Raw genomic sequence first — 46378 nt, forward strand, 5'->3', positions numbered from 1 at the left:
CAACCCGGCATCCCGTCACGACGTCGGCAAGACCATCAAACGCGAACCCACGCTCCAGGCCCACCTCGCCGCGCGAGGTTAAACGTCAAGCTAAGACTGCTTCCTGGCTGGTCGTCGTAGCCGGCAGGACCGAGTTCCGCAGCCGTATCGGCGAACTTCTGCTGGCCAGCGAAGGGCCCTATGCCGGCGCGGCGTACTGCGTCACCCTCGCCACGTTCGGTGACAGCGCGGACGCCGATTTGCTGTGTCGGTACCTTGATCGCTATTTGCTGCGGCCTGACCTCGACTACGACCAGGGCTTTGCTCTTGGCGCACTGCTTCACCTCGATGCCGCCCTCGGGTCCGAGCGTGCATCCCGATACCTTGCCGCAGGTGGATTGTGGCAGCAATGGACCGACGCTCCGCCGCCCAGAAACCAGGATCCGCAGAAGTATCGGCAGGTCGTGCACCAGCTCTGCTCCTTCGCCAGCGAGTGCGCTGAACTCTTCGCGGCACTGGAAAACGAGCACTGATACTTGACCACCTGGCGCCCCGACTGCCGCGGGGACCTCGATAGAGTCTGGGCGATGACTGGGAACCGAGGCCGCTGGCCAAAGAACGATGAGGATCGCGGCGTCGAGGACGTGACGCTCTTGATACTGGAGTGGCTGGGCGAGCAGGGCGTGAACGCCATGATCAGGATGGACGCGGAGAGGCTGGCTGACAACGCGCCAGCGTGGACGTTCGCTGCCAGCGGCGGCCCGTTGGAGCATGGCATGCGAGCTGACGGCAGGACTGTCCAGCAGTGCATGTCCGTCGCTCTGGCCCAGCTGCGCGACGCTGGACTGTCGGTTCCGTTTTGATCTTCGCCCGCCGTTGACGTCGATCACGATGCCGGCTTCGTCATTTCGACGGTTCCTGTGGACTGGCCGAAACCTGGCATGCCGAGTTCGACGGCGGTCGACCGCCTGTTGACGAGCGCGTCGATCTGGGCGAGCTTGTCGTTGGCGCCCGCCAGGCTGGCTTGCAGGCCCTCGACCTCGCCGAGCCAGCCCTCGCGCTCGGCTTCGGTGATGCGCGCGATGAGGTTGTCGCGGATCTCCTCGATGCGGGAGCGCTGGTCAGGGTCGGGCCAATGCATGGAACATCGCAGGCAGGCGTGTTCATGAATGCAAGGGGTTGAGAAAGCGCGTCCGCAGAGCCCGGTGGCGACCTTTCGCCGCTCGAAGTGGCCGAGGAATTCCTGCCACTCGGAGTCGGTGGGAGTGCGGTATTCCTCGCTCGGGCGAAGGGCTCTGCGACGGGCGAGGAAGGCCAGGTGGGCCCTGATGGTCTCCTCCGGATAGACCGCCTTGTATCCGATCGTCACGGATATGTCCTGATGCCCAGCAATCACCTGGGCAATGTGCGGGGGAAGGCCATTGAGGATGGCGTCCGTGATGAAGATTCGGCGGAAGTCGTGCGGAGTGTAATGCAGTGCGGTGCCGTCGGCCTGGTCAACCAGGCCGGTGCGGGACAGGGCATCATCCAGCAACGCGCTAACCCGCTCCCGGGCGATGCGATGCGGTTCGGCAGCGACACGGCGCTGGAACAGCAGTGGGGCAGGCGGCATCCAGACGTGCTCGTGGTAGTCCCGGGCGCGGACGAGTGGGACCGCGCCGCTGGCGTCGCGGATCCGGCAGATGATCGCGCTGAGCACGTCGGCCAGTTCGGGGCTGACCACCAGAAGCCGTTCGGCATCGGTCTTGGACGGGGCGATCTGCAGCAGTGGGACGATCTCCCCAGTGGTCGGCAGCCGGTATTGGACCAGGCTGTGGTGGCTCAGCTCCAGCATCTCCTCGGAGCGGACACCGGTGTGCCGCAGAACCTCGATAATGGCCCAGGCCCAGAAGGCGTTGTCCTCCTCCCGGTTGAGCAGGCGCCGCTGCCGGGTGGCCGGGTCCTCGACCCAGACGTTGTCCGGGTTCGCGTGCGGCCGGTGGATCCGGATCAGGGTCTGACCGGCGGCACTGAACTGCTGCCCCGGGCTGGCCTGTCGTCCGGCGGTGAGTAGGGCTTGGGAGTCCCGTCGTTGTTGGTCGGCGGAGCGGACGAGGATCGGCAGCACGGGGAGCCGTTCGCGGGTGCGGGCGTCCATTCGTGCTTTGCGCCGCCGGGTGGTCTTGCGCCGATTCAGGTCCTGTTGGCTGACAGGGCAGGGTGCGACCCATTGTCCCCACCGGGCGGGGTTCTCCAGGGCCCACTGGGCCAGATCCAGGTAGAACGCCCGGACGCAGGCCAGGGTGTCCTGGTAGCCGAGCCGCTCGAGGGTGACCTCGACCCGGTCGCCGCTGCCGGTGGTGGTCGTGGTCCGCCGGGTGCGCAAGCGCTGCTTCCAGGCGGCAGCAACATCGGCGGGAAGACGCAGCGAGTCGATGCCGGGATGGTGCAGCTCCAGGTCCTGCCAGAAGCACTTGGCCAACTGGTAGGTCTGCCCGCGCAGCGTGCCGTAGTCCAGGGCGGGCTGTCGTTCCTTGAGATACTCCACCAGCAGATCGCGGATCGGACGGCAGGCGATCGGGTAGCGGTCGACGAGCTCCTCGACTGACCGCTGGCCGATGCTGCGGATCTCGCGCAGCGTGGGGACGCCGGCGCCGAAGACGCCGGTCTCGCGCAGTGCCCGGAACGTGGCCGAGCCGGAGCGGCGGCTCCCGCGAATCTCGGCCTCGACCGCCAGAACCTCCAGCAGGTCCCCGACCACGATGTCGGCCACCGTCCCGCCCTTGGCAGCGATGATGACCGCGGTGCGGAACAAGGCGGCGCGGCGGGCCAAGTCACTGATCCCGGGATCGGCCCGGCAGAAGTCGTCCAGCCGGGCGAAGCCGCCGGCGTCGCGGGAGCGGATCATGTTCCGTGCGAGCTTGCGCTTCTTGCCCCCGGTGAGCAACCAGCCAAGTGAGGGCCGGATGACGTCGGCCCCGATCATGACGACCAGGGAACTGGTCATGGTCTCCAGCCGGGTCCGCGAGAACTTGCCGTGCAGCTCCAGCCAGCTTGCCGGGCCGTCGGCCCACCGCTCTCCAGCCGCATCGGCGCCGCTGGCATACCAGCGCTGGTGCCAGGTCCGGCCCGGTTGCGCCTCCAACCAGTCCAGCATCAGCATCAGGCCGCGCCGACGGAAGTCGTGGCTGCGAGGGTCCTCCTGCCGCGGCGTCGCCTCGATCCACATCCGCAGCACCTCGTCGCGGTCCATCTCGGCAGCAGGCCAGTGCGCCGAGACGGGTCGCGGCGGGAACTTCGTGGTCTGCTGCGCTGCCGAGAGATGGGGCCGGGAGACCACGGATGCAGCGGCCAGGCGTTCGGTGACGATCACGCGATACCCTTGCCGAATAGCACGTTCATCGTCTCCGGCCGATAGCCCGGCGCTGGGGCGGGCGCCTTCCGCTCGGCGGCCTGCCGGCTCTGCTCGGCGTGATGGGCCAGGACTCGACGGATCACGTCTTCCTTGCGGGGCGTCAGGTAGAGCTGTGTCGTGGTGAGCTGTGCATGTCCGAGGACGAGCTGGACGTCCGTCAGCGGCAACGCCGGGTCCTCGGCCATGCGGAACGCTGCGGTATGGCGTAGTGCGTGGAGCGTTGCTGAGGTTCCCACCAGCTGATTCGCCCGCTCGAACATGCGGTGCACCGCGTGATAGGTCAGCGGGCGGACCGGGCGTCGAAGCGTCCACCACAACGGCAGGCGACGACCCCTCGGGATGAGGTCGCCCATCTGGACCTGGTAGAGCCGCAGCCAAACGAACGCGTCGGTGGAAGCCGGTAGTTCTTGAACCGCCCCCGTGCCCTTGCGTACCACCGATATCAGCTGCCGCCCGGGGGCGACCCCGCCTTGCAGCGTCGACAACAGCTCCGAGGCCCGCGCCCCGGTGGAGACGTAGAACGCGACCAATGCCCGGTCCCGGTGCGAGGGGAGCTTGGCGAAGATCTCGTTGAACTCCTCGTCCGGGATACTGCGCGGAATGCGCTTCGGGACACGGGGCCGGTAGAGACCTGTCCGCTCCTTGCGGTGCGGCTCCATCGGGTTGTGGTGCGCGTTCACCCGGCCGCTGCGGCGTGTGCGGTCCAGCGGGAACGGGTTGACCAGCATGGGCCCGGTGGCGATGTCCAGGTGAAAGGCGTAGAAGCAGCGCAGCACCGTCTCGTTGTGCGCCCGCACCGAGGCCGCATACGGCTTCGCCGAGCTCGGCGACGGCTCCGATGGCTGCCCCGAGCGCCAGTGCGGACGATCGGGCTGTCCGTTGATCAGCAGCCACCGACAGAAATCCCTCGCTTCGAGTCGCGTGGCGCGGTCCCACGACACGTCGATCGCCCACAGGAAGCGGAACCAGCGCAGCAGGTCCATCCCATAGGAACGCACCGTCGATTCGGTGCGGCCGGCTGCCTGCAGGTCACGGAAGTAGTCCGTCACCGCCTGGACGCCGACGCCGCTCGGGTCGACCAGACGATACGGCTCCCATCGGCTTCCGGTCGCCAGCAACGACCCCACCGCAGGAACGACCAATGCGGCCAGATCTCGATGCTCTTCCTCGTCTCCGATCACGACCAGGAAACGTAGACCCTGGAGCGCGTATCCGTCCCCTGAACTGCGGAATCTCTGGCCGTAGTTCAGTCAACAGAAGGATGTCAGGGCCGACCGCGGCGGTGGACCAGCGGGCCAGTACGAACGGCTTGTCCGGCACCGGCAGCAGGGCCTTGGCCTCCACCGCCTCGAACACCGACAGCGGACTCGCACCGCCCAGCGGCCGGCACTGCCTGCGGCCGGCGGTGCCGGTCGACCAGGTCAGTGCCTCGGCCTGCATCTGTTCGACCGAGGTGAACTGGCGCCCGCTCCAGAACGAGTCGCGGACATAGGGCATCGGCCGCTCGACCCGCGGCTTGTCCTTCGGCTTCGCCGCCCGGGCCGGGTCGACCAGGGCGCCGTAGTAGGTCGCGAGCTCGGCATACGACTTGTTGATCTTCGGATCGTAGAGGTCCGGCCGGTCCACCGCCGTGCGCAGGTTGTCCGGCACCAACCGCCGCGGGACACCGCCGAAGAACCGAAAGGCCTCGACGTGGGCCTGGGTCCAGGCGTGCTGGTCCATGTGCACCACCGGTCGGACGAACATGTGCCGCGAGCAGGGCAGCACCATCACGAACGCCCAGATCCGGTGCCGCTTGCCGGTCGACGGGTTGATCCGCTGCCCCAGGAAGCCGTAGTCGATCTGCGCTTCCGAGCCCGGCTCGACGTCGTCCCGCAGCACCGTCACCTTCGACCGGGCCGACTCGTCCGGAAGATTCTCGGTCACCCACCGGCGGAACGTCGACAACGAAACCGCCAACTTCCCCTCGTCCCTGAGGCGTTGGTGGATCGTGGTCACCGTGGTCGTCCCCAGCAGCCCCTTGACCAGGTCCCGGTGCGGCTCGATCTCCGCCCACGTCACCTGGTTCAGCCGGCGCTGGGCCAGCTCCGGGAACCAGCTCTTGATCAGTTTTCCCCAGTCAGCCTCGCTCATGGGCGGCCCGCCCGGGGCCATCCCGGACGCCTCCGCCGGCGCCAGATACTTCCTGATGGTCTTGCGGTCCACCCCCAGCGAGGCCGCGAGCTGGTTCTTCGACCTGCCCGCGTACCAGTGGACGTAGATCTCGACGATGTCGACCACGGTGAACGTTCTCCTTGCCATCCAGAGTGTCCGTCGACCTCTCGGCCTGTCGGTCGAGGGACGGTGACGACTCCGAGATGGTCAGGACCCTCAACCCGGCTCGGGGATGCCCAGGGGGAACCTGAACGATTCGGATCGAACGATCACTCACAGGTCAAACCACTCGATCTGGGGCATTCGAGGCCTCCGCCGTGGTCAACTTCCCCTTGGGGACTCGTGACCACGGCCCTGGCCCATTCCGTGACCACGAAGCCTCAGAAGTTGGGGAAATCGCTGACTGTTCACACTCAGGCCTTCGGGAGCGTTATCCCCAGCTCGAGCATCGCCGGCGAGGCCGGGCCGCCCTCGGAGCGCTCGGTCTTGTAGCCCTTGACCCCGGGGGCCACGGTGCGCGGGTCGACGGCCTCCGAGGGGGCGCCGGTGGAGTACAGGCCGTCCGGGTCCTGGTCGCGGTCGTGGGGCAGAAGCCAGAAAACGCGCCGGCGGAAAGTGCCGGAGGCGCGCGAGGACTTGGCGTCCGGGCCGAGGATCGCGTAGCCGACCATGCGGCCGTCGCGGTGGTAGGCGGGGCGGCCGCGGCGGGTGGTGAGCCGGTCCAGCGACTGACGGACGTAGTCGAGGTCGGAGGTGTCCTCCAGCCAGACGAGGTCGGTTTCGTGGGCGAGCTCGGCCGGGTCGATCAGCGCGCTCACGCGTGGTGCTCCTCTGTGTCGTCAGTGATCAGGCCGATGCCCGGGTAGTACTTGCGGCTGTTGGACAGGACCATCTCCTTGGGAGAGGTCATACCCAGTGTCTCGCGGACTCGTGCGGCGAAAGCACGTCCGGATACAGGATTAGCCCCCTCGAATCCGCACCAACGGGTGTAGGCGCCGAAGAGCTGGGCCTGTTCCGCGCGCATGCCCTCGCCGGTGACGCAGGATTCCTTGAGGAAGCGGCCGACGTGGTCCTCGGTCTCGGCGTAGGCGGTGGTGGCGGTCTGGACGGCCTGGGGGCCGGCGAGGTCCTTCTCACCGGCGAAGTAGCGGCGGGCACCGTCGATGAGCCACGCGAGGATGCCGGGGCCCTCCTCGGCGACGAGGACGTGGGCCAGGTTGTCGATCTTGCGTTCCTCGGGGACGACCCGTTCGAAGGGGATCAGGCGCATCCGCCGCCAGAAGGCGAAGCCGCCGGTGCCGACCTCGGGGCGGTGGTTGCCGAGCAGCCAGAGCTTGTGGGTGGGCTCGAAGGAGAAGAAGTCCTGGCGCATCCGGCGGGCCTTGATCTTGTCGCCGCCGGTGAGCAGCTTGACCCGGGCCTCGTCGAAGCGGTCGCCGGGCTTGAGTTCGGAGCAGACGATGATGCGCCGCCCGTGGAGTTCGGCGAGGTCGGTGGGATGGCCGTCGAAGGTCTTGGCCATGAGGAAGCCGGGCGGGGCCGCGTCCGCGTAGTCGCCCAGCAGCTGGATCATGACGTCGAGGAGGACGGACTTGCCGTTCTTGCCCTGGCCGTAGAGGAAGGGCATGACCTGGGCACCGACGTCGCCGCTGATGGAGTAGCCGAGCAGCAGGTGGAGGAAGTCGCGGGTCTGGCGGCCTTCCTTGTCGTCGCCGAAGGTGTCGGTGAGGAAGCGGTCCCAGCGCGGGGTGGGCATCCGGGCCGGGGCGAGGGTGGTGGAGCGGGAGTGGTGGTGGACCTTCGGGTCCGGCGGGACGATCGCTCCGGTGCGCAGGTCGACCACGCCGCCCGGGGTGCACAGGGCGTAGGCGTCGGCGTCGAGGAGGGCAGCGTTGAGGACCATGCCGGGGGCGGACTTCGCCTGGGCGAGCATGGCGTTCATGCCAGAGGTGGACAGGGCGCGGCGGCGGTGCCGGCGCAGGTCGGCGTTGGTGTAGACGCCGCGGGGGTCGTGGATGGCGACGTTCTCGGCCATCTCTCCGGCGGCCCACAGGACGGTGTCGTCCTCGTCGAGCTGCCAGCGGTGAGTGGACCAGCGGTACCAGCCGATGCCGGGGACGTGGCGGTAGTCGCGGCCGTAGAGGTGGACGAAGAGTTTGGCGTTGCCGCGGTCGGAGAGGGAGTCGGGCAGCAGGCCGTGGGAGCTCGCCTGCGGGCCGCTCTGGGCCTGGACGGTCCGGGCTGCCGGGGCGCCCTGTGCCGCGTGCGCGCTGTGTCCGGTGTGGGACGGCGGCTGCGGGGGTGCTTGGAGGGCGTCGGCGGGGGAGTCGAGGAGACTCTCCTGGACGGCGGCGCCGTGCCAGGGCGCCGGCGAGGGGCCGGGCAACGACGGGTACTCCAGGATCTGCTGGGCTGCGGCCACGGGGTCGAAGACCGTCCTCTTGCGGGGGCTGTCGGTCATCCGCGGGCCTTCCCGATGTGCAGGGGCTGCCGCGCGCCGGCGGCGAGACCGGAACGGATGACGGCGGAGCTGTGCCGGTCCTGGCGGGGCCGGGCGGTGCGGGCGGCGTCGAGGAGGAGCTGCTCGGCCGCGGTGGGGGTCAGGTGTCCGGCGGAGACGAGTCCTCCGACGGTGTAGGCGGCCCGGTTGAGCTTGCCGGTGAAGCCGGCGCCCTCGGGCGTGGTGACGCAGTCGGTGACGTCCTGCAGGACGGTGTCGAGGACGCGTTCGGCTCCGCGCTTGCCCCCGCCCGCGGCCACGACCGCCTGGCGGGCACGGTCGGGGACGGGGGCCTGGACGGGCGGCCGGGTTTCTTGTCTGTCCTTCAGATGGCCGGTGCGGACGAGTTCCTCGGCGAGCCAACGGGGGAGTGGTGCCGGGGTCCAGGCACCGGGCAGGGCGGTGTAGGTACCGGCGCTCGTGGTGGTCCCGGGGGCCACGATGTAGCCGCCGTGGGCGCGGACGTCGACCTGCCAGGCCAGGGCCCGTCCGGTGGAGGAGCCGGTGGAGCAGGTGAAGCCTCGGTGCGCGTCGTCCCGGTACCAGACGTGCAGGCCGCCGGAGGGCGTGCGCACGCGCAGCGTGGAGGCGTCCTCCGCGGGGGAGGGGGAGCGACGAAGGGCGGCCAGCAGCGCGAGCGTGTGGTAGCCGTTCTCCAGGCCTTCGAGGTCGACGTGTTCGTGGATCGGGATGCCGGGCAGGATCCGGTCCCGGGCGGGGACGGTGCTGGGGTGACTGTCGACGTCGATGACGACCAGGCCGGCGGGGCCGCAGGCGACACCGGTGCCGAAGTCGGGATTGGTCTGCCACCAGGCGGTGATGACGTCCTGGTCGAGGGTGGCGGCGTGGAAGCCGTGGCACCAGCGACCGGCGCTCGGGCAGGAGCACTCCGCCGGGGAGTGGGGGGATTCCTGGCAGGCCGGGCAGTTGGCGGGCGGGGTCTTGCGGCCGGGGGCCAGGGGATGGACCGGCCAGGCCTGGGCGGCACACCAGCGGGCGACGGCCAGAGCGTCCGGCTGGCGGCCCGTTCGGTCGCTCCCCACGGCCTGCGGCGCCGTCACGCGGGTCCCTCCCCCTTGGTTCAGTAGCTGCTGCAGCTGCTTCGGTAGCTCGGTAGCTGCCCGACTTCCGGCCGCTCGTTCAGTCGCTGAGGGGCAAAAAGCCAGGTCAGGGCACTGGTGGACGCCGGATCAGCGACTGAAGCGACCGAAGTCCAGAAGATAGCTCACACAGACTATCCGAGCGAGGACTCCCGTATCCGGAGTGGCGGACCTTCCCGGGAAAACCCAGCTACCGAACCCCGGGGGAGCGACCGAGTCGCTTCAGTCGCTGTTTTCGGTCCACGGACGTTTTCGCAGGTCGGAGCCGTTTTTCAAGCCAAACAGCGACTGAAGTGACTGTAGCCCGGGTCTATAACGCGCACACGCACACGGGAATGTCTTCATATACCCGACCTTGAGTCGCTTCAGTCGCTGATGGGGCTGGTAGATCCCGTCTGACCTGGGGTTTTATCCAGCGACTGAAGCTCAGCGACTGAAGCTACCGAGTCTCTCGCTCCCGGTCGCTCGGCGTGTCGCGCGCGACCGGAGTGCTTCCAGGGGCCGCCATGTCCAGGATTCGGTCGCTTGAGTCGCTTCGGTAGCTCCGGGGAGGGCGCACCTGCGCAAGGCCGTGTCGTTAGCCGCATGTAGGCGTTCTTCCTGTGGTGAGTCGCTTGAGTCGCTTCGGTAGCTCGAGACCCGGTCCAGTAGCGACCGGGTGTTAGCCGCACAGGAGCGCTTGTCCGCAGGAGCGGCTCGTGCCTGCCGCGGAAAGGCACCGTTTTTGCCGTGAGGCTTGCCAGCGACCGAGAACAGAGACTCAAGCGACCCAAGCGACCGAGCACCGGCGTTGCCGCCGACAACGCCGACGTCTCCGCTCCGACGGGCTGACCGCTCTCTGGGCCCCTGTCCGCACCCGTCTGTCAGTGCCACCTGATAGACAAACAGCGTGCTGCCCTCTCCCGGGTCCACGGGACTCGCAGCACCTACCCGCACCAGCGCGGCGCGGGCTTCCCCATCCTCCTGCGCAACCTCCTCGACCGGGTCGGCGTCCTGGTCCTCTTCCTCGACGAACGCCAGATCGTGCGTCCCACCGAAGGCCTCACCCTCGACGAGCTCGAACGCCACGCCCACGAATCCCGGGCCACGCTGCGGCACGTGAACCTCGAGACCCAGTTCCGCTGCAACGGCTCCCAGGCCTACCACCACTGGATCGACCTCCTGTTCTCCCCGACCGACGCGCCGCAGCCCTGGAACGCCGGCAGCTACGACCTCGCCCTGGCGCCCGACCCGGACGCACTTGCCTCCTGGGTCGACGGCCACACCGCGCGGGGCCGCAGCGCCCGGATCACCGCCGGATTCTGCTGGCCCTGGAACACGGGCGACGTCCCCCCGCTCGAGCCGGAGGTCACCATCCGCTGGCACGGCCGGAACAGCAGCCGCGGGAAGACCACGTAGTGCTGCTGCCAGGCCGGCAGGACACTCTGCGCGTGAGCGGTGCGCCGCAGGTGCGGCGGGATCGGGTGGTGCTCGCGGAAGCGGGCGTAGCCGATCAGCTTGGCGGCGAGCTTCTCGCTGGCCATCGTGCCGCGGTCGACCTCGACGAACGCAGTGCGGCCGGGCCCGCCGGTCGCGTAGTGCAGCAGGCCGTCGGCGATGACCGCACCATCGCGGCCCTCGCCGTAGCGGTGGTAGACCTCCGGCAGGAAGTCCAGCGGCCGGCACTCGTCCCCGGCCTTGCGGGCGCCGGCGACGAAGGCAGCCTGGGTGCGGGTGACGGCCAGGATGTGCCCGACCCGCAGCCTCGCCTCGGTCTTGTCCTCCGGCAGCGGCGGCGAGGCCACGCCTTCCAGTTCCGGGAAGCGGGCGGCGATCCGCGCGCCCCGCTCGGTCAGGTACCAGGCCCGCAGCTTCCCGGCCTGGGGGAGGATGACGTCGTGGACCAGGCCCTCGTCCTTCAGCCGGCGCAGCCGTCGGCGCATCAGCTCCAGCTGGCTGTCGGGGGTGTGCAGGACGCGCAGCTGCTCGGCCGTGGCCATCCGGAACTGGAACAGCGCGGCCACGACCTGGTGGTCGATCTCGGGCGGCGTCGCCATCACGGACTCCTCAACGTCGGTGCCCGCTGCCCCGGTGGCGGCGAGCACCCGTAGACAAGCCCGCGTTTCTCACCGGATTTCTCACCAAGACCGGCCCATCCGGTCACGATCCGACAACGGGTCCGCTAACCGGTGCGACAACCGGTGGTGAGAACCGGTGCACCAACCGGTCGCCGCCCCGTCCGCCCGCTGCGCCCAGATTCCGGCCATCTACCCAGGTCCGAGGCCGTAGTGAGTGGCCGTCAAGGTCAAACTCACCACCCCGACAACCCTCTCCTTCCCCTTCCTGTCCTTGGCTTTGTGGGTGGTGGTTGGCTGGTTGGGTGGGGCGGTGGCGTTGAGGGTTCGCTGCGCCTGCGGCGGGCCTTTTCTTCTCGCGCGTCCGGCTGGTGCCGGCCGCTCGTGGTGGGGCGGGGGCTGGGGCGTGCGGGCGGCCCGGGAAGGCCGCCAGGCCGCCCCCGCAGGAGCAGGCCTGTTCCCCGGACACGGCGGGCACAGGCGGGCAGAGACGGCCCTGGACGCTTCTCGGCGGGCGCTGGGCCCGGCGGGTCAGCGCCCGCCGAGCCGCTCCGGCTGCTCGGCGGCTTGGTGTGGCGGGCCACGGCGCGAGCGGCCAGGATGACGCCGAGCGCTGCGAGCATTCGTTGCAGGACCGGCGTCCGGCGGCCGTAGCGGTAGGTCAGCCCCTCAATCTGCTCGGCGAAGGTGACCCGCGGGCAGTCCCCGTTGTCGCAGAACAGCCGACGCACCGACAGTTCGATCATCACGCCCCGCCCGCCGCACGGCGCGTCGGCCAGGCGCCGTCCATACCTGCTGTGCACCCGACCTGACGCGGTCCGGCAGCCCGGACACGACAACGGCACGTCCTCCAGCGTCGACGCCTCGATCACCACGCTACCCGTCCGGCACATCCACGCACTCGACCCGCACCTCTGCGAGATGCGGAAGCAGAAGGAGGTTTCCTCACACGCGGTCAGCATTTACCCGGCTATGACGGAGCGTCACCCAGCGCACGGAAGCACGATCGACTTCACGGAATCCGTGCCTGAACCCTAAATTTTGACCCCGTGTGGGTCTCCGACAATTGATTCCTTTGCGTGATCGGCGACTCGGGTCTGCGACCTTGCTCCAGACGAGCCGGGCTGTCTGCGCTGGATGCGAGACTCGTCGCCGTGACGCTGTGCGATTACTTCTCTGCCGCTGACGACCAGGCCGCCGTCGCCGTGGCCGAGCGGCGCGGAGGGCCGGCCGAGGCAGGACACGACGTGGTCTTCCTCAAGTACGTCGACCCGGTGGTCGCCGCCGCTCGGCTCGAAGCGATCCTCACGGACTGCAGCTATGAGGAGGCCAGCCAGCGTCCTCGGTCGGGGCAGCTGCTGTCGTCTCCGGAGAACGACACCTTGCTGGTGTTCAGCCTGTCGGACACCCTGGTCGAGGCCCTCGCCGCGGCAACGCCCGCTGACCTGGTGCGCGTTGCCGAGCCGTGGTCCATGACGGCCGAACTGCAGCAGTGCCAGGTCGACGCCCAAGCGGCGCTCGGAGTCCTGGAGGCCTTGGTGGGCCTGGCCCAGCGAGCTGGAGCTGCCGGCCTGCGTCTGTATTGCCGGTGGTCCCTGTGACCAGCGGGGTTCAGTAGCCCGGCTGGATCAGTCGCGGGTGGCGCGGTCCACCCTCCCCGTCCCGCCGATCGCCGCCTCCCGGTCCCAGACCAGCGTCCTGGTGACCCGCCCGATCACCGATACCACCCGCTACGGCAAGGCCGAGGCGATGGCCTGGAACCGGATGCACCCCCGGCTCACCCACCGCGGCCCCTGGCTGGACCTCGCCGAGGAGGAACTGCCCATCCTTCACGGCACGTTGATGCGCCTGAAAGTGGAGCACCTGCCGGGCGACCGCGACCCGAAGCCGGTCTGGCTCTGGATCTCGTCAACCACCGCCACGCCGGCGGACGTGGACCGCTGGTGGTAGGCGTTCCTCCGCAGATTCGATCTCGAACACACCTTCAGGCTGATGAAGCAGACCCTCGGCTGGACCGCTCCGAGGATCCGCCACGCCGACAGCGCCGACCTGTGGACCTGGCTGGTCATCGCCGCCCACACCCAGCTCCGTCTCGCCCGCCCGCTCGCCGAGGACCTGCGCCGCCCTTGGGAACGGCCAGCTGGGCCCCGCCGTCTGACCCCCGCCCGGGTCCGGCGGGGGTTTCGAAACATCCGCGCGAACGCGGCTTGTCCGGCGGCCGCACCGAAACCGTCCCGACCAGGGCCGGGACGGCCCGCAGGCTCGAAGAACAAGCACCGCGCCAAGCACCACGCCGTCGGCAAGACCGTGAAACGCGCCGAGTCGATCAAGGATCACCAAGCGCAGCGAGGTTGAACGCCAAGCTCAGGCGCCGTCCGGCAGGGAGGCGGGAGGCGGGAGGCGGGAGGGGGGAGGCGCACCGCCCATATGGCCCGCTGGCCCGCCGCCTCTGCTGCGGCCTGGCGCGAGACCGCGTCGGCGGCGCACGCGGCGTGGGAGGCATCCTTTGTCCCTGGGCGGAGTGACGGCTGCTTCGAGCTGCGTCACTCCCCGCTCCCACGTAGCGGTCTCGGTTATCGGCCAGACTGGAGGATGGAGCCCATCATCCAGCACTACGCAAGGCAAGGACTCCTCGTCACGGTCGACGCTGTCGGCACACCCGACGAGATAGCCAGTCGCGCGCTCACCGCGCTCCGACAGCATCAGGCATCCACCCAGATGTGACGGAGCGTCACCCAGCGCACGGATGCCCGATCGACTTCACGGAATCCGTGCCTGAACCCATATGACCCGACAAAATCAAACCGCCGGCCGCGCTTAGCCGAAGGTCGCCTGGATATGGAGCATGAAGCCGTTCTTCTCGGCGTCCCGGCGCACCCGCTGCTTCACCCGCGGCTGCCAGCCGGCACGGACCTCCTGCTCGATGGCCTTGGCGGCCGCGGGCTTCGGGGTGCCCTGGCCCTTGAGCCAGCGCTGCACCGTGCGCTGGGAGACGCCGAGCTCGGCGGCCAGGGCCTTGGTGGAACCCTTGGCGCCCTTGAGCAGGAACCGCATCCGGGCCCCGGTACCGGGGGATGTTCTGGCCCGCACGGCCCGGCCCTCAAGGCACCGCCGCGGTGTCCCGGCTGAAGGGGGCCACTCGCTATCGGCCGATGACAGCGCCCGCACCACTGGCCAGGTGCGGGACGCCGCCATGAACCCTCTGTATGCCGAGCGCCGTGAAACCAAGGGGGTGTTGTGCCCTCCGGGGGCTTTTCGGGCCCCCCGTGTCGCCAGATCTGGCATGTCGCCGGATCCAGCAGATCGGGGAAATGACGTGAAGATTCGAAAGTATCTGCAGGCCGCGGCTCACGCGGGAGTGGTGTTGTCATCGCCTCGTCCTTGATGGGCGCTGCGGCTCCGATGGGCCAGGCCCCGGGGACGCCTCAGGGGTCAGCTGCCGTTCCTGTGGCAGACACAAACGGGCGCGGGCTGTGCTTCGTCGAGGAAGTCCCCGGCCGAACTGCGGAAGCCTCGGCCGAGCAGATCACCGACGAGGCTCTCAGGTATCGTCCGATCGCCCTGTGACCGGTCTTGGTCAGCTCTCGACGGTCACGCGCGACTCCCCAGGACCTGGCGGTCAGGCTTCGTCGAACGGTTCGTCACTCCACCTGAACCAAGCACGGCCGTCACTGATGTGCAGGAGGAACTCCGCGACCGGGCCTGCCGGGGCCACCAGTGACAAGGCGTCCGCGATCCGGTCATAGGCGTCGTCGAATCGCTCGTACTCCTCCGCTTCCAGCAGAGCCAGCGACTCGTCGAACCACTGCTTCACCTCTCCGAACTCCGGCGTTGGAACGAAGCGCCCGTTCAGCCACGGAAAGTCGGCCTCGTCGATCACGATCTGGCCGAGCTGCTTCTCTTGCCGCATCAGTCGCCAGACTTCGCCCTCGAAACCCATCCCGCCAGCTCTCCGATCCGGCTCCTGGTGTCGCCAGCAGCTTCCCACGCGGTAAGGACAACGAGGCGGAGCGCCAACGCTGCTGTCGGTCAGCCGGTGGCGGCTTGTTGTTCGGCGACGGTGCCGGAGAGGTGGTAGGCGGTGGAGGTGTCGACGCCGAGGGCACTGAGCAGGCCGAGGGCGGCGGTGAGGGGCGGGGCTCCGGCCATGCGAGCGGCGGCAAGGTGGGCGGGGAGGCGGTCGGCGGCGATCAGGGCTGTCCACTGGGTGGCGGAGAGGGCGAGGTAGTGCAGGCCGGGGAGGTCGGCCAGCAACGCCAAGTCCGGGGTGGCGCAGCCGGATAGGTCGAGGGAACGCAGCGCGGGGAGGGTGCGCAGTGGGGTGAGGTCGATCGGGGTCTCGGAGGCGACGGCGAGTGAGGTGAGGTGCGGGTGGCCGGTGAGCGGGGTGAGGTCGGCCCCGGCGGCGAGGCCGACGGTCAGGTCCTCGACGGGGAGTGCTGTCACGGGGGACAGGTCGGTGGTGGCGCAGCGGTTGAGGTGCAGGCGCCGCAACCGCGTGGTGGCGGAGAGCGGGGACAGGTCGACGGGTGACGGGACGTCATTGAGGTGAATCGCCTGGACGTCCGGCGCGAGCCGCTCGTCCAGTGCGGAGAGCACCAACTGGCGCGACCCGTCCCCGGACTGCTGCGGAGCGTGCGGATCGGGCCGCCCCAGGGCCTGACCGAGCCAGGCGGTGACGGAGGAGGCGACGTAGCGCGGGCCCTTGTTGAAGTCCCGGCCGACCTCGATCACCTGGCCGGGGCGGCCGTCCGCAGCCGGTGCGAGGTCCACGGCGAAGAAGTTGCCATCGAACCAGGTGGCGAACGGAAGCCAGCCCGGATGCCCCGAGCAACGGCGCACCGTGTTCGGCGGGTCGGCATCGAAGACCACCTGACCCCATCCGAGGCCCCATCCGAACCAGGTCGGGACACCGATGTACTCGTCATGTGCGGCCAGCGCCGCGTCGAGCGACAGCCAGCAGTACCCGTCCAGTGCCTCGCTGCCGCCGTCCCCGTCGGCCTCCAGGTACAGCGCGCGCAGGTCCGCGGGGAGTGCCTGCCCGAGACGGAGCTCCGCGGCGGCGAGCTGTCCCTCGGTGACGGGCGCCGGCATCTGCCGTTCCGCGCTGGAGCGTTCGGCGTGCTGCCGGAGTATGGCCCGCAGCCGCTCGACCGCCTCCGCCGGGTCCCCGGCTGGGTGCAGCTCGGACGGTTCTGCGCCGTCGACCGCGCCCGGTTCGGACGGCCGGAAGTCGGGGTCGAGAGTCAGTGTCCAGCCGTCCTCGCGCCGGCCCTCAGGCTCCAGCGTGTCCCGGAATACCACCAGCTCGAAGGCGCCGGACGGGCGGCAGACCAACTCCAGGGCGATGGCCTCCCAGCCGTGGCTGTCCCGGAACCAGAACGCCAGCGAGGCGAGGCTCTCGTACGGGGACGGCATGCTGAAGTAGGAGCCCGGACGGCTCGGCACCACGTACCCGCTGCCGGACATGCCAATGCCCGTCCGGCCCCCGTGCGCCCGCAGCACGCACTCCGCCCAGCCCTCCGGAGCCTGCGCGACGATCTCCGCCGTGATCTGCCGTGCCGCCTGTTCCACCGTAAGGTCCATGCCTGTCCCCTCGTCCGTGCTGTTCGGACGATCATGTCAGCAGGCTGCGACAGAGCGATCGGCAGTCGGCTGGCGCCGACGGGCCGCTGCTGCCATATCCGATCAGCCACGGCACTGCCCTGGACGTCCACCACCCCGCAGGGCTCGCCAGCGCCAACCCGGCGGAACCTCTCGGTCTCCTCGCAGGCCCGGTCGTAGTCGTCGGGCTGGCCGCTGTTACCGATGATCATGCCGTCTTCGGTGCAGCCACCAAGTGCTGCAGTGCGGATCCCGGGACGACGAGCAGCGGACAACGGACAGAACTGGTGGACCTACATAAGTACACCGCCCGCCCGCGCTGCTGGCTGCCCGAGATCGCGGACTGGGTCACCTGGTACTCCGGGATCGCGGCCTTCGTCGACCCGTCTCCGGAGCGGGCGTACTGGACCGCGGTGGGCGGTCACATCCTGGTCACCAGCACGAAACTGGGCGCGGCGGCGTATGTGGACGACCGCGCCGTGCACCACGCCGGCAACTGGGACGTCACCCTCGCCACCGTCGTCCACGCCGTCGGCCTGGATCGCGCCGACGTTGCCGTTCTTGCTTGACCCCTCGACAAAGGGCCTGTCTCTCCCAGTTTCACAGCGGGGAGAGACAGGCCTTTTTGCGTTCCGGACGATACATCGTGGCAGCGGGTGGGGCCGGGTCTGCGCGGGGCAGCCGGTGTAAACGCCGTTTACACCGGAGTGGGAGAGAACCAGACGGCACAGGCGTGCCGGATGTGTCTAAACCAGTTGCACGCCACTAAGGTGACGTCATGACCTCTCAAAACCTCGGAGGAGAGCGGGAAAAGGTGGCGTCGAAGCTTCCTGCAGCTCTCCGTCAGGAACTCAAGACCCGAGCGGCGCAGCTCGGCATCGACATGCAGGTCGCTGTCACCCAGGCCGTCGAGCAGTGGCGTGCCCGGCCAGCTGACAGCCACCTGACCATCGACACCTCCGGGGCGGAGAGCTGGAACACGCATCTCCCCGCTGGCCTGTACGACGCGTTCAAGGACGACTGCGACAGCCGGGACGGCATGTCCTACGTCCAGGGCCTCGCCCAGGCGATCCGCGAATGGATCGACTCCCACAACGTATCCCTGACCGAGCTGACGATCCCCCGCTATACGCGACGGATCGTCGTCTGCAACCAGAAGGGCGGCGTTGGCAAGACCACGATCGCTGCGGGGACGGGCCAGGCCATAGCGCTGGGCCTGCCCGCCAGCACGGGCTCGTCGAAGCTGCCCGCGCTGCCGGGGCTGCGTACTCTCCTGGTCGACTACGACCCGCAGGGCCATCTCACCTCCCAGCTCGGTGTCAAGCAGATCGCCCCGGGCGAGGAGAGCCTGGTGACCCACATGGTCGACAGGGACCGCGTCGCCGGCTCGCTACTCGACCAGGTCGTGGAGATCGAGCCGGACCACTTCGAAGGACGGCTCAGCCTCCTTCCCTCGAGCTTCGACGCCTTCCTCCTCGACTCCCGGCTCGGCTCCGTCCGTGGCCCCCGCGAGACCAGCCTCCAGCGTGCACTCGCCCCGCTCGAGGAGCACTTCGACGTCATCGTGATCGACGCGCCGCCGAACTTGGGCTTGGCGATGGACGCCGGCCTCTACTACGGGCACCGCCGCAAGAACGAAGCGCCGGGCTCCTCCGGCGTTCTCGTCCCGGTCGAGGCCGAGGACTCCTCCGCGGACGCCTACGCCATGCTCGACAGCCAGATCCGCACCGTCAGCCTCGATTACGAGGTCGACATCGACCGCCTCGGACTCGTCGTCAACAAGTTCGACAAGCGCAAGGGCTACGTCGCCACCCACTCCCTCGAGAACTGGAAGTCGCTGGGCACTCCGCCCGTCGTCTCCATCGTCCCCGACCTCAAGGAGCAGCGCGAGGCCGTCCACGTGAAGCAGCCGCTGCTCATGTACGCACCCACATCCATCCAGGCGCAGCGCATGCGAGAGATCCGACGGAGGCTCGCATGAGCATCGCCAAGAAGCTTCAGGCCGGCGGAGGGTCGTTCGGGGCGCTGGCCCAGGGCACCGTGCGCGGGGGCGAGGTACGGGCGCGCAGCGAGGCGCTGGACGCCACGGGCCGGGTGCGGCGCGCCTCGTCGGCGCCGGTTTCCTCGATCGTGTTCAACCCGCTGAACCCGCGTAAGACCATCGACAGCGAGTCGATCGGCGAGCTCGCGGAGAGTCTGGCCCGTCGGCAGATCGTGCCGGTCACCGTGGTGAGCCGTGGCGCGTTTCTCGACGCCCACCCGGACCAGGCGGAGGCGATCGGTGAGGCGGACTTCGTCGCGCTCGACGGCAATCGGCGTCTGAAGGCCGCTCAGCAGGCGGGGCTCGCGACCCTGCGTGTGGACCTCAACGACGACCTGGTCTCCCGCGCTTCGGACATGGTCGAGGCGGCTCTGATCGCCAACGCCCACCGCGAGGACGTGTCGCCGTTCGAAGAGGCCCAGGCGATCGAGCAGCTGCTGAACTCGGTCTACGACGGCAACCAGGCCGCTGTGGCGCGGGCGCTGGGCAAGTCGCGTGTGTGGGTGGGACAGCGGTTGGCGCTGCTGCACCTGTCCCCCGAACTACAGGAGCAGGCGGGGGCCGGGGAGCTGGCCATCGAGGATGCGCGCAGGATCGGCGCTGAGGCACGCGCGGGGAAGATCACCCCGGCTGAACAGTTCGAACGGGCCAAGACCGCGAAGCAGGCGGCAGCCGACAAGCTGGCGGCGAAGGCCACTCGAGTGGGCAAGCGCCCGGTCCGCCAGGTGCAGGAGACGGCGGACCGCGCCTCGACGGCGGCCAGCTTGAGCGTAGGCGCCGGAGATGATGTAAACGGCGTTTACACATCGGATCCCGCCCAGACCTCCGCAAGCCGCTCGTCGGAAGGGGCCTCAGATGTAAACGGCGTTTACACATCGGGCTTGCCGGACCAGCGTGACGCCTCTGCCCGCGAGGTGCCGGCGATCACGGTCCGCCTGGTCCCGTCCGACCCCCGGGTATCCGCGCAGTTGCTTCTCGACGCGCTGGATCACCGCCAGGCCGTCCAAGTGGCCGCTGAACTGCTCGAGCTCCTGAAGCGCGAGGCCGAGCCCCAGGCTCGATGAACAACCCGATAGACGCGTGCGGCGTCCGGCTCCAGCCGGACGCCGCACGCGTCTTTGACGAACGCGGTCAGGAGCCCTTCGGTGGCCCGAATACCGGTGCCTCCGCCTGGGCATAGTCCAGCCCGGATCTACCAGGGGAAGGGACCAGCACGGTGTCGTGGCGAGATGCGGTACAGCCAGCGTTGCGGGTGATGCTGCAGGGGGAGGCCTACCTGGACCCCTATCTGGAGCTGCTGCGCGTCGGGGTGGAACACCGGGATGTCGCCGGGGCCGTCGTCGTGACGCTGGCGGTGGACGGGGCGCTCGTCACGGGGACGGTGATCCCGGCCAGGGCGTGGGAGGACCTGTACGTCCGGCAGATCGCGGACGCTGACCACTACGGGATGCGGAAGGTCTTGAGGGAGGTGCTTGGGCACTTGGACCAGGCCGTCGAGGACGGGCGCCGCCGCCGGGCGGCCGACCCGCGCTTCCTGCACCTGAAGGACGTCACCGTTCGCTCGGGCCGTACCGCCCGCAGGCTGCCGGCCTGGCGGGGGCCGCTCGCGGCGGTCAGCGGCTGGAGCCTGGGCGAGCCGGACGAACACTGAGGACATACCGCCCGCCCGCCTGGATGCAAACGACTCCGTGCGGATCGCTGCCATGTCCCGGCTGTCTCCCCGCGGTCTACCTGACCCCAGCCAGTACCACCACGCCTGGCCGACTCCAGCCGCCAGGGGATGAAGCTGTACTTCGGCGACGGCACGGTCGAGCAGGTCACCCCCGAGGTACGGGAGAAGGCCCGCGCGTTCATGCAGCAGACCCTGGAACGGGACTGGCCCGGCTACATTGGCCGCCTCATCGCCGACGGGAAGATCCGCACCTCCTGACCGAGCACCGGCCCGAGGCGGCAGTTCCCCTCGTCCCCGTCCCGACCGGCGTGTGCCGCCCGGCTGCTCCCGCGCGCGCCCTTGACGGCTGGTCAGTCGAGCGGAACGGTGGAGGCGCAAGGATCCGCAACCGGCTTGGCAGGAGGAGCGGTCATGGCACTACGGTTCAGGGGCATCGACCCGGACACGCCGAACGGCGGCTCTCCGACCGTGTGGTTGGAGGACGAGAAGGCGGAGATCGTCATCCAGGGCTGGCTGCCCGAGATGGAGATGTACCGCGTGATCAGCGAGACCGAGTGGGTGGAAGGCCACCCCATCGGTGTCCCGGACCACGAGGGCGTCGTCCGGATCCCGGTCCGGATGATCCCGTTCCTGCGAAAGGTGTGCGATGAAGCCGAGCGTGCCGGACTTTGGCGCCCTGCTGAGGAACGCTGAGCGCTCCGCGTGCCACCTGGAGATGCGCGACTCCTACATGGACGACCCCGTCTTCGCCGACTGGCGCGCCGGCCTTCCGGTCGACCGACCCGAGGCGTACGACCTGCCGGAGGAGTACACCGCCTGGGCGGCCCTGGTACGGGAGACGGTCGGCCGCGGCGTGGTGATGCGCCGCGCTCGGATCGTCTCGGAGCCGGTGACCGCCTACATCCGGTGGGAGCACGCGATCACCGAGCGGCACAACGTCGCGGTCGGCGAGCAGGTCCGATGGCTGCCCCGCTCGAAGGCCTCCGACCTCGCACTGCCGGGTAACGACCTGTGGCTGGTCGACGAGCGCCTGGTTCTCTTCCACTGGTTCACCGGTGACGGCGAGTGGGCCGGCCACGAGGTCACCGAGGATCCGGCCGTCGTGAAGATGGTGACCGGCGCCTTCGAGGCGATCTGGGACCGCGCCGTCCCGCACGCGCAGTACACCGTCTGACCAACACCGTCCACCACCACCCCGCCGGGCAGCCAGCACCATGTCGTCGTCCCTCTCGTCCAGCGTCATCGAGGCGCGCAAGGCGCTCGCCGACCGCCTGGTCGGCCTGCGCAAGGACGCAGGCCTGACCGGCGACGAGCTGTCTGCCCGCTGCGGGTGGCACCCGGCCAAGACCTCCCGGATCCAGAGCGGCAAGTCCGCCCCCTCCGAGGACGACCTGCGCGCCTGGTGCACCGCCTGCGGCGCCGACGACCAGGTCCCCGACCTCATCGCCGCCGCCCGCGCCGTCGACTCCATGTACACCGAGTGGCGCCGCATGGAACGCAGTGGCCTGCGCGCCGCCCAGGAGTCCGTCGCCGCCCTCTACCGCCGCACCAGCTTGTTCCGCGTCTACGCCAGCCGCGTCATGCCCGGCATGGTGCAGACCCCCGAGTACACCACCGCTGTCCTGCGCTCGATCCAGCGCGCCCGCGTCGAGGTCGACGACGTCGCCGACGCCGTCGAAGCCCGCCTGGAACGCCAGCGGATGCTGTTCTCCGGCCGGCACCGCTTCGGCCTGCTCATCGAGGAGTGGGTGCTGCGCGCCGCGGTGTGCGATACGGAGACGATGGTGGCCCAGCTCGGCCACCTGCTCGCCGTCTCGGCCAGCCAGTTCGTCAGCGTCGGCGTCATCCCGACCGGGCCAGACAGGCCGCACCTGCCGGTCGAGGACTTCTACCTGTTCGACGAGGCCGAGGTGGCCGTCGAACTGACCTCCGGCTACCTGCGGATCACCCAGCCGCGCGAGATCGCCGACTACGTGCGCACCTTCACCGACCTGGCGTCCATGGCCGTCCACGGAGCCGGGGCCCGTCAGCTGATCACGGCGGCGATAGCCACTCTCGGGTGACTTGGCGCAAGATGGCGCAACCTCGTTGAGAGCCCGCCAGCGGACTCCCTACCGTCGATCGTCGCCCGTCGTGACGGACCGGACACCCGGTCCCCGGCGGGCGAACCGGGACCGCTGCGCGGGCCCGCCCCCCGTCGGGTCCGCGCAGCCGTCACCGCCGACGAGAGAGCGGAGATCCGCCGTGGCCACGCACCCCATAGCCCGCCCGCTGGCCACGGCTTTGGCCGCACCTGGGCGGCGCCGACGGATGCGAGGTTCACGGTGACCGCCGCCGTCCAGACCCCGCCACGGCCTGCCGGCGCCGCTACGGTGTCGCTGCCCTACGAACCGCAGTCCGCAGCCAAGGCCCGCAGCCTGGTGCGCACCACACTGCCCGGGTGGAGGTTGGAGGACCTGGTCGAGGCCGCCGAGCTCATCGTCAGCGAGCTGGTTGGCAACGCCGCGAAGACGGGCTGCCGACTGAAGATGACGGTCGCCGTCGCGCGCATCACCGACCAGTGCGTGCGGATCAGCGTCCGAGACGGCTCGCGCACCCTGCCCTGCCTGATCGACGCAGGCCCCGCCGCCGAGTCCGGCCGCGCCCTGGCCCTGGTCCACCACCTCACCTGCGGCCACTGGGGAGCCGAGCTGGAGACCTACGGCAAGACCGTCCACGCCGACCTGCACACTAGTCCTGCCACGGCCGGCTGACGTCCCGTTGCCCAACCGGCCACCGCTCGTGCGCGGTGTCCTGCCGCAGGCGGACGGCTACCCCGCCGGGAGCCAGGTGACCGAGCACATCAAGGTCGCCGAGAGCCGCTGGCGCCAGCAGCTGGCAGAGAAGGGCCAGATCACCGCGGACGAACGTTGGGCGCTGGTCCGCTCCGCGCTCGAGGATCGGGCCGGCGGCGCCATGCACACCGACCCCGGCACCAAGGACCACATCTACACCCGCACGGAGGCCGAGGTCGTCATCGCCGCCACCGCGGCCCTGCTGCGGCTGCTGCCCTGACACTCGCGGCGCCCGAGGTTTGACTTGCGTGGGGAAGCGGAGGCGAGGAGGCGAGGGGTGTGGTCAAGATGCCTTGCGTCGTGACGGGCCGACGTGTTCGAGGGCCTGCTGGAGCTCGTCGCGCGTCATGGTGGAGCGGTGCGGGATGTCGAGGTCGGTGGCTCGCTTGTAGAGCTCGGCCTTGGTGAGCTGGGACAGGTGTTGCTTGCCGGTGGCGCTCGCGCGCTTGGTGGTTTTCGTCGTCGTGCCGGCCTTGGTGGCGGTGCTCTTCTTGCCGCTGGCCGGTTTGGGGGAGTGGCTGGCGCGGGCAGCCTGGGGGCGCTCGGTGTGAGTCTTCTTCTCGTCCTTGGCGGGCTCCCCTTTGCGAGCGGTCTCGAGGCTGCGGCGCAGGGCGTCCATGAGGTCGACGACGTTGGTGGCTTCCGGGGCGGGGCCGGCGGAGACGGCGATCTCTCGGCCGGCGAGCTTGTCCTGGACGAGCTTCTTGACCTGCTCCTCGTAGGTGTCGTGCCACTGGTCGGGCTTCCACTCGATGGCGAGCATGCCGATCAGCTGTTCGGCGGTTTTGACCTCCTGCGGGGAGAGCTTGGTCTTCTCCGGGAGGTTGCCGACCTCGTGGCGGGGGTCGCGGACTTCGTCGGCGAAGTGCATGGTGTGGAGTTCCAGAAGGCCGTGTTCGGAGCGGATCGCGGTCAGGTACTCCTTGCCGCGCATCGCGAACATCGCGAGCCCGGCCTTGCCTGCGTGCTCCAGGGCCTCGACCAGGAGGGCGTACACCTTCTGGTACTCGGTGCCGCGGGGGCCGAGGTAGTAGGTCTTGTCGAAGAAGATCGGGTCGACGTCGGCGAGGTCGACGAAGCCGGCGATGTCGATGGTGCGGGAGCGGCCGGGGGAGATCTGCTCCAGCTCGTCCGGTTCGACGATCACGTACTCGCCGTCGGTGACCTCGTAGCCCTTCACGATGTCCGAGAACTCGACCTCCTTGCCGGTGCGCTCGTTGACGCGCTTGTTGCGCACCCGGTCGGAGGTGCCGCGCTGCAGCTGGTGGAAGCGCACGTCGTGGGACTGCGTCGCGGTATACAGGGCGACCGGCACGGTGACCAGTCCGAAGGTCAGCACTCCGGTCCACATGGGTCGGGCCACGGTGGTCTCCTTCGCCAAGCCGGTCCGCCGTCGCTCGCCGCGGCGGGTCACGGCCAGCGTCGCCGCCGGCCCGGTATGTCCGCACGTGGTGTTGGGCCGACGGGCGTCGCCGCCCTGCTGGGCCCCGCTCGGAGGCGACACGGCGACGCCCTACCGGGCGCCTGCGCAGCGGCCGTCGACCCAAACCACGAGCGCCGCGCGGTCGCGGGTCAGCCGGCCCGGTCGTCGTCCTTCAGGGTCCGCAGCCGCCTGGCCGCCTCCCGTGTGGCCTGGTGCGCGCGGGACGCCTGGGCGTGGGCGGAATCGACGGCGTCCTCGGCGGTCTGTACCCGGCTGTCGGCCCGGGCGAGGGCGTCCCGGGCCCGGTTGCCGCGTTCCTGCGCGTGGAGAAGTTCGAGGTCGGCCTGGTCGGCCTCATCCTGAGCGCCCTGCCGGGCCGACCTGGCGGCGCGCAGCTCCTGTTCGGCGGCTGCGGCTCGCTCGGCGGCATCTTGCTCGGCTGCTTCGGCCGCGGCCACGGTGACCTCGGCCTCCTCCCGTTCGCGTTCACGGGCACGCTCGCGTTCGGCCCGGGCCCGCGCGGCCGATCCCCGGTCGTCGGACGGCTCGCCGGCAGTACGGGCAGGAGTGCGGCCGGAGCGTTGTGCTCGCTTGCGGCCCGTCGTCGTGCCCGGGCCCGCGTCGACATCGTTCGGGACGTCGGGTTGCGCGGTCTGCGTCCCGCCGGGGGCGGTGCCCGGCCACAGTGGCGGTTCCAGGGCGGCGGTCAGCCGGCCTTGGGCCAGGGCCTGGGCGGCGTCCGGGTCGGCGAGCGCGGCGGACAGCGTGCGGTCCAGGTCGGCGACCGCGTCCGCGCCGAGCGGGTGGCCGGCGGCCGCAGCGTTGCGGCGGGCCCGCTCGCCCAGCGACCGCATCAGCTGGCGGCGCTGGTCGGCGAGCGCGCGCAGCTGGTCTCCGGCGAGGTGGTCCTGGGCGTCGCGCAGGGCCTGCCCGAGGTCCAGGAGCTGTTCGACAAGGTCGCGGTGGCGGCGGGTGAGGGCGTTGGCCGCCCATGCGGTGAGGGTGGGCCGGTGCAGCGCGCGGATGCGTTTGGCCAGGGGCGGGTCGGTCTTCTTGACCTCGTCGGCGCGCGCGTTGCGGGCGGCGGTGAAGTCCGGCGGCGCGAGGGCGTAGAGCGCGTCGGCGATCTCGTCGAAGTCGTGCGGGCTGGCCACGTTCGGACTCTACGGCCGGCCCGGTGTCCGGGCCCGCCCTGAGCCCGCCGGGCCCGGGCGCCGGTCTACCCGTCGTCGTCCGTGCGCGTGCCCGGGCCGAGGCCGAGGAAGTAGGCGAGCGCCTCCGGAGCGCTGTCAATCATGGCCTGCTGTTCCTCCGCCGTGCCGCGGTCGCGGTCGTTCAAGCACCCGAGCCACGGGTTCCAGGGGGCCCTGCGGCCGCAGGCCTCGCACACCATCGTCGCCGTCTCGGGCATGGGCACCTCCGAGCCGCTGATCTGCTCCGTTTCCACGCTAGCTCGGGCGGCCGTCGTCACCAGGCCGGTACTGACGGGCCCGGGTCGGCCTGCTCATCGGTGACGGTGGTCGTTGGGCACCTCCGGGGTCCGGTCCGGCCCCTTCATCCCCTCGTGGCTCGTGCCGCGGGGGTCTGGAGTGAGTGTCCTCTGCCACTGAACCTTGACCGTTTGCCACTGAACTTTGACCAACGTCGTTTTCTGCCGCTGAACTGGCTTCGTAGGCGAGAACGAAGAGCGATTGTTGGTGGGTTCTGGCATCGGTTCTTGATCTGGGCGCCGGAAATGTTGATGCGAACTGGCAGCACTCGGGGGGTGTGTCCCCGGTGTGTCGGCGCTGACGGACATAATCCGAGTCGTGGACCTGAGACCCGAGCTGCTGCCCCCGCCTGTGAACCGGGAACGGCTGGATCAGTTGTGTCGCGAGATCGAACGGATCGCTGACCTGCTGGTCGTCAGCTCCGCGGGCGCGGATGAGGCGATCACGGCCTTCAATGACGTGACCGGTCACGACTACGGGGCCCTCGACTTCGCCGAGTACGACGCCAGTCGAAGCCTGGAGGAGTTCGCCAAGGAGGCCGCCCGGCCGGCTCGTCCGCGGGTTGCGGACATCACCCTGGACGAACTCGTCGAAATCGTTCGCAGACTCCTGGCGGCCTCCCCGGAAAGCGACTACTACCTGCGGCTTCTCGAAGCCAACGTGTCGCATCCCCGGGTCAGTGACCTGCTCTTCCATCCACCGGCCGAACTCCAGGACGCCTCTGCGGAGCAGATCGTCGACGAGGCCCTGAAGTACCGACCGATCGCGCTCTGAGCAACGGGACGGGTCAGCCGGCTGCCGCCTGCTGCTCGGCGCGGGCGCGGTGGTGGCCAGTCGGTAGGAGTCGGTGCCGGTCTCGATGATGTTGCCACCGAAGGTGAGGCGGTCGACGATGGCCGCGCAGAGGCGGGGGTCGGTGAAGGTCTTGGTCCAGCCAACGACTCGTTGGAGGCGATGGCGACGCTGTTCTTCTCCTCGCGCTCGGTGAGGACCTGGAAGAGCAGTTCGGCGCCGCGCCGGTCGAGTTCCATGTAGCCGAGTTCGTCCAGCTATGCCGATATCCGCATAGGTCGACGAGTTCGGCTACCTGAACCTGGACCGCAAGGGCGCGAAGCTGCTGTTCCAGATCTTCACCGAGCGCGAGGAGCGCAAGGCCACTGCCGTCGCCACGAACTCACCCTTCACCGAGTGGAACAAGACCTTCGGCGACGCCCGCCTCTGCGCGGCCATCGCCGACCGGATCACCTTCCGCTGCACCCTGATCCAGACCGGCACCGAGTCCTACCGCTACCAGGCCACCCAGGAATCTCTCTTCCCCAGCCCGAACTGACACGCCACCAGCAGCACGGAGAGCTTGACCCCCATTCGTCCGAGAACCTACCAATGCGGATCGGCGTCCCACTCGCTGTCAGGCTCGCTGATCTGCTCAAACGACTCGAAGGCGTGAGCTTCGAAGAACATCGCTATCGAGAAGGGCTGCTGGGGGTCCGTAAGGATCCGGTATATGAACTCGCTGGTGGAGCCGTCGAAGCGCTCCCACTCGTCGACGTCATCATGCGCTTGGGCGAGAATCGGCCACTCGTCAGGATCGGCAGATTCGGTCAACCAGTAGAACTGGTCAGCCTGGACGGAGTCGCCCCACTTGAGCAGGCCGCCAGCGGCAGGGAAGACCAGGTAGGGACGATAGAGCTCGCTGATCCGGGGGTCGACGAGGGCCTGATCGCCAAGCCATTTGACGTCTTCGATCAGATCATGATGGGGGCTCGGCGAGTCGGGCGTCGAGAACCACAGATACTCGGTGAACTCGCCGGAGCCGAAGCGCTCTGCCAAGAGTTTGTAGTCGGTCGGTAGAGGAGTGCCGAGTCGCGACTCCACCGAGGGCCAGTCGATCGTCCTGGTCCTCGTGGTCTCCCAGCCCGTGATGCCTGCGAGCTTCTCGATCCACGTTTCCGCTGTATCCACGACGGTGAGTAAACCGCAGCCAACCGACAACAGCCCTGTCGGGGGTCCAGTTGGCGCCGAACACCGGACTGGGAGCGAGGCCCTGGCCGCGACTTGTCAGGGAGGCGACCCGGGCCTGCGATCACAAGCTACCGACACCCCTACCCGAGCCCCTGCGGACACTCCGCCCACGCCCACCAGGTCACCCGATCAGTGGCTCCCAATCTCGCCGGACTGGCTCCCGAACTCGCCGAAGAACACCCGCCACGGTCGAGTACACCATCGCCACGAACGGCCTAGACCCGGCTCTCATTCACACCGGAGCAGTGGCTCCCATATGACCCGACAAAATCACCTTGGCGACGATCCCCTCGATCCCCATGGGCTGGAGGCTGTGATACCAGTCGGCGGCCTCTGTGCGGCTGGTGGTCGCCATGCAGAGTTGCAGGGGCGGGCGGGCCCCGGCGAGCGTCATCTCCAGGGCATCCCACCGTTCCCGCAGCGGCCGGTCCCGGATGTCGCGTCCCGGTAGCGCGAGGGCGTCCCAGGCGACGTACAACACCTGGGTGCCGGCGGCGGCCCGTGCCGCGGGGGAGTGCAGTAGGGCGGTGAAGTCCAGCTTCCCCGGCCCGCCGTCCGTCCGCTCGTACGCGACGATTTCCCCGTCGAGGACCAGGCCGACGGGGAGCGAGGCCAGTGCCGGCGGCAGCTGGGGGAACCGGTCGCCGAGCTCGTTGCCCCGGCGCGACACCAGGTGGACCTCGTGTCTCTCCAGTACGTGGGCCGTCGCCCGGATGCCGTCCAGCTTGATCGTGTACTGGGTCCCGCCCGGCAGGGCGTCCTCGGCCGGCAGCACCGGGACCGGCACTGGCCGCATCACCTCCACCGGCGGGCGCAGCAGTACGGGGCTGTGGGTGTGCGGCATGGCTCCACCGCCCTACTGCCCGCCGTCGTCCACGGGCCGACCGGGGCCGAGGCTGAGGTAGTAGGCGAGGGCCTCGGGGGCGCTGTCGATCATGGCCTGCTGTTCCTTCTCGGTGGGGCGGTTCCGGTCGAAGCATTCGAACGAGCACGCGCCCCAGGGGTTCCAGGCCGTTGTGCGGCCGCAGGCCCCGCAGGTCATCGTCGCAGTCCCGGTCATGCTGCACCTCCGGTCCGGCGGGTTCCTCTCCTCCACGGTAGGCCGCGTCGGAGCCGGCCGGAGCTGACGTTTGATCACTCGAGCCAAATATCGAACAATTGTTCCCGTGACTGAAGCTGTGCCGTTCTCCCACCCAGCACCCCCGCCGGCGCAGCCCGGGGACGCCGAGCGGGCGCCCCGGGAGCTGATGACGCTGCCCGGGTACTACCGGGACACACGGCGGTGGCGCCTGGTGGAGATCCGCGTGGGAGGCGACTGGCGGCCGGCGATGCTGACCGTGTGGCGGCGCCCGCCGGGCAGCGCGGTGTGGGTGACGCACGTCACCTGGGGCGCCGGCGACTCCTGGGGCTGGTTCGTCTTCGACGAGCACACGGTCAGGGAACTGCCCGAGCCGCAGGACGAGCCCCCGCCCGGCCCTCCGTTCTTCGGGCGGTGGCGGGACGCGACCGTGGTCCCGGCCGAGCTCGTCGGCCAGGTCGCCGAGGACGGTTCCGACAACTGCTGGCGCCTGGCCTGGATCCGCACCGGCGGGCAGTGGCGCTCTGCCCTGGTGACCGTCCGGCGCCGGCCCGGGCCCGGGCTGCCGTGGATCGCAAAGGCGAGGTGGGGCGAGGACAAGGACTCGGCCTGGGTGGTCGCCGACCCCGTCACCGTGCGCCCGGTCGCCGCGGAGCTGGAGGCGGCCGTCGAGGCCGGCACCCTGGCGGGCGCGGGCGGCCCATCCGGGACGGCGGAGGACGCCGGCGGGGAAGAGCGGTGAGCGCGCGGATCGCCGCCGCACCGGACCCGGCGGCGTCCGAGCGCGGTGAGCGGCTGGCGCTCCTGCTGGAGGAGACCAGCCCAGCCGCCCGCCTTGCCCGTGTCGAAGCCGCCTCCCGGCCGGTCCTGCCCGCGCTCGAGCCGCTGCTGCCGGACGGGCGACTGCCCAAGGGCGTCGTCGTCGAGGTCCTGGACGCGAGCCTGCTGCTCGCGGTGGCGGCAGGGCCGGCCGCCGCGTCCAACACCTCGTGGACCTCGATCATCGGCTGGCCCGAGGCCGGGCTGGCCGCGGCCGCGGCGTACGGGATCCCACTTGAGCGCACCGTGCTGGTCGACGACCCAGGGCCTCACTGGGCGGAGGCGGCCTCGGTCCTCGCCGACGCCTGCGAGACGATCATCCTGCGCCCCACCAGCCGGCCCGCGCCGCGCCAGCTCGCCCGCCTCGAACAGCGGCTCCGTACCACCGGCGCCACCCTGATGACCCTCGACGCCTGGCCGGGCACCGCCGAACTGCGCCTGACCGCCGGGAACGCGGTGTGGTCCGGACTCGGCGACGGCTGGGGGCAGCTCACCGGCCGCCAGGTCGACGTCCGGTCCACCGGCCGGGGCCGCGCCGCCCGGCCCCGCGATGCGCGCCTTCTCCTGCCGGACGAACACGGCGGCGTGAGCGCAGCGGCACCCGCGCCGGTGGACCGGTTGCCCGGAGCGGGCGACGCCGTCGCGGGGATCGCCGCCCTGGCGTAGCCGCAGGCGCCCTGGGTGGAGCCGGCCGTTGGCGTGTCAGGTGAAGTCGTTGAGCCGGGAGCCGTCGACGAGCGCCAGGTCGAACCTGGCCACGACGGCAAGATGGTCGGAGTAGTCGTGCTCGACCGTGCGGTAGTCCACGATCGCCGGGGTGAGTGCCGGGGTGGTGTGGAGCTGGTCGACCCGCAGCCCGCCGTGCTTGCCGGTCGGCCGGCGCAGCGCGGGCTCGTCGAGTTGGTCGGCGAGGTGGGCGGCGACGTCGGTGAGGTCCGCGTCGCGCAGCGTCTGCCCGACGACCCTGTTGCTGACCCATGGATCACCGGGGTGCTCGCGGCGCAGGCAGCGGGAGGCCCGGTTGTAGGGCTTCACCAGGGTCCAGTCGATCTCCGGGTCGGTTGCGGTGGGGTGGTTGATGTCGCCGCCGATCAGGCCGATCCCGCCGTACCGGTAGACCCGGGCCGAGAGGATCTGCGCCTCGACGGCCGCCTGCTGCGCGGAGTAGGGGATCAGGTGGGCGCTGACGGCGACCAGCGGGGCGGGAAGGCCGGCGGCGATGCCCCAGGGGGCGATCCGGGCGGCGCCGTAGCCGTGGTGCAGTGCGGAGGTGTACCGGGTCTCGATGTCCTCGACCTGGAGGTGCGCGGGGTTCCAGGCGACGGCGACCGGTTGGCTGCGCGACGGCGCGACGTACAGCTCCATGCCGAGCGCCTTGCCGGCGGCCTTCGCCTGGTCGGGGTCGACTAGCCAGTCGACCTCCTGGAGCAGCAGGACGTGCGGGCCGATCTCGCGGACCACTTCGACGATCCCCGCCCACCGGCCGTCGCCGGCGCCGTATTGGACGTTCTGGCTCATGACCGTCAGCACGGACACGCTGCCCCCTTTCCGCCGACGGAGGGTCCGCCGGTGCAGGGCAGCACGCTAGCCGGGCACCGGCCCGGACACGCCGAGTTAACCGGAGACCCACCAGCCCCTTTGGTGTCACTCGGTAGGCGGATTGACACCCTCCGCAACTTTCTGCCCGTCGCGGCTAAACGTTCTCGCCCGAAACCGGAAAGCTGGCACATGCCGGCACGCCGCCCCCACGGCCCGTCAGTTTCCGAGTACGAAAGGCGCGAACGTGAACATCGTCCCCCGCACCCTTGCCTCCTGCCTCAGGCAAGCCCCCGCCGCGTTGCCCGGCCGGCCCAAGCCGGCCACCGAGCGCCCGCAGGCGGTCTCGCGGCGCAGCGGCGTGCCGGATCCGGCGGCCGCCGCGTGAACCACGACGACCGGAGCGAGGACGACCACGACCTGCGGCTGCCGATAGAGTTCGAGGCCTTCTTCGAGCTCTACCACCAGCGCTACCTGGACTACGCCCGCGCCCAGCTCTCGCTGTGCGAGCCCGAGCAGATCCAGGACCTGGTCGAGGACGTCCTCGCCCACCTCGGCGCCGACTGGGAGCGCGTGCTCCAGCGGCCCAACCCCACCAACTACGCCTGGGGGGCGCTACGCTTCGCGGTCGAACACGAGCGCCGCCAGCGCGGCGAAGTGCTGCGGCTGGTCGAGAAGGCGGTCTTCATGGCCGCCGCCAGCCGCGCCACCAGGCCCGTTTTCGAGGCCTTAGAGGACGGGCTCGGGGTCTACGACGCGATCAGCCGCCTTCCCGAGCGCCAGTACGACGCCCTCCTGCTCAAGCAGTTCCTCGGTTACACCACGGCCCAGACCGCCGACGTGATGGGCATCAGCCCGCCCACGGTCCGCGCGCTGATCCACCAGGCCCGCACCAGGCTCCGCAAGCACACCCTGCTCGCCGCCTCCGAATCCGACGAGGAGTGAGACCGGTGACCACCGAACTCGACCATCTGGCGGCCGCCGCCGCCCCCTTCGCCCGCTTCACCGGCTACGACCCGGCCGCCGGGCGCCGCCGGGTCGCCGCCCGAATCGCCGCGCTCAAGCAGGCTGACACCCCGGACCCCGCCCCCGACACCGATGCCGCCCGCGCGGCGAAGCCGGAGCACGCCGTCGACGCGGACGGGCTGACCTTCCAACAGCACGCCGAGCGCGACCTGCGCAACCTCACCACCTGCGTCATCAACGAGAGCAGCGCCCCCGAGAAGCTCCAGCGCCTGGTCAACTCGCGCGACATCGACCCGCAGGGCGGCCTGGTCTTCGCCGCCCTGCTCTACCTCAGCGGACACCCGCGCAACGCGCAGTTCTGGTTCCAGTTCGCGGCGGGCTCCGGGGACAGCACCTCCGCCTACGCCCTCTACCTCCACCACGCCGCCCTCGGTGAGCTGCGCGACGCCGAGCACTGGTACCACCAGACCGCCGACCTCATGGACCGGCCTCTGCCGGACCTCCCTCACGACGAGCTGCCCCCGCCGCCCAGCCTGCCCCCGGTCGACGCCTACCTCTTCAACACCCCCTGGCACAGCCAGCACCTGCCGGCCGACACCGAAGCACTCCACCGGCCGGACCCGGCTCTGCGCCACACCGTCGACCACCTGCGCACCGTTAGCGAGGAGCATCTCGGCGCGTTCGTCCTGCCGACGCCGGCTCTGGCCGAGCAGCTGCATGACCTGGTCTGCCCGTAGCCGGCCGCCCTGGCGCCCTCGCGCGCTAGGCCCGTCCACCATCATGTTGGGAGCACCGCGTTGTCCACCGTCCTCCAGCACGCCGCCCTCATCACCGCGGCCAGCAGCGCCTGGTACGCCCTCGCCGTGACGACCGCCGCGGTGACCGCCGTCGTCGCGCGCAGCGACGCCCGCCGCCGCGACGCCCGGGAAGTGCTCAAGGTCCTGGTGCGCCGCAACCGCTGACACGTTGTGCGCTCGGCCCCGGCCAGGGAAGTCGGCCGGGGCCGAGCGCTCCAGGAGGCCGGAGCGGCCCGCGCGCGGGCCGAGGGGCGGTACGGTACTTGGGGCGGCCGTTCCCGTCACCGGAGGGCGGCGGCCGTGGTACGCCAGAGCCATCGGATTCGACCAGGCAGGACGGCCCGCAGCATGTCGGTGATCGAATACGCACTTCCTCCAGGAGCCGACGCCTCCCACCTGTGGCAGGTCATGATCACCGGTGAGATCCAGGTGCGGGCGGTCGACTGGGTGGCCCCGCTCCCGCCAGGCCCTGAGGCCGACCACTCCGGGGACTTCTACGTCTCCGAGGTCCTGGTGCCTCTGACCTGCACCCGGTGCTCGTCGACGACGGGTCACATCGGGCAGGGGCGCTGGGACGACGAGCTCACCCTGATCTGCAGCCGGTGCGGCACGTCCTGGGTGGCCCACTGGGCCGGCGTCAGCATCGAGGCGATGGAGGAGGCCAGCCGCCAGTTGCTGCGGCAGCTCGTCGTCCAGGCCGGCTCCACCCCCGAAACCGTACCGGGTGACACGATCCGGGAAATTCGGAACGGGCTCCAGACGGGCAGTGGACCCCCAGCCTCGCCGACCAGGCGCTGGCCCGCGAGCTGCTGCTCGGCCTCAGCAGTGACCCCAGCCCGGAGGCGATCGCGAAGTGTATGGCCTCCGGGCCGCAGGACTGGCCGGGGCGGAGTCAGCAGTTCGCCGAGGCGTTGGCCCGTACCGTCGGCGTGCTGCGCGACCCCGACGTCGTGACCAGCGCGGTGGCGCGGGCGGCGCAGGAGGTCCTGGATCTCGTCAAGGACCTGGCCCTCACGATCGCCGCCATGGACCCGGATCGGCTGCGGGCCGAGCCGGACGACCGAACCGGAAGGTAATGAGCAGGGCGGCGCATACCGCCCGCGCCGTCCGCCATCGCCGCGCAGGCCAGCCAGGCCGCCGCCCGCAGCGACTACATGCGGGCCGGTCCATGGGCACCGCCCTCCCCGGATCCCGATCGTGCCTGCGGCCCGCCGCGCTCGTGCTCCGGGTGCGCCCGTGGGCGGGTCACCTGATCCACGATTGCCACGGACCCGTCGTGGCAGAGGCCGCTTGCTACCACTGCATGAGCGGGCCACCCTCCGCAACCTCGACAAGTGCGGCTTCCCCATCCCCGACCAGCAGCGCTCGATCCTGGAAGCGCTGAGCGTCGTCTGACGGTCGCTCCGCCCGGGCCCGGCACCATCCCCGGTGGTGCCGGGCCGGTGTGCGTTCGCGCGCATTATCGGATCCGAAATTCCGTAGCGGATCGTGGTGCTGAGCCCCAAGACATAGACGTTTCTGCGCGCGAGTCCTGTCCGGTGGTGGACTCTGGATGACTCGAAGGGGTGGAACACACCTCTCACGAAGGGGGGCGCCATGACGCCCGTTCAGTCCGCTCTGCAGTTCCTCGCCGAGGCCTTCATCGACCCGGCCGGCCCGCAGGCCGACCAGCTCGCCCACGCCGTCCGCAACGTCGGCTCCGTCCTCTTCACCGTCCCGGCCGCCGTGAACGCCGTGACCGCCGTCCGCAAGCTGCGCACCCCCAAGGCCCCGGGCTGCTGCGGCGCGTGCCCGGTCCACCGCCCGGAGGCCTGCGCCGAGTAGGCAAGGGAAGCGGTCCGGCCCGGCCACCGTGATGGTGACCGGGCCGGACCGTGCGGGTCTTGCTCAGGCGTTGCGCAGGGCGAACGCGACGCCCGCGCTCAGTGCGGTGAGCTGGGCCGCGTTGAGGCCGAGTACGCGGGCCTGGCCCTTGGCGATGTTGCCGAGCACGTAGGTGCCGACCAGGGCCGCGCCGAGGATCACCGCGGCCTTCTGCTGGCGAGGAGTCATCTTCTTCACCTCCTTCCGGGGTTGGTAACCGATCACGGTCTCACCCGGCACCGACAGCGGAGGGCGGACAGCCATCGGGGCATGCTTATACGACTTACTAAAAAGGCGTGGACAGTGTCCGAGGGGAGGCGTAGAGTCGCCCTAGCGTTTCAAGTTAGATGAATAGGCGTGGAGGTTGTGGGTGTGTTCGTGACGACCGGTCAAGCCGGGACGGCACTGGGGTGCTCGATCCCGACCGTGAAGAAGCTGATGGCCACCGGCGTGGTCCCCGGCGTGCGCGAGCAGGGCCGGCAGGTGTTCCCGCTGGCTGCTCTCCAGCAGTTGCAGGCCCGGCCCGCCGCCAACCTGACTGTGCTCGGCACGGCCGAGGTGGCGGTGCTGCGCTCGGACGCCCCGGCGAAGGTGGACGAGCCGGACCGCGAGTGGATCGGCTTCGGCACCGCACTGGACCAGGCGCAGCTGCTGGCGGCGCTGTCGGGCTGGTGGCGTTGCGACCCGGCCCGGGTCGCAGCGGGCGCGGTGCTGCCGGTGACGGTGGCCGGGTTCGTCGTCGCGGTGCTGACCGGCCTGACCGAGTGGGAGTCGGACGGCACCGCCGGAACCGCGGCCCGGTTCCGCTTCCCGAAGGCGCGGATGGCCGGCTACCTGACCGACCTCACCGCCCCGGCCAACGCCGCTGACCCGGCCGACCCCGAGGACGCCCGCCTGGCAGGCCTGCTGCTCGGCACCCGCCTGGCCTCCGTGTCCGGCGGCCCGATCGCCTACGTCACCACCAACCCGACCACCGACACCGCCGACGAGGGGGAGTAAGCCTGATGGACCGGAAGTCGTACACCGCCGAGCTCGCCGGTCTGCGCGAGCTGCGTACCGAGATCACGGCCGCCGAAAAGCAGGTCGCGGCCGCGCAGAAGGAGCTGGACAAGCTCACCGCCCAGCGCGCGCGCCGGGTCGCCGGGCTCGCGGGGTACGAGGGCGCCCAGGCGCCGGCCGTCGCGAAGGCCTCCGGACTGTCGGTCGGCGACGTGGTGCGGATCGCGCCGCTGCTGGACCCGACTCCGGCCGCCGTCCGAGCCGCCAAGGCCGACGACCAGGCCGTCGCCGCTGCGCCCGTCGAGGCGCCGAAGGCTGCGCCGGTCGCCGAGCCCGCCGCCGCGGTCGCCCCGGCGCTGACCCGCCCGTCCCCCGTCGTCGAGCAGCAGGCCCCGGCCGTCGAGGCGCCGACCGAGGTCGAGGACCAGGCCGCCGTTGCCGAGCAGCCCGCCCCGGCCGCGCCCGTCGCTGCTGCGCCGGTCATCCCGGCGGCTCCGGTCGCTCCGGTCGCTGCCGGGCCGCGCGAGCTGCCCACCCTTCCGGAGGGCCCGGCCGGCGCCCGGTTCGAGGCCGTGACCACCGGGCTGGTGTCCAAGCGCCCGAACTTCACGCAGCAGGCCCGCGCCACGGTGTTCCTGGACGCGGCGGCCGGGATGCTCGCGGTCCGCGACCAGGTCGTCCGGGTCGACCTCGGCGCCCGCACCCCGGGCGAGATCCTGGACGCCGTCCTGGCGACCGCGCCCGGCACCGAGCGGGTCTACATTACCGCCGGCGCCCCGTGGCACGACGGCGCCGAGCGCTACTCCACCCTCAAGGACGCCGTGGCGGCCTGGCTGAACACCTCCAGCGAGCGGTGGACGACGGCGGTCGGCTCCGGCCGGGACAAGCTCGCCGGGCACTTCGTCCACCAGCGCCAGCCGGTCGGCCGCTACGCCCCCGCCGCCTCGCCGGACGGCCCGGTGACGGAACTCCGGAGCATGGGGGAGTGGTTCGACCCGGACGGCGCCGACGTCGTCACCTGCCGCCAGGCGTTCACGCTGCTGTGGCAGGCGCTGCGCCGACACTGGGACGACGCGGTTCTCATGGGCTCGCCGTCGCAGACCGGCCGGGACCTGTGGTCGCGCACCATCCCCGCCACCGGCAAGTGGGCGGGCGGCTACCCGGTCCTGTCCGAGGAGCTGCGCGGTCTGCTGCACGCGACCGGCGGCCAGGGCCGGACCGAACTGATCCTGCCGCCTCGCGTCCCGGAGCAGCTGCCCGACCTGGTCGAGTACGACCGCACCTTCGCGTACGCCAAGCACTTGTGGAAGAGCCCGGTGGGCACGCCGCGCCGGATCACCGCGGCCGCGTTCGCGGCGATGACCGAGGCCGAGCAGACCAAGGCCCTGATGTCCTGCTCGCACTGGAACGTGCGGGTGACCGTCCCCGCCGGGTGGAACCACGTTGGCCTGCTGCCCGCGCCGGTCACCGGGGACCGGGCCTGGATCTACCCCTCGGAGCCCGGTGCCACGTTCACCACCTGGGCGGGCGGCGCCGAGATCCACCTCGCCCTGTCGAACCACCTCGCCCCGTGGAAGGTCGAGATCCTGGGCGGCCTGCTGTTCGAGGACGGCAAGCCGCTCGACGAGTGGGGCAAGCGCCTCAAGTCGGCGTGGGCGGACCTGACCAACCTCTCGAAGCTGCACGGCGACGAGCGCCAGCGGCAGGCGGCCTACCTCGCCTCCCGCGCGGTCCGCTCAGTGCTGCTGTTCGGCCTGGGCGGCTTCGCGCAGCGCCCGCGCCTGGTCTCCGGCACCACCCCGCTCGGTGAGGCGCTCCCGGCCGGGGTGGAGATCCTCGGCCAGGACAACGACGTCGTCACGTGGCAGCGGCAGGCTGGCTTCTCCCGCGACCCGTACGCCCACCCCGAGTGGGCCGCCTACGTGTGGTCGGGGGCCCGTGCCGCGCTGCTGGACATGAAGTACCGCCAGGGCAAGGAAGTCATCGGCTACGCCGGGGCGCTGCACGCCAAGCCGGGCACGGTCGTGTACTTCGGCACCGACGGCATCGCCCTGACCGAGCGCCAGCCCTGGCCCTACCGCGGTGAGCCGGGCGACTACCTCCTCAAGGGCCACCTCACCGGCCCGGTGGAACACCCGACCTCTCAGGAGCAGTACCTCAAGCTGCGCGGCCTGGGCCGCGCCGAACTCGCGCAGACGGGAGCTGACCAGTGAGCCCGGCCGACCCGAACAACCCGAACGAGGCCGCGCGCCTGACGCAGGAGCTGATCGACCAGGGCTACACCAAGCGCCAGGTCGCCAAGATGCTCGGCCGCGACGCCAGCCTGGTCAGCCAGTTCTTCACCAAGGGCAAGGGCAAGGCGTTCGTCGGCGCGCTGCGCCAGGTCGTGCGCGCGGTGCGCGGCGGCGAGCGCGACACCGAGGCACTGTCCGGCATCGCCGAGGCGAACACCAAGCGCCGCACCACCAAGACGGGCCAGAAGGCCCGGGTGCGGGGCAAGGACACGGTCGGCAAGCCCGGCGAGTCGATGGCCGGCCGCGCGGGCAAGCAGGCCATCAAGTCCGGCGCCTCCCACCTCGCCCCGGTCGTCCACGAGACCGGCCAGGCCGGCGGCCGCCTCGCCTTCACCGTCCGGATGAAGGCCAACCAGTACGTCTACTCGGCCGGGTCGGAGAAGGACTCCGGCGGCATCCGCCGTGGCTTTATCCCGCGTTCCGACGGCACGGAGGAGCGCACCTACGGCTCCGCCTCCACGGGCGGGTTCGACGCCGCCGAGTGGTCCCAGCGCGTCGCCGAGCACCACGGCGACGTCACCGAGGCGATGCGGGCCTGGCTGGTGGAGACCGGCCGCGCGGTCGAGGAAGCCGACATCGCCTACCTCGAGGTCCGCGGCTGGATCCCCGAGGACCAGCAGTAGGTCCGTCTCAGCATCCGAAGGAGAAACCGCCGCCGTGGAGACCACCACCGCCACCGCCGAGCAGGACGTACCGGCCGCGTTCCGCGCCGCAGCCGCTCAGCCGGTCCCCGCGCAGCCGTCCGGCACCGCCACGGTGAACCCGCTGCCGCTGCACTGGTTCCAGAAGGACGCCGTCGCGGCCGCGGTGCGCGAGGTGAAGGACGGCGGCCGCGCCACCGTCATCGCGGCGACCGGCTCCGGCAAGACCCTCATCGCGGCCGGGTGCGCCCGGCGCCTGGCAGCTCGCGGCCGGGTGCTGGTGCTGGTGCCGACGATCGAGCTGCTGGAGCAGACCGCCGAAGCGTGGTCGCTGCGGGGCGGGCGCCGGGGCCTGGCGGTGGCGGCGTGCTCGCGGGAGGAGGCCCTGGAGAGCGCGGAGGCCGGCGGCCGGGTCCACGCCGAGGTGACCACGCAGGCCGTCCGGATCACCGATCTGGTCAAGGGCGCCCCCGACGACCAGCCGGTCACCGTCTACGCCACCTACGCCTCGCTGGAGCGCATCGTCCAGGCCCACCAGGGCTGGGGCTTGGCCCAGTGGGACCTCGTGATCATCGACGAGGCCCACCGTACGGCAGGTGCCGAAGGGAAAGCGTGGGCCGCGATCCACAACGACGCCCAGGTCCCCGCGAAGCGCCGGCTGTACTTCACCGCCACCCCGCGGATCGCCGACGACCGGCGCGCGAAGGACGGCCTGGCCGACCTCGCCGACACCGAAGGCGCCGAGAAGCTGCCCGTGCTCTGCTCCATGGACTCGGAGGAGATCTACGGCAAGACCGTGTTCACCTGGACCCTCGGACAGGGGATCGAGCACGGCTACCTCGCCGACTACCGGGTGCTCGTGCCGGTGGTGACCGATGAGGACCTGCGCGAGCTCCTCAACCTCCCCGCCGTCGCCGACCTCCGCTCCCAGCGCAGCAACGAGGAACTGCTGCGCCTCGCGTTGCAGATCGCGGTGCTGCGCGCGGTCGCCGACCTCGGCCTGCGCCGGGTCATCACGTTCCACTCCCGGGTGTCGGCGGCGCGGGAGTTCGCGAGTACCCTGCTGGACGCCTCCGAGCTGCTGGAGGACGCCGAGCGACCGGAGCGGATCTGGGCGAGGGCGGTGGCCGGCACCGACCGGCTCAAGGACCGCCGGGCCGCGTTCGCCGACTTCAAGGCCCACACCGGCGAGGACGGAGAGGAGTGCGGCATCCTGTGCAACAGTCGGCTCCTGACGGAAGGAATCGACGTCGCCGCCGTGGACGCCATCTGCTTCGCGGACCCGAAATCGAGCGTCATCGACATCGTCCAGGCCGTCGGCCGGGCACTGCGCCAGTCCTACCGGCAGGGCAAGGTGTCCTGGGTCATCATCCCGGTCTACCTACCGACGCCGGAGGTCGGCGACGACACCGCCACCGCGCACCCCGCCGAGGTCCACGACGCCGGCGAGGCCGTGAAGGCCGAGGCCGACGCCGAGATCGAGGCCTCCTCCTTCCGCACCATCTGGCGGGTCCTGCGCGCCCTGGCCGCGCATGACGCACGGGTGGTCGGCCGGATCACCGAGCTGCGCGCCAGCCGCTCGCAGGGCACCGCGCACACCACCGCAGCCAAGCCGGCCGAGAGCCAGGCTGCCGAGGCCGGGGAGGGCGAACAGCAGCCGGCCCCGGTGGAGTCGCCGGTCGAGTGGCTGTGGATCAACGCCAAGCAGCATGCCGCGAAGATCCTCCAGACCGTCAAGCTGCGCGCGTTCAACCCGCGCGCGGTCGAGTGGCAGCGCATGCACGCGGTCGCGGCGATCTTCCACCTCCAGCACGGCCACCTCGACCCCACCGACAAGACGAAGCACGCCGAGCTGATCTCCTGGCTCACTCGCCAGCGCCACCTCCACGGCCAGGGCCTGCTCGATGCCGCCCGGGTCAGCGAGCTGGACGCCCTCGGGATGATCTGGTCGAAGAACGCCAACGCCTGGGAGCGCGGCTACGCCTACGCCGCCGCGTTCCACCACCAGCACGGCCACCTCGCGATCCCCGCCACCGCGAAGCTCGACGACTACGCGGTGGGCGCCTGGATGCGCCGCCAGCGCAAGGCCGACAACCTCACCAACGACCAGGTGGCCAAGCTCGACGCGCTGGACGAGCTCTGGCGGCTGGAGCCGGACTGGAACCGGTCCTACCGGCGCCTGCTCGCCTACCTCGCCGCCGGCGGAACCCTCGACGGCCCCGCCAACCGCACCGGCGACGAGGCGGACCCGGCCTTCCGCCCCGGTACCTGGCTGCGCAAGCAGGACAAGGCCCGCACCGAGGGCAAGCTGACCGACCACCAGACCGCGCTCCTGGACGCGCTCCACCGGCACGCCGAGACCGTCGCTGGCTGACCCCGTCCCGCACCGATCCGACCCGCCGTCCCGGCCCACCGAGGCCGGGACGGCCCGCTTCCCGGAGGAGGACCCAGATGCGCGGCGCTGGATACCACCTGCTGACCCGGCTCCTGACGGACGCCGGCCACACTCCCGAGCAGGCCGCTGCGGCTATCGCCCGGGCCGAATACGACGTCCTCGACTGGACCGTGAGCGTCGCCGAAGGCACCAACTGGCGCTGCCCCGACGGGCGCACCGAGGACCTCTACGACCGCACCGTGCGCCTGACCGGCCCCCGCACCCCCGGCGCCCCCGACCACGCCATCGACCCCGCCCCCGCCCTGGCCGACCTCACCAACCTCCTCGCCGAGCGCACCGTCCTCCTGTGGTCCCCCATCGACCTCGCCCCCCTCTACGACGCCCTGCGCCGCCTCAAGCTCGACACCGCCCTGCTGCCCGAAGGCCGCGTCAACAGCCTGTACTCGCCCGCCACCCAGTGGCGCGCCGACCTCGACCCGCGCACCGGCGAACTGCGCCGACCCACCCCACCCGGCACCGCCGACCGCCTCCTCCTCCTGCTCCGGAAGATGGCCGCCGACGCCCTACGCCTCGACCCGACGGACGAGTACGACGACCCCGACCGGAAGCTGTGGAACTACCAGCTCACGGCCAGGCGGGTGGACCCGGCGCACCCCGGAGTCTCCGTGATCGTCACGCACGCCGTCGCGGCCTCGGTGGAGGACGCGGTGCGCCTGACCAGGAAGAAGCACGACGGCCGCCTCTACGGCGACGGCCTGTACCGGATCGTGCGCGTTGAGGAGGAACGGCCGTGACCAGAAGGCGCCGCAGCCAGTTCTGACCGACCCTTCCGCAGCGCGCCCCAGCCGGTGACCTCTGGCTGGGGCACGCTGCTGCGTCATCGGCACCGCTGTCCACAGCCGACCTCGACCAGGGTGGCCGCCATGACGACGAAGAAGAAGACCGCAGCGCCCTGCCAGGCCCACGGCACCGACGGCTGGGGCAACTGCCCGGTGGCAGAGCTGCGCACCGTTCAGACACGGCTCCTGGTGCTGCTGGAGCGGTACGCCGACGGCCCGCTGAGCATGGACTACCGGTTCAGCCCGGACGAGCCTACCCAGCGGGCGGTCCGCCTGCTCGCGACCCTCCTCGAACTCGTCCAAGCCCAGGCCGAGGACACCGGCCGCTTCGTCATCGTGCCGACGTGGGCCGAGATCCTCGAGCGGCACTTCCCCCGAAGGACCCGGCCTAACACCGCACGGCGGGTCCGCCCGGCCGGGTGAAGACGTCCCCGGCCGAGCGACACGCCTGCTCCATTCGTCCTACAACCTGTCAGAGGACCTTCCTACCGTTCCCGGTATGACGAACCACCTGTGCACCACCACCGTGCCGACCACGCCCGTTCCCACGCTGCTGCCCACCGTCCCCGCCCGCGGCAGAGCCACCACCGGGCGGTGGACGGTATGAGCCTCACCTCCGGCCTCAGCTGCCCCCGAACCCCGCTGCGCCGCTTTCTGGACCGGGAGATGTCAGCCGGCCCCAAGCCGCTACGGGAGAACTTCCGCGCCCGCTACGCCACCGAGCCCGTCCTGCTGCCGCCCGCCGGGGTGGGCACCGAAGCCGGCACGGTCGGGACCGCGATCGACCAGCGCCTGCGCCTGGCGTTCACCGCCGCCGACCCCACCGACCTCGCCACCCGGTTCGGGATCGCCACCGCCCGCGGCATGGGCAGGGCCGGTGAGCGGATGGGCGCCGTCGGCGAGCAGCTCCTGGAGCGCCTGGCCGAGACCGTCCACGCCCTGGACCTGGACAACCGGAACCTGCCGGTGGACCGCGCCTGGGAGGAGGAACAGCACCTCGCGCGGCTCCTGCTCACCGCGGCCTGGTACCAGGTCGCGGCCCGCAACCCCTACGGCTTCACCTACACCCCGCTGTTCCTCACCGCCACCGACGCCCCCGAGACCTTTACCCTCCAGCGCCTCCTGGACCTGCCCCACCACGACCTCGTCGACGACGTCACCGCCCAGCTCGCCCTTGCCGCCACCGGCCCCCTCCAGACGCTGCGCGCCACGACCGACCCCGCCGCCTGCACGGGCGGCGTGATGTTCGCCGGCATCGACATCACCGCCGACGCCGACCTCTTGGCCGACAGCACGCTGATCGAGATCAAGAGCACCCGCCACCCCCGCCGCTTCGAGAAGGCCACCGCCTGGCAGATCCTCGGCTACCTCCTCCTCGACACCACCGACCGCCACCACATCGACACCGTCGGCCTCTACCTCACCCGCACCGCCACCCTGGCCACCTGGCCCGTCGAGGACTACCTCGCCCTCCTCGGCGCCCGCTGCCGCGACCTGAACCGGCTGCGCGCCACCTTCGCCGAACTCCTTACCGGCTGCCCCGCCGACGAGGAGCCCTACGAGATCGACGAGCAGCGCCGCGTCCAGCGCCTGCTGGACCGCCTGGCCACCCCCATCCCTCTCGGCCACTGCCCGGTCTGCGCCCAGGCGGTGCCGCCCCCGGCATCCGCCGGCCGTGCCCGCCGCTACTGCACCACCTGGTGCACCCGCCGGGCCCCGGGGCTGCGCCAGCGGGGATGGCTCCCCGACCGGCTGCCGGACCTGGCCGTCGCCGCGTGACGTGCGGGCGTCCCGCGCCGCGACGACGCTGCGGCGCGGGACGCGTCCGCGACAGCCGCTGGCCCAGGACACAGGGCCGCGAAACGAGGGCTTCCAAGCTGAGGTGCAGTCGGACCGCGCGGCACCGGGCGCCAAGAAGGCCGCCGCGCTCACTAAGGTGGCCGCCATGAGCGTCTCTCCTGCGGACTTCGCCTGGCTGCCCGACCACCAGCTGCACGTCGTGGCGACGCTGGCCCATGTCGATCAGACCATCGAGAGCGCCATACGGCTCATCCACGAGTACACCGAACCAGGAGCACTCGTGCTGGAGAACGTCCTCGACGGCGACCGCGCCCACGTCACCGTGACCGCGATAGCCCCCCTGCCCGCAGCGATCCCCCGGCTCGTCGCCGACGCCCTCACCCAGCTACGAGCGGCTCTCGAACACGTCCTGTACGCCGAGATCCAACACCTGATGCCGCGGCCCCTGACCGAGCAGGAGGCGGCGGCCATCGAGATGCCCGCCTCCACCGAAGCCGAGAGGTTCGACAACTGGCTCAACCACGGTCGGCGCAAGCAACTGCCGCCCCTGCACCGCGCCGCGCCGCTCGTCCAGCGCATCCGTGCGCTGCAGCCCTTCCAACGGGCCGACACGGACAATCACCCACTGCGCCTCCTGGCCGCGTACACGAACCTCGCCAAGCACCGCACCCCGGCCGTAGCCGCGACCCGGCTCGCCGCTGTCCACCCAGACCAACCCCACCCCGACCTCGAGGTCGCCCTTCCGCTCAAGCTGCGCCCGCAGCCCGGGGACGGTCTGCCGCTCCAGCCGGGAGACATCCTCGCCAGCGCCCCGAAGAACGTCCGCATCCCCCTCTCCATCACAGCCGCTGTCGCTCTCCAGCGCCCCCACACCGGTGTCTGGCACCTCGCCGCCAACGAGCTGGAGTACTTGGAGAACTGGGTGCGCACCACGGCCGTCCCCATCCTCATCACCGGCACTCGCGATGTCGCCCCGATACCGCCGCAGCTGGACATCACGACCGGACACGACGATCTGCGCCGCGAGCTCGCCGGTGTGGGAAGCACTACCGCGGCGCAGCGGGCCCGACAGGCGATCGCGGTCGCGTCCGCGCGGCGGAGCCTGGCCGACTTCGTCGCCTCCGAAGCGGGTTCCTCCCCGGAGGAGGCCGGGGCGTGGTTCGCCACGATGGACGACAGCGCGGTGCTGGTGGTGGTCAGCCGCCTCACCCGGGCCGTTGCCTCTCCCCTCATGTCAGAGGGACTTCTCGCCGAACTCCTCTCCGGCTTCAGTGCCTACCAGGCCAGGGTCGCCGCACCGACCATCTGAGGCAGTGCAGATCGCCGCCGAGCTCGACCCCACTGCGGTTCAGGAGCTGCGCCGCTGACAGCCGGACACTTCGAAGGCGCTGGTCACCACCTGGTGGTCGGCGCCTTCGGTTCGGTTTGCCCAGGGCTACTCCGCTGCGCTGATGAGGGGGTGCTGCGCTGCCCACCGGGCCACGGCACCGCGGTTGCGGGAGGTGAACAGGCCGGTGTTGAGGTGTCCTTCGCGGGTGATCACCTGGTTGTCCGGCAAGCCGTAGGCGTGGAGCAGTTCGTCCGCCAGAGCGGCGGTCGCCTGCGGCAGGCCGATGCCGTGGTCGGCGACGTCGTCCAGGAGCACGGTGGCTTCGGAGTAGGCGAAGGCGCACGGCTGCGTGCTTGCCGGCATCCGTTGGCCTGTCGCGGGGTGGAGGAAATCGACGGTGAGGGGCAGCGGCTCCGGGCGGTACATGTCGATGTTCAGCCTCTGACACGGGTGGCTGGCCATGTCGTCTACCAGTGTGGCTTTGACCTGGGCTGTTCCGCTGGCGGCGGCCCGATCCCGGGCGTGGCTGGCGAGGAACGGCAGGGCGCAAAGGAGCTGGTAGACGACCTCGCCCGGTTCAACGAACTGCCAGTTCGGTTGATCGCTGTCCAGCATCGAGAGGTGCCGGTGAAGCGGGAGTGCGATCGCCGCGCTGCCGTCTGTCGGCGTACAGGTGAAGGTGCTCAGCCATGTACGAGTGAACGTACCCAGCAGGTCACGCCGACTCGAACTTGACCATTGCGTCGCCCGCGGC

General features: G+C 70.7%; 51 protein-coding genes and 4 pseudogenes. 33 read left to right on the forward strand and 22 right to left on the reverse strand.

Annotation, left to right across the window (positions count from 1 at the left end; genetic code table 11):
• Together AC0B61_RS34085 and AC0B61_RS34090 are read left to right on the forward strand one after the other, a co-directional pair.
• Positions 1–512 (forward strand): DUF6000 family protein (locus tag AC0B61_RS34085; RefSeq protein ID WP_471745920.1); only part of this gene is annotated, 512 nt, incomplete at its 5' end.
• 54 nt (positions 513–566) lie between these two features.
• Positions 567–842: a hypothetical protein gene (locus AC0B61_RS34090; RefSeq protein ID WP_471745922.1), complete on the forward strand. Its 276-nt coding sequence runs from the start codon at positions 567–569 to the stop codon at positions 840–842.
• Positions 843–865: 23 nt separating this feature from the next.
• Here the strand turns inward: AC0B61_RS34090 and AC0B61_RS34095 are convergent, their stop codons facing one another.
• From AC0B61_RS34095 to AC0B61_RS34120, 6 genes are all read right to left on the reverse strand, one after another.
• Entirely contained in the window at positions 866–3331 is a 2466-nt protein-coding gene (locus tag AC0B61_RS34095; protein WP_471745924.1) for a tyrosine-type recombinase/integrase, read from the reverse strand.
• Positions 3328–4422: a tyrosine-type recombinase/integrase gene (locus tag AC0B61_RS34100; protein WP_471745926.1), complete on the reverse strand. Its 1095-nt coding sequence runs from the start codon at positions 4420–4422 to the stop codon at positions 3328–3330. The genes AC0B61_RS34095 and AC0B61_RS34100 overlap by 4 nt, the downstream gene beginning before the upstream one ends.
• Complete coding sequence (gene istA / locus AC0B61_RS34105; protein WP_471745928.1) at positions 4403–5653, reverse strand: IS21 family transposase; 1251 nt, start codon at positions 5651–5653, stop codon at positions 4403–4405. Before istA ends, AC0B61_RS34100 begins: the two co-directional genes overlap by 20 nt.
• Before the next feature lie 287 nt (positions 5654–5940).
• Positions 5941–6345: a DUF6009 family protein gene (locus AC0B61_RS34110; RefSeq protein ID WP_030240262.1), complete on the reverse strand. Its 405-nt coding sequence runs from the start codon at positions 6343–6345 to the stop codon at positions 5941–5943.
• Positions 6342–7988, reverse strand: coding sequence for a DNA primase family protein (locus AC0B61_RS34115; protein WP_471745930.1), 1647 nt, complete (start codon positions 7986–7988; stop codon positions 6342–6344). The genes AC0B61_RS34110 and AC0B61_RS34115 overlap by 4 nt, the downstream gene beginning before the upstream one ends.
• Positions 7985–9088, reverse strand: coding sequence for a bifunctional DNA primase/polymerase (locus AC0B61_RS34120; RefSeq protein ID WP_471745932.1), 1104 nt, complete (start codon positions 9086–9088; stop codon positions 7985–7987). The genes AC0B61_RS34115 and AC0B61_RS34120 overlap by 4 nt, the downstream gene beginning before the upstream one ends.
• Positions 9089–10147: 1059 nt before the next feature.
• Here AC0B61_RS34120 and AC0B61_RS34125 point away from each other — a divergent pair.
• Positions 10148–10525 carry a DNA/RNA helicase domain-containing protein gene (locus AC0B61_RS34125; protein WP_471746016.1) on the forward strand — a complete coding sequence of 126 codons (378 nt, stop codon included), beginning with the start codon at positions 10148–10150 and terminating at the stop codon, positions 10523–10525.
• Positions 10526–10602: 77 nt separating this feature from the next.
• Here AC0B61_RS34125 and AC0B61_RS34130 read toward each other — a convergent pair.
• Both AC0B61_RS34130 and AC0B61_RS34135 read right to left on the reverse strand, forming a co-directional pair.
• Positions 10603–11163 (reverse strand): annotated as a pseudogene (locus AC0B61_RS34130) (replication-relaxation family protein); the annotation flags it as partial.
• Positions 11164–11417: 254 nt separating this feature from the next.
• Positions 11418–12143 (reverse strand): transposase family protein, encoded by a 726-nt coding sequence (locus AC0B61_RS34135; protein WP_471745934.1) that lies wholly within the window; start codon positions 12141–12143, stop codon positions 11418–11420.
• 192 nt (positions 12144–12335) lie between these two features.
• On the opposite strand from AC0B61_RS34135, the gene AC0B61_RS34140 reads away from it, so the two are divergent.
• Both AC0B61_RS34140 and AC0B61_RS34145 read left to right on the forward strand, forming a co-directional pair.
• On the forward strand, positions 12336–12782 hold the full coding sequence (locus AC0B61_RS34140) for a hypothetical protein (protein WP_471745936.1): 447 nt from the start codon (positions 12336–12338) through the stop codon (positions 12780–12782).
• A gap of 112 nt (positions 12783–12894) precedes the next feature.
• A pseudogene (locus AC0B61_RS34145) lies at positions 12895–13536 on the forward strand (NF041680 family putative transposase); the annotation flags it as partial.
• Between the two features lie 462 nt (positions 13537–13998).
• Here AC0B61_RS34145 and AC0B61_RS34150 read toward each other — a convergent pair.
• The 3 genes from AC0B61_RS34150 to AC0B61_RS34160 all read right to left on the reverse strand — a co-directional run bounded on the left by AC0B61_RS34150 (position 13999) and on the right by AC0B61_RS34160 (position 16767).
• Complete coding sequence (locus tag AC0B61_RS34150; RefSeq protein ID WP_471745938.1) at positions 13999–14235, reverse strand: helix-turn-helix domain-containing protein; 237 nt, start codon at positions 14233–14235, stop codon at positions 13999–14001.
• Positions 14236–14800: 565 nt separating this feature from the next.
• A complete protein-coding gene (locus tag AC0B61_RS34155) occupies positions 14801–15121 on the reverse strand; it encodes a hypothetical protein (protein WP_471745940.1) in 321 nt (106 codons plus the stop codon).
• Between the two features lie 89 nt (positions 15122–15210).
• Positions 15211–16767 carry an SMI1/KNR4 family protein gene (locus AC0B61_RS34160; protein ID WP_471745942.1) on the reverse strand — a complete coding sequence of 519 codons (1557 nt, stop codon included), beginning with the start codon at positions 16765–16767 and terminating at the stop codon, positions 15211–15213.
• A 305-nt stretch (positions 16768–17072) separates the two neighbouring features.
• Between AC0B61_RS34160 and AC0B61_RS34165 the strand changes: the two genes are divergently transcribed.
• The 10 genes from AC0B61_RS34165 to AC0B61_RS34210 all read left to right on the forward strand — a co-directional run bounded on the left by AC0B61_RS34165 (position 17073) and on the right by AC0B61_RS34210 (position 23552).
• Complete coding sequence (locus AC0B61_RS34165; protein WP_471745944.1) at positions 17073–17354, forward strand: hypothetical protein; 282 nt, start codon at positions 17073–17075, stop codon at positions 17352–17354.
• Between the two features lie 209 nt (positions 17355–17563).
• Positions 17564–18766, forward strand: a complete 1203-nt coding sequence (locus tag AC0B61_RS34170; protein WP_471745946.1) for a ParA family protein — start codon at positions 17564–17566, stop codon at positions 18764–18766.
• Positions 18763–19890, forward strand: a complete 1128-nt coding sequence (locus AC0B61_RS34175; protein ID WP_471745948.1) for a ParB/RepB/Spo0J family partition protein — start codon at positions 18763–18765, stop codon at positions 19888–19890. The genes AC0B61_RS34170 and AC0B61_RS34175 overlap by 4 nt, the downstream gene beginning before the upstream one ends.
• A gap of 191 nt (positions 19891–20081) precedes the next feature.
• Entirely contained in the window at positions 20082–20477 is a 396-nt protein-coding gene (locus AC0B61_RS34180; protein ID WP_471745950.1) for a hypothetical protein, read from the forward strand.
• Between the two features lie 129 nt (positions 20478–20606).
• Positions 20607–20756 carry a hypothetical protein gene (locus AC0B61_RS34185; protein WP_471745952.1) on the forward strand — a complete coding sequence of 50 codons (150 nt, stop codon included), beginning with the start codon at positions 20607–20609 and terminating at the stop codon, positions 20754–20756.
• Between the two features lie 153 nt (positions 20757–20909).
• A complete protein-coding gene (locus tag AC0B61_RS34190) occupies positions 20910–21191 on the forward strand; it encodes a hypothetical protein (protein ID WP_230055446.1) in 282 nt (93 codons plus the stop codon).
• Positions 21145–21672, forward strand: coding sequence for a DUF6879 family protein (locus AC0B61_RS34195; protein WP_471745954.1), 528 nt, complete (start codon positions 21145–21147; stop codon positions 21670–21672). The genes AC0B61_RS34190 and AC0B61_RS34195 overlap by 47 nt, the downstream gene beginning before the upstream one ends.
• A 40-nt stretch (positions 21673–21712) precedes the next feature.
• A complete protein-coding gene (locus tag AC0B61_RS34200) occupies positions 21713–22561 on the forward strand; it encodes a helix-turn-helix domain-containing protein (protein WP_471745956.1) in 849 nt (282 codons plus the stop codon).
• A gap of 261 nt (positions 22562–22822) precedes the next feature.
• A complete protein-coding gene (locus AC0B61_RS34205) occupies positions 22823–23251 on the forward strand; it encodes an ATP-binding protein (protein WP_471745958.1) in 429 nt (142 codons plus the stop codon).
• Positions 23252–23327: 76 nt separating this feature from the next.
• The gene (locus tag AC0B61_RS34210; RefSeq protein ID WP_471745960.1) at positions 23328–23552 is read left to right on the forward strand and encodes a hypothetical protein; all 225 of its coding nucleotides are present in this window, start codon (positions 23328–23330) and stop codon (positions 23550–23552) included.
• 63 nt (positions 23553–23615) lie between these two features.
• On the opposite strand, the gene ku is transcribed toward AC0B61_RS34210, so the two are convergent.
• The 3 genes from ku to AC0B61_RS34225 all read right to left on the reverse strand — a co-directional run bounded on the left by ku (position 23616) and on the right by AC0B61_RS34225 (position 26166).
• The gene (gene ku, locus AC0B61_RS34215) at positions 23616–24695 is read right to left on the reverse strand and encodes a non-homologous end joining protein Ku (RefSeq protein ID WP_471745962.1); all 1080 of its coding nucleotides are present in this window, start codon (positions 24693–24695) and stop codon (positions 23616–23618) included.
• 209 nt (positions 24696–24904) lie between these two features.
• Positions 24905–25909: a hypothetical protein gene (locus AC0B61_RS34220; RefSeq protein ID WP_471745964.1), complete on the reverse strand. Its 1005-nt coding sequence runs from the start codon at positions 25907–25909 to the stop codon at positions 24905–24907.
• Between the two features lie 65 nt (positions 25910–25974).
• Positions 25975–26166 (reverse strand): hypothetical protein, encoded by a 192-nt coding sequence (locus tag AC0B61_RS34225; protein WP_471745966.1) that lies wholly within the window; start codon positions 26164–26166, stop codon positions 25975–25977.
• Positions 26167–26563: 397 nt separating this feature from the next.
• Between AC0B61_RS34225 and AC0B61_RS34230 the strand changes: the two genes are divergently transcribed.
• Positions 26564–27019: a hypothetical protein gene (locus AC0B61_RS34230; RefSeq protein WP_471745968.1), complete on the forward strand. Its 456-nt coding sequence runs from the start codon at positions 26564–26566 to the stop codon at positions 27017–27019.
• Positions 27020–27067: 48 nt separating this feature from the next.
• Here the strand turns inward: AC0B61_RS34230 and AC0B61_RS34235 are convergent.
• Positions 27068–27294 (reverse strand): annotated as a pseudogene (locus AC0B61_RS34235) (ATP-binding protein); the annotation flags it as partial.
• A 32-nt stretch (positions 27295–27326) separates the two neighbouring features.
• On the opposite strand from AC0B61_RS34235, the pseudogene AC0B61_RS34240 reads away from it, so the two are divergent.
• Positions 27327–27575: pseudogene (locus AC0B61_RS34240) on the forward strand (ATP-binding protein); the annotation flags it as partial.
• A gap of 47 nt (positions 27576–27622) precedes the next feature.
• Here AC0B61_RS34240 and AC0B61_RS34245 read toward each other — a convergent pair.
• The 3 genes from AC0B61_RS34245 to AC0B61_RS34255 form a co-directional block, all read right to left on the reverse strand.
• Positions 27623–28207: an SMI1/KNR4 family protein gene (locus AC0B61_RS34245; protein ID WP_471745970.1), complete on the reverse strand. Its 585-nt coding sequence runs from the start codon at positions 28205–28207 to the stop codon at positions 27623–27625.
• 292 nt (positions 28208–28499) lie between these two features.
• Positions 28500–29111: an ATP-dependent DNA ligase gene (locus AC0B61_RS34250; protein WP_471745972.1), complete on the reverse strand. Its 612-nt coding sequence runs from the start codon at positions 29109–29111 to the stop codon at positions 28500–28502.
• A 12-nt stretch (positions 29112–29123) separates the two neighbouring features.
• Positions 29124–29327: a hypothetical protein gene (locus tag AC0B61_RS34255; protein ID WP_471745974.1), complete on the reverse strand. Its 204-nt coding sequence runs from the start codon at positions 29325–29327 to the stop codon at positions 29124–29126.
• A 106-nt stretch (positions 29328–29433) separates the two neighbouring features.
• On the opposite strand from AC0B61_RS34255, the gene AC0B61_RS34260 reads away from it, so the two are divergent.
• Together AC0B61_RS34260 and AC0B61_RS34265 are read left to right on the forward strand one after the other, a co-directional pair.
• Complete coding sequence (locus tag AC0B61_RS34260) at positions 29434–30087, forward strand: hypothetical protein (protein WP_471745976.1); 654 nt, start codon at positions 29434–29436, stop codon at positions 30085–30087.
• A complete protein-coding gene (locus tag AC0B61_RS34265) occupies positions 30084–30830 on the forward strand; it encodes a hypothetical protein (protein WP_471745978.1) in 747 nt (248 codons plus the stop codon). The genes AC0B61_RS34260 and AC0B61_RS34265 overlap by 4 nt, the downstream gene beginning before the upstream one ends.
• A 36-nt stretch (positions 30831–30866) precedes the next feature.
• Here the strand turns inward: AC0B61_RS34265 and AC0B61_RS34270 are convergent, their stop codons facing one another.
• On the reverse strand, positions 30867–31700 hold the full coding sequence (locus tag AC0B61_RS34270) for a hypothetical protein (RefSeq protein WP_471745980.1): 834 nt from the start codon (positions 31698–31700) through the stop codon (positions 30867–30869).
• A 247-nt stretch (positions 31701–31947) separates the two neighbouring features.
• Here AC0B61_RS34270 and AC0B61_RS34275 point away from each other — a divergent pair, with 247 nt between their 5' ends.
• From AC0B61_RS34275 to AC0B61_RS34290, 4 genes are read left to right on the forward strand one after another with little or no spacing between them, the layout of a single operon-like run.
• Positions 31948–32088 (forward strand): hypothetical protein, encoded by a 141-nt coding sequence (locus tag AC0B61_RS34275; RefSeq protein ID WP_471745982.1) that lies wholly within the window; start codon positions 31948–31950, stop codon positions 32086–32088.
• Positions 32085–32645 (forward strand): RNA polymerase sigma factor, encoded by a 561-nt coding sequence (locus AC0B61_RS34280; RefSeq protein ID WP_471745984.1) that lies wholly within the window; start codon positions 32085–32087, stop codon positions 32643–32645. Before AC0B61_RS34275 ends, AC0B61_RS34280 begins: the two co-directional genes overlap by 4 nt.
• 5 nt (positions 32646–32650) lie before the next feature.
• Positions 32651–33403, forward strand: coding sequence for a hypothetical protein (locus AC0B61_RS34285; RefSeq protein WP_471745986.1), 753 nt, complete (start codon positions 32651–32653; stop codon positions 33401–33403).
• 60 nt (positions 33404–33463) lie between these two features.
• On the forward strand, positions 33464–33628 hold the full coding sequence (locus AC0B61_RS34290) for a hypothetical protein (RefSeq protein WP_471745988.1): 165 nt from the start codon (positions 33464–33466) through the stop codon (positions 33626–33628).
• Positions 33629–34014: 386 nt separating this feature from the next.
• On the opposite strand, the gene AC0B61_RS34295 is transcribed toward AC0B61_RS34290, so the two are convergent.
• Positions 34015–34170 carry a hypothetical protein gene (locus tag AC0B61_RS34295; RefSeq protein ID WP_471745990.1) on the reverse strand — a complete coding sequence of 52 codons (156 nt, stop codon included), beginning with the start codon at positions 34168–34170 and terminating at the stop codon, positions 34015–34017.
• 150 nt (positions 34171–34320) lie between these two features.
• Here AC0B61_RS34295 and AC0B61_RS34300 point away from each other — a divergent pair, with 150 nt between their 5' ends.
• On the forward strand, positions 34321–34539 hold the full coding sequence (locus tag AC0B61_RS34300) for a hypothetical protein (protein ID WP_471745992.1): 219 nt from the start codon (positions 34321–34323) through the stop codon (positions 34537–34539).
• A gap of 520 nt (positions 34540–35059) precedes the next feature.
• Positions 35060–35287 carry a hypothetical protein gene (locus tag AC0B61_RS34305; RefSeq protein ID WP_471745994.1) on the forward strand — a complete coding sequence of 76 codons (228 nt, stop codon included), beginning with the start codon at positions 35060–35062 and terminating at the stop codon, positions 35285–35287.
• Positions 35288–35350: 63 nt separating this feature from the next.
• Here the strand turns inward: AC0B61_RS34305 and AC0B61_RS34310 are convergent, their stop codons facing one another.
• Positions 35351–35590 carry a hypothetical protein gene (locus tag AC0B61_RS34310; RefSeq protein ID WP_471745996.1) on the reverse strand — a complete coding sequence of 80 codons (240 nt, stop codon included), beginning with the start codon at positions 35588–35590 and terminating at the stop codon, positions 35351–35353.
• Positions 35591–35704: 114 nt separating this feature from the next.
• Between AC0B61_RS34310 and AC0B61_RS34315 the strand changes: the two genes are divergently transcribed.
• The 8 genes from AC0B61_RS34315 to AC0B61_RS34350 all read left to right on the forward strand — a co-directional run bounded on the left by AC0B61_RS34315 (position 35705) and on the right by AC0B61_RS34350 (position 45603).
• Positions 35705–36325: a DNA-binding protein gene (locus AC0B61_RS34315; protein WP_471745998.1), complete on the forward strand. Its 621-nt coding sequence runs from the start codon at positions 35705–35707 to the stop codon at positions 36323–36325.
• Between the two features lie 5 nt (positions 36326–36330).
• On the forward strand, positions 36331–38538 hold the full coding sequence (locus AC0B61_RS34320; RefSeq protein WP_471746000.1) for a hypothetical protein: 2208 nt from the start codon (positions 36331–36333) through the stop codon (positions 38536–38538).
• The gene (locus AC0B61_RS34325; protein WP_471746002.1) at positions 38535–39242 is read left to right on the forward strand and encodes a helix-turn-helix domain containing protein; all 708 of its coding nucleotides are present in this window, start codon (positions 38535–38537) and stop codon (positions 39240–39242) included. Before AC0B61_RS34320 ends, AC0B61_RS34325 begins: the two co-directional genes overlap by 4 nt.
• A gap of 34 nt (positions 39243–39276) precedes the next feature.
• On the forward strand, positions 39277–41634 hold the full coding sequence (locus AC0B61_RS34330) for a helicase associated domain-containing protein (protein ID WP_471746004.1): 2358 nt from the start codon (positions 39277–39279) through the stop codon (positions 41632–41634).
• 77 nt (positions 41635–41711) lie between these two features.
• Positions 41712–42449 (forward strand): hypothetical protein, encoded by a 738-nt coding sequence (locus tag AC0B61_RS34335; RefSeq protein WP_471746006.1) that lies wholly within the window; start codon positions 41712–41714, stop codon positions 42447–42449.
• A 129-nt stretch (positions 42450–42578) separates the two neighbouring features.
• The gene (locus AC0B61_RS34340; protein WP_471746008.1) at positions 42579–42917 is read left to right on the forward strand and encodes a hypothetical protein; all 339 of its coding nucleotides are present in this window, start codon (positions 42579–42581) and stop codon (positions 42915–42917) included.
• Positions 42918–43097: 180 nt separating this feature from the next.
• Entirely contained in the window at positions 43098–44273 is a 1176-nt protein-coding gene (locus AC0B61_RS34345; RefSeq protein ID WP_471746010.1) for a hypothetical protein, read from the forward strand.
• Between the two features lie 166 nt (positions 44274–44439).
• Complete coding sequence (locus AC0B61_RS34350) at positions 44440–45603, forward strand: hypothetical protein (RefSeq protein WP_471746012.1); 1164 nt, start codon at positions 44440–44442, stop codon at positions 45601–45603.
• 126 nt (positions 45604–45729) lie between these two features.
• On the opposite strand, the gene AC0B61_RS34355 is transcribed toward AC0B61_RS34350, so the two are convergent.
• On the reverse strand, positions 45730–46378 hold a 649-nt coding region (locus AC0B61_RS34355), incomplete at its 5' end, for a hypothetical protein (protein ID WP_471746014.1).

The organism is Kitasatospora sp. NPDC023385 (assembly GCF_055664045.1).

Bases quoted from the DNA above. Each gene is read 5' to 3' on its own strand.
- AC0B61_RS34090 (WP_471745922.1), top strand. From the start codon at position 567: ATGACTGGGAACCGAGGCCGCTGGCCAAAGAACGATGAGGATCGCGGC.
- AC0B61_RS34115 (WP_471745930.1), bottom strand. From the start codon at position 7,988: ATGACCGACAGCCCCCGCAAGAGGACGGTCTTCGACCCCGTGGCCGCA.
- AC0B61_RS34135 (WP_471745934.1), bottom strand. From the start codon at position 12,143: ATGCTGACCGCGTGTGAGGAAACCTCCTTCTGCTTCCGCATCTCGCAG.
- AC0B61_RS34150 (WP_471745938.1), bottom strand. From the start codon at position 14,235: ATGCGGTTCCTGCTCAAGGGCGCCAAGGGTTCCACCAAGGCCCTGGCC.
- AC0B61_RS34155 (WP_471745940.1), bottom strand. From the start codon at position 15,121: ATGGGTTTCGAGGGCGAAGTCTGGCGACTGATGCGGCAAGAGAAGCAG.
- AC0B61_RS34160 (WP_471745942.1), bottom strand. From the start codon at position 16,767: ATGGACCTTACGGTGGAACAGGCGGCACGGCAGATCACGGCGGAGATC.
- AC0B61_RS34170 (WP_471745946.1), top strand. From the start codon at position 17,564: ATGACCTCTCAAAACCTCGGAGGAGAGCGGGAAAAGGTGGCGTCGAAG.
- AC0B61_RS34175 (WP_471745948.1), top strand. From the start codon at position 18,763: ATGAGCATCGCCAAGAAGCTTCAGGCCGGCGGAGGGTCGTTCGGGGCG.
- AC0B61_RS34180 (WP_471745950.1), top strand. From the start codon at position 20,082: ATGCTGCAGGGGGAGGCCTACCTGGACCCCTATCTGGAGCTGCTGCGC.
- AC0B61_RS34185 (WP_471745952.1), top strand. From the start codon at position 20,607: ATGAAGCTGTACTTCGGCGACGGCACGGTCGAGCAGGTCACCCCCGAG.
- AC0B61_RS34190 (WP_230055446.1), top strand. From the start codon at position 20,910: ATGGCACTACGGTTCAGGGGCATCGACCCGGACACGCCGAACGGCGGC.
- AC0B61_RS34195 (WP_471745954.1), top strand. From the start codon at position 21,145: ATGAAGCCGAGCGTGCCGGACTTTGGCGCCCTGCTGAGGAACGCTGAG.
- AC0B61_RS34200 (WP_471745956.1), top strand. From the start codon at position 21,713: ATGTCGTCGTCCCTCTCGTCCAGCGTCATCGAGGCGCGCAAGGCGCTC.
- AC0B61_RS34225 (WP_471745966.1), bottom strand. From the start codon at position 26,166: ATGCCCGAGACGGCGACGATGGTGTGCGAGGCCTGCGGCCGCAGGGCC.
- AC0B61_RS34250 (WP_471745972.1), bottom strand. From the start codon at position 29,111: ATGCCGCACACCCACAGCCCCGTACTGCTGCGCCCGCCGGTGGAGGTG.
- AC0B61_RS34255 (WP_471745974.1), bottom strand. From the start codon at position 29,327: ATGACCGGGACTGCGACGATGACCTGCGGGGCCTGCGGCCGCACAACG.
- AC0B61_RS34300 (WP_471745992.1), top strand. From the start codon at position 34,321: ATGGCCTCCGGGCCGCAGGACTGGCCGGGGCGGAGTCAGCAGTTCGCC.
- AC0B61_RS34305 (WP_471745994.1), top strand. From the start codon at position 35,060: ATGACGCCCGTTCAGTCCGCTCTGCAGTTCCTCGCCGAGGCCTTCATC.
- AC0B61_RS34310 (WP_471745996.1), bottom strand. From the start codon at position 35,590: ATGGCTGTCCGCCCTCCGCTGTCGGTGCCGGGTGAGACCGTGATCGGT.
- AC0B61_RS34320 (WP_471746000.1), top strand. From the start codon at position 36,331: ATGGACCGGAAGTCGTACACCGCCGAGCTCGCCGGTCTGCGCGAGCTG.
- AC0B61_RS34335 (WP_471746006.1), top strand. From the start codon at position 41,712: ATGCGCGGCGCTGGATACCACCTGCTGACCCGGCTCCTGACGGACGCC.
- AC0B61_RS34340 (WP_471746008.1), top strand. From the start codon at position 42,579: ATGACGACGAAGAAGAAGACCGCAGCGCCCTGCCAGGCCCACGGCACC.
- AC0B61_RS34345 (WP_471746010.1), top strand. From the start codon at position 43,098: ATGAGCCTCACCTCCGGCCTCAGCTGCCCCCGAACCCCGCTGCGCCGC.
- AC0B61_RS34350 (WP_471746012.1), top strand. From the start codon at position 44,440: ATGAGCGTCTCTCCTGCGGACTTCGCCTGGCTGCCCGACCACCAGCTG.